We start from the raw sequence: 57671 nt of genomic DNA, 5'->3' as shown, positions 1-57671 counted from the left end.
AGAAGATGAAATGCTCAGAGATGGCAAATTGATGATCGGCGATATCGTCTAATTCTTCTGCGTTTGGCCTTGGAACCAGAGTGTTGCTCACCTGATAGCTGGCAAAAAGCTGTTCGTTGATGTCATAGAGCTTCACTCTAACAATATCTTTATCTGCGATGAAAGCTGACAATATTTCCTGAGCCGATGACTTGTCTTCAAATAAAATCGCGGCTTGCAAGTTATAAGCAACACCTTGTGCTAGCACTTTAACACGCTGAATAAGACTCTCTTTCTCTCTCTCAAACGTGACAGTGTAATTTACCGATTGGATCGTGACAAAAGTGACTGCGATGAAGATGATAATGGGTAATATCAGCTTGTTTTTAATCGATATGTTATTAATGAAAGACAACATTATTGGCCCTCCACTATAGCGATTCGTAACAGGTTCGAGCCAATGACGTAGTCACCGCGCCTTGCGTTCTCTAGATTGATCTTAGGTTTGAGCTTATTATCGATGTGCGTGAGTTCAATGATTCCACCTAAGTCCGTAAAGTTAGGGATATCACTGATTGTCACAGTATGTGGCGAGTGCTCTTGACTAAGAAATTGGTCATTTTTACGGTCAGACAAATACGTAATATCACACTTAGAAGTAATCGACTGTTGAACTCGGATAGCGAGCGAACGAATAGATTTCCCCTCGGTAATTGACGTTAGCACTTGGCTTACCTTTTCATCGCCAATCACACAAAAGTTCACAGCGTTCATTGAGCTTTCATCATTCCAACGTATAAAATTCGCAATTCTAAAAAGGTACACCGCTTTCACTTCATAAGGTTTGAAGCTAGCAGCTGAGGTGTTCAACGGCACAATAAGCATCGTTAAAGCCGCTAAGCCTAGTTTAGATAAGCCGAGCTTAATGCGGTGCTTAAGCCATTTAGAATTCATGAGAGATCCTCACATACACCGATTCTTGATTGACGCTTTTCTGAGATGTGAATTCAGCTTGATAGCCGTCACTCTTACCTATATTTTCAACAACCACTTCAATTAAAGGTGCTGCGGACGATTTTTTCCATGCGAGACGCGCATCAAAGGTTATTTCATGTGGGTAAGACTGCCATTTATATTGAGTGCCATCGCCTGCTACCCAATAGTCTGGGTAATTCACATTAATGTACTGGCCTATCACATCGAATTGCCAACTTTCGGTGATATTCCACATCAACTGTGCCGTGGCTAAATGTTCATTATCAATATCGTAATAAACACTCGTTTGAGGACTAGATTTCAGGTCATCACCTTTATTCTCACCTTCCAATGTCATATAGGCGTAACTCAGGTAACTGGCTAAATCTGCGGTGAGTTGGTAACTCGCGCCTAACTCTAAGCCATAAGTTTTTGCTTTATAATCATCAGACAACGCACCGACATAGACATGATTCGCAGGGATATCATTCGGGTCATAGCTGTGAAAGCGAAGGTTGTCATGTTCACTCAGATAAATCGTTGCATCGAGTTCGAAATTTGAATTGTTTGAGTAGCGATAACCCATTTCCGCCGTTACGACACTCTCTGTTTCAAGACTCGAGCTAGATTTATATACATCTAGGTAGCTGTTGTTTGAGTCAGCATTGTAACTATTGAAATAATAGGTGGAATTGGAATCCATATAAGATGGTGCAACGACCGCACGGCTAAGCCCCGCCCATACGGAGTGACGTTGGGTGAACTTATATAAACCACGCAATTGAGGTGAAAGCTCAGTTGATTCATTCTGTGTAAAGTGTTCAACCTTGGCACCAAGAGTAATAGACAGCGCTTCCGTCATTTGAATTTGAGACTGTATAAAAGCGTTCGCAATGTAATCGTTGGCAGATTGGATGTTGTAAGCTCGACCGTAGTAATCAGGGTTGTACCAATCCACGTCCGAAACTTGGCTTGAGGAGAAATCAAGATACATATATCGCAGGCCACCACCAAGTGTTAGCTGATGGCTTTCCGATAGTTGGTTGATATAAGTAGAGTCAAAATCAAGGGTCGAATAGCTTCCCGGAGCGTCTGGCGCATTATCCTCATTATATTCACCCCATAATGAATATGAGAGAGTCGAACTTTCATCAAAATAGCGAGAGTCGTTGAATTGGACATAAACAGATTGGCTCTTGTTATCGAAATCATTAGCTTGTGATCCGACAAACGAACCTGAGTTATCATATTGGAACGTATATAACTCCGACTCATAAAAGCTTTTCTCACCACCAATACGTAATGACCAATTTTCATCAGTATGACTTGGCTGAAACACCATCCCTGCCGTTTGTGCTTTCCATTTTTCAGATTCGTTTGTGCGATACGTGGGTTCTTCTCGGTACTTATAAAAGGCACGAGCATTCACACTGTCGTTGAGGCTTAATCCCTGACGAACACTAAATTCGTAGTTATCAGTATTAGACGCAACACCGGAGAGATAAGTCCCCTGCGTATCATTGGCAGACTTAGTAATGATATTGACAACACCATTAACCGCGTTACCTCCCCAAATTGTTCCGCCGGGGCCTTTTAGTACTTCGATGCGTTCTATGTCGGAAAGCACATAATCAACGTCGCTCCAATACGTACCGCCATAGACTGGGCTAAACAAGCTTCGTCCATCCATCATCACGAGCATCTTGTTATATAACCCATCATGAAAGCCGCGTGTTGAAACAAACCATGAGGTTTCGTTGAATTTGGTGACTTTGAGTCCGGGTACAAGCGTTAGGACTTCTGCAATGGTTTTCGCGCCACTGCGCTGAATTCGCTCATTAGAAAGTACGTACACCGACGAGGGAATGTCAGTGAGTTTTTGTGTCACTTTCGAAGCCGTTTCCATTTCAACATCTAACATAGACAACTCTTCAAGGCTCATCGACATGAGCTGGTCTAGAGAGTTTTCTTGAGCAGAGACAAAAACAGGTATCGTTAATGCTAGTCCTAAGCAAACCTGGCGGGATATCATGTGCTCACCTAATATACAGATAGATATTAATCCTTTAATCAATAGTTCAACTATATATGAAATGCCATACTGGTAAATCTACGGTGTCGAAAGTTTGAGTTAGGTCACTGTTTATTTATGGTATTTATAAGACCGTCATTACTTACCTCAACGTAAAGGATTAGCACCACGTGACAACGAAGATTTTGCTTAATTGCGACATGGGAGAAAGTTTCGGCAATTGGAAGATGGGCGATGACGAGTCGGTCATGGAATGGGTCGATATGGCAAACATCGCTTGTGGCTTCCACGCGTCTGATCCGCACGTTATGTCCAAGACGATAAAACTGGCGCAGCACTATCACACCCAAATTGGTGCTCATCCCGGTTATCAAGATCTCGTTGGTTTTGGTCGCCGTTCTATTCCACACACCATGGACGAAATCAGTGAGCTGGTTTGTTATCAAGTCGGTGCATTACAAGCCCTTTGCCGCTATCACCATACCACTGTTGGCTATGTGAAACCTCATGGCGCTCTTTATAACGATATGATGGCAAACATTGATGTGTTCAATGCGGTAGCCCAAGCCGTCGCTGAGTTTAACATCCCGTTGATGATTCTCTCTTCATCAGACAATCAACAGTATTTGGATATTGCTGACGACCATGACTTGCCTCTCTTGTTTGAAGCGTTTGCCGACCGTGCTTATTTAAATAACGGACAATTAGCGCCACGTACTCAAAAAGGCTCGGTTTACGTCAATCAAGACGATATCTATAACCAAGTTATGCAAATCATTAACTATGGCTCGGTTACGACTTTAGAGGGCGAAAGACTGCCTATTGAAGCTGATACTATCTGTGTTCATGGTGATAACCCTCAATCCATCGCATTAATTAGAAAAATCAGACAAGACCTCAACGCTTTTAATTAGTATGAAGCGTGTGATTGGTATGACGCATGGTCTAATCGCTCGTGAGATCTAATTTATTTGTATTGGCTTGGACACGGAAGTGAGACACGCCAAGTAAGCTAGAAAAGGCAAGATAACAAACGTATGGAAACGAAATGACGACGAATCAGATTGAATTCAATATAGCGCCAGTCGCGGAATGCAGCGTTTTGGTGACCTTGACGCTATCGCCTTCAAATAATCAATCTAGCGCCGAATATGCGCAATACATAGCTCACTTTTCCGATGCCATTCGCCAAAACTTAGCATCGGTGTTGATGAATGTGACACCGGCTTACCAAACAATATTGGTCGATTACCTCCCTTATCGAATATCAGAACAGCAGCTCATTGAACAGCTCAATAATTTGTTGAGTCATGCTCTGTCGTCCTTTTCTAGTGTTAGTAAAACTCGCGATACGATTGAGCTTCCTGCCTATTACTCACCAGAAACGGCGCTCGATTTAGACCGATATCAAAACAAAGGCCTGTCGCTCGACCAGATAATTCAACATCACACCTCACAGACATACAGCGTCAGTGCGATTGGGTTCACGCCTGGCTTTGCCTTTATGTCGGATGTGGTTAATGAGCTTGCCTTGCCCCGTCACTCCACACCCCGCTTAATTGTGCCCAAAGGCAGTATCGCCATCGCGGATACGAAAACAGCTGTGTACCCTTCGGATTCACCGGGCGGTTGGAATATTATTGGCAATTGCCCACTTCCGTTGTTCGATCATAGCCAGTTGAAGAACGCCGATATCACGCAAAGACCACTGTCTCTGCTTAATGTTGGTGATACCGTCCGTTTCATAGCGATTTCAAAAAAAGAATTTGTAGAGTTGGGTGGAGGCATCGTAAATGGCTAAGACAAAAACTAAACCAACACTGACAGTGATTAAGCCCGGCCCGTTGAGTTTGATTCAAGACTTTGGGCGATTTGGTGTTGCTCATCTTGGATTAACGCAAGGTGGACCGGTTGATGACTACTCTTATAGCTGGGCTAACCATCTATTGGGCAACCCAGTCAACCAAGCGGCGTTGGAAATCACGCTTGGGCAATGTGCGTTGAGAATCGATTTTGATTGCGAGATGGCACTATGCGGGGGTGATTTACAAGCGAAACTCGATGGTAAACCACAGGCTAACTGGAGCACTTTTCAAGCTTTTAAGGGGCAAGTTCTCTCATTTGGTTTGCCTAAAAATGGTCTAAGGGCGTATTTAGCCATTAAGGGCGGTTTCGATGTTCCATCAACTCTTGATAGCTGCTCTACAGTCACTCGTGAAAAGATTGGTGGATTAACGCAAGATGGCGAGCCATGCCAGCAAGGGCAACAAATCGCTTTTACCCAACACCAACTCTCTCATCCATTTAAAGCGTTGAGTGTTACCTTCCGATACACGCCTGATTACAATCTACCCGTGAACCTACGAGTGATTGAAGGCTATCAAAGCGAGCTATTCTCCGAGTCAGCAAGAGAGATTTTGTATAACGCGCAGTATCACGTTGACCAAAACTCTAATCGGATGGGTTATCGACTCAGTGGCGAGCCCGTAGACTCGCCTGACATTTCGCTATTGTCAGAAGGCATTGCCCTAGGTGCGATTCAAATTCCACAAGATGGACAGCCTATCGTGCTGCTTAATGATAGACAGACCATAGGTGGTTATCCGAAGATAGGATGTGTCGCCAGAATCGATTTACCACGCTTGGCGCAAGCAAAACCTGGACATGCGATATCGTTCAGCAAGGGCGATCGCTTGGGCTTACAAGATGTTTGGTGCCAATGGGCTCAGTTTTTCGGCTATTAGTTTTTGCGATGTGTTATGTGCTAAATGCTATGTAGCTGAGAATAATCAACTAGGAAGATGTCATTTAGATGAGGTTCGGTATCTAAGCAGATGTTGAAATGAAGATTCGGCTTACCTATTACAGTAAGCCGAATTGAAGAAATTAAACGCAGTCGATGATGATAGACTAATTATAGGCTATTAAGCGTGATCTTGACCTGACACCTTGGCAAGCGCTTCTGGGTATCCACGTTCTTGTGTCAAATCTATCGCTCTGTTTTCAATATCATTTAGATTAAGTGACATTGTCACTGAGTGTGTGTCTTCAATAGATGCCGCCTCTGATACATCAAACCATTGCTCAGCGACCTTTTGTGCCGCTTCTAATGTTGAAGAAGCTTTTACTACTTCAAGTCGAGCATAGCGATCCCCACAGAATGAAACGTCTGAAGCTCTTAAGCTTGGATCGGTTCCCGGAATCTGTTGTGCACCAAACAAAGGTTTACCACCGACCAATGCAGAACTGAAACTTGGGATGAACTGAGACATATGCGTTATTGCCGCGCGAGTTCTTAATTCAAGCTGCTCTTCACTCCAACCTGATACGATTTTCTTAAGAAGCTTAGAAGGCAGCTGAGGCTGTGATGAATCGGTTGACGATGAAACAAGCCCACCCTCAAACAGAGTAATCCCTTCTGTCATACCGTGAAGTTGGAACACACCATCAGCGTAGGGCGTTAATTGCGCCATGCCTTGCGGTGTGCCTCTCGGGCCATGGAAGATAACCTCTGGCCACTCTTCCTTACATTTTTGCGAATACGGCCACTCTGTAACGTATGCAGCTTTAAACTCAACAAGTCTTTGCTGCTTAGAGCCAACAAAGTCATCTACGATACCCGTTTCAAACCCACTCGCATTAATCAAGTAATCGGTCGTTAGTTGGCAGCTTTGGTTTTCGGCATCGGTATAAGTCAAAGACCAACCTTGACCTGTCGACTCAACAGATTGTAATCGGCTGTTGGTTAACACAGTACAGTTAGCTTGTTGCCCCAAAGAGAGTTGAGCGGTCGCAGAAAGTCGGAATACGCTCCAGCCATACTCTTGGACCATCGCAACAGGATACTTTAGGGTCTCTAAATCCGTATGCTTGGCGAAAGGAATACACCAATCATCAAGCGATGTTGGTTTCAGAGGCTGTGTTTTCGCAGAAAGTGCTAATAAATCTTCTTTGCTGTACAGCTTATAATACTCTTCCGGATCACCGAGCACTTGGTTGCTTTTATCTTGTTTAACAAGATCGGCATAAGCGCTTTTGATTATCTTGAGACGAGGAAGCAGATCCAACGGCTCTCCACCATCACTGTGCGGAACGGCGATGATTGTCGGACGAATATTGATCGTATGAGGGAATAAGCGGACGGTATCAATTGACTGTGTGAGCAATTGAAGACACTGCTCTACAGAAATATCTCGATACAAATTGCCGCCAGCGTGCAGGTGGCAAATTGGTGGACCATTAACCAAACTCGGCCCTTTTTCTAAGATAGTGACCTTAAAACCCAACTCACTAAAGTGAATCGCGCTCGTTGTTCCGGCAATACCACCACCAACAATGGCAATAGAAGGTTGATTTGTATCCGTTTTGTTGTGGTTCATCGTGTTCTGTAGAATAAGATTAACTGCCTCTATTCTACTTTTGTTCTGCAATGAATTAAAACACATTTTTATCAAGGTCTTAGATAGGCGGGATTTAATATCTATGTAAAAAACATAAATAATCTCTTGACTCAATAACTCCAGATAGGGTTTTAAAGGTTATTCTAACAGTCAAATTTGTCCTAAGTGACGCCACATAAAGGCTGCCTCAGTACTCTTAAAACATAGCGGTTAACTTATCCCTAAAGTTATCCACCGTTTTTGTGGATAACTGTTGATAACGTTCTTGCTAAGTTGCGCAAACCCTTTGTTTACAGTGACTAACCGCTGTTCATTAAATCGGCATTATTGGGTAATTAGTTTTAAAAAATGCTAAAAACAGTGGAATCTAAGGTTCGATATTTTTTACTTATGCTACCGGTTGGTTAAATAAAAAACGGTCTAAAGCGACGTATTATAAATAGTGCATGACTAAGTATAAATAATCTCACTTTTAGACCGTTTTAAGCGCTTGGCTAGATCTCGCTAACGACTAGCCAAAATCCTTGTTTACTGGTGCCAACAAACGTTTGATTAAGCTATTCACTACCGCGGCTAATGTGATGAACGTTAGCACCGGTAGCGCTATCCACAACATCGGGTGAAGTGAAGGTTGTAACTCAAAACCAAAGTTCATCACTCCTGCCACGCTGAGCTCAGAACCAAGGGCTGCAATTGAGCCTGCGACTAAAGCCATTAAACCGTACTCACACCAAATAGTATTGAGAATTCGCTTCTTACTCGCGCCTAATGTTCGATACAAGCGTATCTCTTGTTGTCTTTGAGATAAGCTCAATCGCAATAGAGTGAAGATAAGCAACAGCCCCGCCACCACACCTAACGCCGCAAGTACGGTAATCGACCAAACAATCTGCTTAAGCAACTCTTGGATCTTGCTACCCATCTTACGAATATCCATCAAACTCACGGTTGGATGATTTCGAGAGAGTTCGTTGAGCATCTGATTGTGTTGTTCTTCTAATCTGAAGCTCACTAGCCAAGTAGAAGGGATTGAACTCAAGACATCTGGAGTAAAAATGAAGTAGAAGTTCGGCTTCATTTCTCGCCACTCGACTTTGCGGATGCTATTCACCTTGGCAGAAACATTCTGGCTGTTGATTGTGAATGACAGCTCATCGCCAATCTTTAGATCCAGTTGCTCCGCGACATCCGATTCCACAGATACGCCATGCTCTTGCGTCCAGTTACCTTCTAACACTTCATTGTACTCGGGTAAGCTATCTCCCCAAGTGAAGTTGATCTCTCGACTTAGTGCGTCTGTTTCGCCTGAGGTATCGCTGTATTCCGATGCTTCGACACCGTTTATCGTCGTCAGTCGTCCTCGGATAATTGGAAACGCTTGAGTACGCTCTACTTCGTTTGCATCAATCGTCTCGAGATAACTGTCTTTCTCATAGCTTGCAATGTTAAGTGCAAACGCATTCGGTGCGTTCTCGGGTAAGGTTTGTTGCCAATCTGACAGTAAATCACTTCTTACCAACCAGATGATAGACAGCAACATCAGTGAAAGCGCTAAAGAGCCAAATTGAATCCCAGTTGCTAAAGGTGTGCGATTAATTCGACTCAATGCCAAACGCATCGATGTCGATGTCGGCAACTTACTAACTAAACGCAGAACAAGCGAACTGACGACCGCAAGCACTAAGAACAGGCAAGCGATACCCGCTAAAACTATCCATACCAATAGATTGTCGCCATACATCAGCATCATTGGAATAATCGGTACCAGTAACAACAAATATTTCTTGTAGCTTTCATTGGACTGGTGACTTGATTGAATCACGCTGATTGCCGAGGTGTTGACCAAGCCAATTAACGGGATACCAAGAGCAGGAACACCAATTAGGATGCTTGATAAAATCGCCAAGATTGCAGGTTCAATACCATAGCTAGGAAGTGGCGTTGGTAATAAGTCGCCCAGAGGTATACGAAGCAAAAACTCCAAGCCGATACCGATGGTTATTCCCAGTACTGCACCGATAACCACTAACAAAGATACCTGTACAGACAACCATTTAACGATCCACTGCTTGCTTGCACCTAAACTCTTAAGCATCGCGATGGTTTTACGACGACTCGCAACATAATGTTGGCAAGTGAGTACCAAAGTGGTCGCAGCCATGATCACTACGATAGCTACCGTTAGTGATAAGTATTGAGTGGTGCTTTCGAACATGTCGTTGGTACGACTGGCTGAGTCTTGTGTACGCCAGCGATCGCTTGGTGTTAATTCTACGCTGTCTTGCGCGGCTTGCAGTTTTGTATCATCACCGTTTAGAAACAGCCTAAAACTAACACGACTGCCCGGTTGAATCGCTCCCGTGGCATCGATATCATTTGTATGAATCAGCACGGCTGGCATTTGTTGGAATGGGTTAAAGCTCAAACCTGGCTCTTGGGTGATGCGCCCTGTTATCCTTAAATCGGCATCGCCAATAGTGACATTGTCACCAATTTCAACCTCTAGCTGCGCAAATATACGCTCGTCTAACCAAAGCTCACCTGGCTCAACATGGTTACTTGATGCTTTATCAGCACCCTCTAAAATCATTTCACCGCGTAATGGATAATTACTTTCAACCGCTTTCACCGTCACTAGCTGCATCGAGTTATCACTGAATGCCATCGTTGAAAAACGGGTCAACTGAGAGCTTTCTAACTGTTCAACCTGAGTGAGGTCTAATAAGGATTGTGGAACTGGGTTTGCTGAGATAAACACGATATCGGCAGTAAGCGCATCTTTGCCCTGCTTAACAATTACCTGCTCCATACGTTCGGCCAACGCCGACAATGCAAATACACAAGCAATAATAAGCGTTAAAGCGATTGAAACTGGCCAAAGCTGACCGTGTCGAATCTCTTCGATACTCCATGAAAACAGGCGTTTATTCAGTCCGTTTGATGAATTCAATTTAGACTTCCTCTATCTGACCGACATGCATCTTGAGTGTTCTTTGGCAACGTTGTGCAAGCTTAGGATCGTGTGTCACCAACACTAACGTTGTGCCGTGGGATGAGTTCAATTCAAACAACAACTCGACAATTTTGGCAGCAGTTTGTTGGTCTAGGTTGCCTGTGGGTTCATCGGCAAAAAGAATTTTTGGCTTAATCATAAATGCGCGCGCCAACGCGACCCTTTGTTGTTCACCACCCGATAGCTGCGACGGCAAATGATCAAGCCTGTCTTTCAAGCCTACTGATTCAAGCAGAGCAGTCGCGCGTTCGATGTCTTCGTCTGCTCCCTTCAACAAACAAGGTAACGTGACATTTTGCAGCGCAGAAAGGCTTGGAATTAATAAGAAGCTTTGAAATACAAACCCAACCGATTCACTGCGAATCTTAGCCCTTGCCTCATCATCAAGCTGTGAAAGTGGCTGTCCTAATAAACTGATTTCGCCTTTCGTTGGTACATCAAGACCAGCTAACAGCGTCATTAGGGTCGATTTACCCGCACCAGACGTGCCGACAATCGCGACAGTTTCGCCTTCACGAATATCGATATCAACGTGCTCTAGGATTGTTAAATGTTCTTGATTAGTAGACACTGTCTTGGAAACAGCTTCTGCTTTAATGATGGATGTATGCATGACTCGACTAATTTCCTTTTTATTTTTTATTTTATTTTCAACCGCTTCTTTAGCTCAAGGCTCTGCGTCAGCTCAAGATTCAAAGTTATTGGTACTTGGCGATAGTTTGAGTGCTGGTTACAACATGGATATCAAACAGAGTTGGCCAAGTTTGTTGCCAGACGCGCTAGCAAAACATGATAAAGCGGTTACCGTGGTTAACGGGAGTATTTCTGGTGATACAACGGGCAATGGTTTAGCCCGCCTACCACAATTGCTTGAAGAACATGCTCCAGACACCGTTCTTATCGAACTTGGTGCGAATGATGGACTTCGTGGTTTCCCACCTAAGCTGATGTCTGCAAATCTTGAGCAGATCATTGAGCAGATAAAAGCTGCGGGCGCCAAACCTATAATGATGCAGATTAAAATCCCACCAAATTACGGAAAGCGTTACAACCAGCAGTTTGAATACGTTTTTGCAGCGCTTGCTGATCAACAAAACGTGCCACTTTTGCCGTTTTTCCTAGAGCATATCATCCTCAAACCTGAGTGGATGATGAACGATGGACTGCATCCAAAACCAGAAGCTCAACCTTGGATTGCTGAATTCGTCGCCGAAGAATTATATCAGTATCTTTAAGTTTTAATGGTCTAGCTCAATAAATTTTACACAGCTTTACGTTAGCCTGAGTGCATATCACCGTTAACTGTAAGGTTATTTATGCTGATCGAACCTGTTATCAAGGGTGTGGTAGCCAAAAGCGCTCACCCTCTTGGCTGTCAAGAAGCCGTAAAGCAACAAATCAAGTTTGTTAAGAGTGCGCCGCAAATCAAAGATGGCCCTAAACGAGTACTGATTATCGGCGCTTCCTCAGGCTTTGGCCTTGCCGCTCGTATTGCCCTTACCTTTGGCGGCGCAAAAGCTGACACTATCGGCGTCTCATTCGAGCGCGGTCCAAACGAAAAATCCCTAGGTAGTGCTGGTTGGTACAACAACATCTACTTCAAAAAAGAAGCCGAACGAGAGCAACGCACTGCTATCAACATCGTTGGCGACGCATTTTCGCAAGAAACACGCTCACAAGTTGTCGAAGCCATTGAAACCTACTTCGAAGGTGAAGTGGATCTGATTATCTATAGCTTAGCTGCAGGCGTTCGTCCTAAACCAGATTCCGATGAGTTTTGGCGCTCTGCCATCAAACCTATTGGTGAAAGCGTAACTGGCGCAACCATTTCTCTGGAACACGACAACTGGGTCACCAACACGCTTGAAGCCGCGACGGAAGAAGAAGCCGAAAGCACACTCAAAGTGATGGGAGGCGAAGATTGGGAACAATGGATAGATGAGCTCATCAACGCAGAATCTATTGCTCCGGGTTGTAAGACAATCGCGTTTTCTTATGTGGGTCCAGAAGTCACACATCCTATCTATTTAGACGGTACATTGGGACGCGCTAAGATCGACCTTCACCAAACCAGCCACGCTCTTAATCTAGAGTTAGCTAACTTTGATGGCAACGCTTACGCGGCGGTATGTAAAGCCCTAGTCACTAAAGCGAGCGTTTTCATCCCTGGATTAAGCCCTTACTTACTTGCTTTGTATAAGGTGATGAAAGAGAAAGAGACCCACGAAGGTTGTATCCAACAAATGCAGCGTCTGTTTGGCAGTAAACTTTATGGTCAATCCAAAGTACCACTTGATGGTGAGCGATTGATCCGTATGGATGATTGGGAATTAGACCCAGAAACCCAAGCGCACGTAACTGAACTGCTAGAAAAGATGGACGAAAATAACTTCCAAACCTTAGGGGATTACCAAGGGTTTAAAGAAGAATTTCTACAATTAAATGGGTTTGCTCAACCATCGGTAGATTATAGCCAGAAACTTAATACAGAAGATTTTATAAAGTTAAAGCCTTAATCTAAAATTATCTCATTACTGAGACCCGGATTCACATTTGAAAACCTCTGCATAATTGCGGAGGTTTTTTCGTGCAACATTTCTTATACTTAGTTAACGTAAGATTCACAGTTTTCTTTGGTTCATCATAATTAACACAGGATGTGTTGATGCATTTAGCATAATTGACTCGGAGTCATATGAAGAAAATAAAAACTCTCGATTTAGATATCCCAGACGATATGGAGCACGGTTGGCAGAATATTGTCGACCTCTTAGCTCAAATTACTCAAGTGCCCGCAGCACTAATCATGCGTGTTCACGCCAATTACATTGAAGTTTTTTCAACCAGTCGTAGCGAGAACAACCCATACAACAAAGGTGATTCTGAAACGCTGGGGAATGGGCTGTACTGCGAAACAGTGATGGAAACTCAACGACAGCTTCTTGTGCCTAACGCGCTTGCCGATCCTAAGTGGGACAACAACCCAGACATCAAACTCGGCTTAGTCTCCTATTGTGGTATTCCATTACTTTGGCCTAACGGTGAACTGTTTGGCACCATTTGTATCTTGGACTCGAAAGAGAATCACTACACCCCTACTTATATCAAACTGTTAGAGAGCTTTCGGACTTCGATTGAATCTCAGCTTAAAACCCTATTCCAACACGCCAAGCTTACCCAAATGAATCACGACCTAAAAAACCGCGTTTACAATCGCACTAAAGATCTCGCGAGCCTTAATTACTCGTTGAATCAAGAAATTGATAAACGAAAAGCGGCTGAACAGAAGATTAACTTCCAAAAGAATCACGACCTCGGCACCGGCTTTTTAAACCGAAACGCATTTGAATCTCGCTTAAACCACAAGCTACTGTCACAGAGAAGGCTGACAGACAGCTCATTTGCAGTCGTTCATATTGGTTTTACCAACGGTAGACGCATACAAGCACGCTACGGCTATAACGCGTTAGACCAAGTGCTTGTTGAATACCGAAAACGCATCGACTGTATTTCTGATATCGATGTATTAACTGCACGCCCTACTTCGGTTGACCTCGTATTGGCGTTTAGCGTTAAAGATTTACACCATCGCCTTGAAGAACTTTGCCAGACGCTCGTTAAAGTTGGTCATTCAGAATTCGACATCGAAAGTGACAAAGTGCATTTGCACGCGTTTATTGGGATTGCAATTACGAACGACGAAGATGACGCGGAAAGCATTCTGCAGAAATCTTCTGAAGCGATGTTAGCCTGCAAAGATTCAGGACAAAAGTTCGCTTACTACTCTCAATCCCATACCGAAGAACAAACTCACATTAATAAGATCGAAGGCTATTTGCTTCAAGCCGTTCGTAATGATGACCTTATGCTCTACTTTCAACCCAAAGTTAGCCCGTTGACTCATCGCTGGGTCGGTGCTGAAGCTTTGCTTCGTTGGCGACATCCTGTTTTGGGTGATATCTCTAACGAAACCCTGATCCACATGGCTGAACAAAACGGTTTGATTTTCGAAGTGGGCAGCTTTGTTTTACGCAATGCGATTGAAAAGGCCAAAGAGTGGTCCGAATACGTTGAAGATTTCAAGATGGCTGTGAATGTGTCTGCAATTCAACTCAAGAACGTACACTTTGCGGAACAAGTGGTTCACCTACTCGAAACCTATCATTTAGAGCCTCGTTTCTTAGAACTTGAAGTTACGGAGAGTGGACTGATAGCAGATGAAGTGGTTGCCAAGAATACCTTGGGATCTTTGCACGATATTGGCGTTACATTGTCACTAGATGACTTCGGTACGGGCTACGCCTCCTTCAGTTATCTGAAGAAGTTCCCATTCGACACCATTAAGATTGATAAGAGCTTTATCGACCAAATGCTCAACTCACACGAAGACTCGGAAATTGTTCGTTCTATTGTCCAAATTGCCAAAAAGCTCGACTTAAAAGTGACGATTGAAGGCATAGAAACGGAGGTTCAGGAGCAATTTATTATTAACGAAGGCTGCGATGTGGGCCAAGGTTACCTTTACGGAAGACCAATGCCGAGCCAAGAATTCGAACACAGCTTAATCAATCAAAACTATTTGGGGACAACTCGTTACGCTTAAAGCGAAAAAGAGCAGTTAGTTTTGGATTTAGGCCTACTTTCTCTTTACTCTAAAGGTGGTGATTTTTATAATCGCCGCCTTTCTGTTTTATCTTTCCCCTTATATAGGCATTCCTCGTTATGGATCAGTTGACTGCAAAGCTTAAAAAGCTCGAAAAACAAAACTACCGTGCATATCAACAAATTAAAGGTCAATACGACTTTGCTGATTTTGAATTACACATCGACCACATCCAAGGTGACCCATACGCGTCAGCTTCTCGTTTTCGTGCAACGCGCGCGTGGTCTTTGACCGGGTTAGATTGGCTGAAAGAAAAATCTTACGAATACCAAGTAGCCGCTCGTGACTTTATCGCACGTAGCTTCTCTGAGTTCGCGAAACAAGAGTCGACCGTTTCTATCGCGCTGACGGGTCAAACCGTATTAGACAACACAGCTGTTGTATTCACAGACCACGGCATCGAAATTCGTTTCCGTATTAATTTACCAGCTGATGGTCGTAGCATTCTTGCTAAGAAAGCGAACAACATCATCACTTTCTACTTACCGAAGTTTATTCGTCGCGCGACGCTTGAGCGTGAGTTAAACATCGATGCAATGATCAAACATTGTGAAACGATTGAAGACCAAGAAGCGCTGCGTGCTCAATTGGATGAAAACAACCTAGCCGCTTTCGTTGCAAACGGCAGTGTGTTACCTCGTATCGCGGGTAACTGCGACCTTCCAATGAAAGACGCGGTACCTTTCGCGGCTCCAGAATCATTGAGTGTTACGTTAAATACTCCAAACCAAGGTGACGTGACCGGCCTAGGCATTCCAAAAGGCATTACGCTGATCGTTGGTGGTGGTTTCCATGGTAAATCGACACTGTTGAACGCCGTTGAACGTTCTATCTACAACCATATTCCTGGTGACGGTCGCGAAGGCATTGTAACTGCGATTGATACGATGAAGATCCGCGCTGAAGATGGTCGATGTGTGCACAGCTTGAACCTGTCAAACTACATCAACCATTTACCAATGCAGAAAGACACATCTGACTTCAGCACACAAGATGCGTCAGGTTCTACGTCTCAAGCGGCTTGGTTACAAGAATCGATTGAAGCCGGCGTTCAAACTCTACTTATCGATGAAGATACGTCAGCGACTAACTTCATGATTCGTGACGAGCGTATGCAAGCGCTAGTGTCAAAAGGCGATGAGCCAATCACACCACTTGTCGACCGCATTGGTCAGCTTCGTGAAGAGATGGATATCTCTACCATTGTTGTAATGGGTGGCTCTGGTGATTACCTAGATGTCGCGAACACTGTGATTCAAATGCACGACTACCAAGCGGTAGATGTGACTGAAAAAGCAAAAGACGTGATTGCTCAGCACCCTACTCAGCGTACTAACGAATGTGAAACTGCTTTAGAAACGTTTGTACCGCGTTCATTGAACCGTGCTTCACTGATGAACATTCTGACTGACGGTAAATTCCGTGTTAATGCTAAAGGCAAAGAGTCACTGCGTTTTGGTAAAGAGTTTGCAGACCTTTCTGCGCTTGAGCAATTAGAATCACCGTCTGAAGTGAATGCGATCGGTTGGGCTTGGTTCCAATTCGCACAAACTCCAGGTTGGTCAAACAACCCTGCTAAAGAGTTTAACGCTATTTTAGAAAACGAATGGCACGCTAACATGCCTAACTACGGTGACCTAGCGAAACCAAGAACGTTAGATGTGATGGCTGCTCTGAACCGTATGCGTAAATCTCAGTTCAAGCCTTCGAACTGATTTCGTTAAATATCGGATTTATTGTGCTTCTAGGTTTTTGAAGTTTTAATCTTCTAATTTACTAAAGCTTCTAAGCCACTAAATAAGCAAATTAACCTTTTACGGCTCTCATTCTGAGGGCCGTAAATTTATCTAACCTCTTTTGACCTAACCTCTAGTGTCGTCAAAACTCTTGAACTTTATAAATTCATAAAACCAATCTTTACATCAATTACTTATCATCTTTTGTAATGAGAAAATTAAAGGCACTGTTTACCGCCATCTAATGCTGTCGATCCCTCAAAACATGACACAGCTTTTACAAAACCCTAGTGATATTCAGATAAAGTCCCGATTCGACAAGTGTAACCAAATGTAACAGACCCTTGAGGCTTCAATGAATCATAAACGCGTTAAGATGCGTGACCATAAAATCGAAGTGAACCTATTCAAAAACCGCGTAATCGTCGCGTTTTGTGGGATCTTGATGTTCACTCTTGTCTTAGTCGGCAATCTATACCGACTTCAAGTTGAAAACTTTAAAAGCTATCAAACTCGTGCCGATGGCAACAGAATCAAAGTATTACCTATCGCCCCTACTCGTGGACTTATTTACGACCGTAACGGCGTGTTGCTTGCAGAGAACAAGCTTGTCTTTGATCTAACCATGATTCCTGAGCAAACCGATGATGTCGATGCAATGCTCACCAAGCTAGACAAATATGTCCCCCGTGATGCAGAGCAGATCGCTCGTTTCAAAAAACGCTATCACAACACCCGCCGTTTTAAATCTGTGACTATTCTAGAGAACTTAACGGAGGAAGAGATCGCCAAGTTCTCCGTGCACCAGTACCAGTTCCCCGGCTTATCTATCGATACCAGCTTAAAGCGTTTTTACCCGAATGGTGAGGTGCTTACCCATGTTCTTGGTTACGTGGCGCACATCAATGATAGCGATCTCAGAAAGCTTGAAGAACAAGGGATAGAAGCGAATTATCAAGCTACAACAATCATAGGAAAACTGGGTGTTGAACGTTATTACGAAGATATTCTGCACGGCACCAAAGGTTATCAAGAAGTCGAAGTAAACAGCCGTGGGCGAATAGTCCGAACCATTGAGTACGTGCCGCCAGTAGCTGGTAAAGATATCGTGTTAAATATTGACCTTGAGCTGCAAAAATACGTCTTTGAGCAACTTGATCACCGAACTGGAAGCGCGGTTATTCTCGATCCGAAAGACAACAGCGTGTTGGCGATGGCATCAAGCCCGAGTTACGACCCTAACCTATTTGTCGACGGCATTTCGAGTAAGAACTACCAACGTTTATTGAATGATCCGGCTCACCCGTTGGTTAACCGCACCACTCTAGGCGTTTATCCTCCTGCCTCAACCGTTAAACCATTTATGGCTGTGGCAGGACTGCAAGAACATGTCATCTCTGAAGATACCATCCGTAACGACCATGGCGTTTGGAGAATTCCTGGCTCTAAACGAAACTCTAAATCGTGGCGTGACTGGAAACGTTGGGGTCACGGACCTGTCGATGTCACTCAAGCCATTGAAGAGTCGGTAGATTCATTCTTCTATCAAACCGCTTTCGATTTGGGTATTGACCGAATTTCAAGTTGGATGAACCGATTTGGATTTGGTGAACCGACAGGCATTGATATCTATGAAGAAAGTACCGCCAACATGCCGACTCGAGAATGGAAGATGATGCGTTATCGCACCCCTTGGTATCAGGGTGACACAGTTCCGATTGGTATTGGCCAAGGTTATTGGACATCGACACCTATGCAACTTGCTAAAGCAACGTCAGTATTAGTTAATCATGGTAAGGTGATGCCCCCTCATATCTTAAGAGCCACCTTAGATCATGGTGAAGATTTCAGTACACAACAACTTGTCGAACCGGAGCCAATGCCCTCAATCACCGAAGTACCGGATAGAATTTGGGATGTGCCAATCAATGCGATGCGACTCGTAAACCACGGTAATCGAGGCAGCGGCAGACGTGCATTTAAGGGAACTGAATACACGAGCGGCGGTAAATCAGGAACTGCACAAGTCTTTGATCTTGCGAAAGACCAGGTCTACAACTCGAAGAAACTCGCTAGACACTTGCTTGACCATGCGCTTTACACGGCTTTCGCACCGTATGAACACCCTGAATATGTCGCAACTGTGGTTATTGAACACGGTAACGGTGGCTCAAAAGTTGGTGCGCCTTATATCCGTAAAGTACTCGACTATGCCTTTGAACATAAAAGTGGTGAGAGCAAAGATCACTCCTAACACCAATAACTTAAGTCGCTACAGCACATAACGTAGTTACCCAAAACATAGCGTAATAACGACAAAGCCCCACTTGTGTCACTCACAATGTGGGGCTTTCTGTTTTAGGGTTCTAAGCAATTAGACAGCTAAAAATGCCTGTCGATTATGAGCTTCTTAATACATGCCATGCTTCACAGAGCGTCTGAAATTTTGCGGTGTTGCCTTCGTCTCTGTCCGGATGCCATCTCAATGCCAGTTGTCGCCAACGTTTTCTAATTTCATGGTGTGTCGCGTCTAAAGGTAACTCAAACAGGTTCAATGCTCGACTTCGATCCATATCGAGTTCATCACCACCCACATACTTTCTATACCGAGTCCAAAATTCGTTCAACAGCCTTTTGACTTCACCTTCATCCGCTTCATAGTTAACCCAATTAATGTAGTATTCTCGAAGTGGGTCTTGATGATCGATGCTGTGACTGCTTCCGTGATAACGACCATTCATCAATTCGATGTCCATCGCTTGGACTTGGAGCCAACCATCTGGGTGTAAGGTTTCTTGAAGCTGATAAAGCGCATTCATGATAAGGAAGTTCTTTTTAAACAACTCTTTCTCAGGCACAGCATCCAACACTGGCACAAACCCAAGATCGTTCAGATGAGCTGCCAATGTGTGTACTTTCCATCCGCTTGGCTTTTGCTTAAGCACTTCCATTATCGGCCAAAGCAATGGGTTTTCCATATGGCAATGAAAGTTTGCTCTCACATCTTGATAATTCGACATAGTTGACTCAGTTAGCTTCTCTGAATTAATGGATTTCTAGAACTGTGGATACTATAAGTAACCTGTTTCGCATCCGTTGCGTATCTTCTTTAATTGAAAGCGATTTTCTAAGATTTGTCGAGCTTAAGGACAAACAACTTTCTAACGTTTGGCTTAAAGGCACCTTTTATCGTCAAAACTGAGTACCATTTCGTTGAATACAACCATTAGGGCGTGTTGACCTTTCGCGGTTAAATTTTGTTCGAGATAAAAGCGTTTTAATCGCGGCGAGGGAGAAGTAGCCTAGTCATTCTAAGCAAATCTCCCTCAACAAAGAGTAAAACGCTTTTAGCCGAACCCTTCGGGCAGCGTTTGCTGGTCATTTCTACTACGTTATCGGCTTCTCATGTAGGCTAACTACACATCGATGCCTCTGCCTTGTATAAATACCCAGCAACTCGCTGCAAAAATCAGCTCGAAAGATCAACACGCCCTAGTAATAAAGCCGCAATTCTTTGGTACGGATACAAAAAAGGTCAGCGACTTAGCTGACCTTTCACATCTATCCCAATTTTAGGGACGAAGCATTGAACTGACTAGATAACGCCAAGCTCTCTTAGACGTTCCATTAGGTATTCGTTTGCTGTGTACTTTTCAGATAGCACTACTTCTGGTTTCGGGTGAAGGAATAGAGGCAAAGAGATACGAGACTTCTCTTGGCGTTCACCTGATGGGTTGATTACACGGTGAGTTGTCGATGGGAAGTAACCACCAGATGCTTCTTGAAGCATGTCACCGATGTTGATGATCATGTTACCGAAGTCACATGGAACATCTAGCCACTCGTCATTTTGAGCTTTAACTTGAAGGCCCGGCTCGCTTGCAGCAGGAAGAACCGTCAGTAAGTTGATGTCTTCGTGTGCCGCAGCGCGGATTGCACCTGGCTCTTCATCACCTTGCATTGGTGGGTAGTGAAGAACACGAAGCAGAGTCTGTTCACTGCCGTTGATCATTTCTGATAACGCAATAGAGAATTTCTCTTGTACTTCTTTAGGAGCATGAGCTTCAACCCAACCTAGCAGCTCTTGAGCAAAAGCATTCGCACGTTGGTAGTAATCTAGAATCTGTTCTTTCAGCTGTTCAGGGATTTGGCCCCAAGGGTATACGTGAAAGTACTCTTTGATGTCTTTTACAGTGTGGCCTTTAGCAACTTCAGACACTGAAGGTGGAAAATATCCATCTTGTGTTTCAACATTAAAGTGGAAGTTCTCTTTCTCTTCAGAGATGAAGAATTGGTACCAGTTTTCGTAAATTGACTCAACAAGCTCTTTCGGGATTGGGTGGTTCTTAAGAACACCAAAACCAGTTTCACGTAGAGAGCGAACAAATTGTTCTGCTGCGTCGTCAGCAAGGTAATCGACAGTTTCCAGTTTCATGACTTTCTTTCTTGTTATGTAGTAATAGAGCGATTTTAAGGATCGCTTTGTTGTAAATCAAACTTTTGTGAAACTCTCGCAACCGTTTGTCTAGATACTGGGCGATAACGCCGGTTTTCAACAAATATGGTGATTAGAGCACAATTGAACACCGTTCATTATTGTGTAACTATACATGAAACTAATACAGGATCTGATGATGACAATTACGCCACTTGCTCAAAATAGACCATTACTGTCATTGACGACGCTGTATCTGATTGTGTTTCTATTTTCAGCGTTTGCTCCCTCTTCAAGAGCGGTATGGATTGCCGAAATTGTCCCAGCGCTTGCGATATTGGTGGGAATCTGGTGGTTATCAACAAAGCTCACCTTCACTAAGACAGCTTACGTTTTGATGTTTATCTGGCTGATTTTGCATACGATAGGCGCAAAATATACCTTCGCGGAAGTGCCATTTGATTGGTTCAATAACATGATAGGTTCAGAACGGAATAACTTTGACCGTGTCGCGCATTTCTCTATTGGCCTTTATGCTTACCCACTCGCTGAGTACTTGATTCGTAAAAAACTGGCTCAACCGGTGCTGGCATGTTTCTTTGCGCTATTTGCGATTATGAGTGTTGCTGCAGGTTATGAAATTATCGAGTGGTGGTACGCGGAGATCGCAGGTGGTGATGAAGGTATCGCATTCCTTGGTTCACAAGGCGATATTTGGGATGCACAGAAAGATATGCTGTGTGATACGACGGGCGCAATTGTTTCGCTATTACTTCTTAAGCTTCAAGGGCGTGTCAGAGCTTACTGAGCTCAATTCTTTACTCTGAGTATCAAAAGCAACGTTGAAATGCCACACACAAACTGTGCTGTGGCATTTTTAGTTTCAACATTATTTTCTCGTTTATAATGATTGGTCGTTTCATCGTGACGGGTTATTTCATCGTTACCTTGCCACCAACAAACTTGTAGGCTGGCGTACCTCGAACCAAAGTGTCTCGCGCAAATTCAATCCCGCATTCAGGGCACACACATGGTTTTGTCGTGAAATCTTCAACGATACGCTCCTTAAAACATTTCACGAGTGCACCTTTGCCACCTTTCCGATACTTAAAAAGCTGCGTTTTGCATTTGGCACAGAAAATCTGAACCGTCTTGGTCGGTTGTTTCTTGTTTGGTTTAGCCATAGAAGTTAATGATTGAACTCTTTATTTCTTAAGTTTAGGTGCGACAAGAACCAAGCTTATCCCAAGAAGTATAACGGTTGATGAGACTATAAATTGCATAGTGACAGGTTCAGATAACAGTAATACGCCACCAAGTGTCGCGATAACTGGAACAGAAAGCTGTGCAATAGACGCAACCACGGTATTCAGTTTTTTCACTACGTAATACCACAAACTATAACCGATACCAGAAGCCACAGAGCCCGATATAACCGCGTAAATCAAACCTTGCTCAGTGATAGACACTTGCGTTAATGCATTAGGTATTAAAACTAATAAGCTCAATGCCACAAGGATAACTAGCGAGCTGAATCCAAAGTTAGCGGTGGTCGATTGCAGTGCGTTTGACGATGTCTTTCCTGCCAATGTGTAAATGCCCCACCCAATTCCGGCCAGAGACATCAAGATAATAGAAACTAAGTCGGGTGCTTGAGTCGATTCCGTTGGCATTAACAAATAAACAAGCCCTGCCACAGATAACAAACACCCGCCCCACTCAATGAGCGACATTCTGTTTCCAGAAAACAGGTGCGCGGCAATCATCGTAAATTGCACTGCGACAAACAACACCAGAGCACCAAGACCTGCGCCGAGCTCTAAGTAAGCAAACGAGAAACCAAACATATACACGAGCAGTGACAGTATTGACGTGAATTGAAACTGTGATTTTAGCCTTGTGTATAGCGATGTGTTGTTTGTTAACACACGTCTAGCTTTAGATTGGGAAGACAAAGTTAATAAAATCAGAAGCGTAAGCGCACCAAATAAGATGCGAACGATCGAAAAGCTCAAAGGATCGATCGTTTGATCCATTAAGGCCCAGCGACACAAAACTGAATTCGCAGCAAATGCCACCAGCGTAATAAATGTAACCATCAGAGTTTGCATCGTTTTTCCTAAATGAGTTATTTGGTCCTAATTGAGTTTTCTTAGATTTCAATCAACGTCAGGCTTCACCCAAACTTGGCTAAAGTCGAACCAACCTAATGCATTACATTTCGCGTTTTGCAACGTACCACATTGATCTTTATTGACGCCTAACCAGCAATGGAACATCGGGATCAATTGATTGCTTTGGACTAGTTGTTTACCTAACTGTCGTGCTGGGAATTGCTCGAATTCACCAGAACGCCAACGGTCAATCATGTGACACCATTGGTCGAAGTCCTCTGCCGGGCTAGATTCATCAAGAAAACTGTAGTCCATTAACCAACCAGCCAAGGCGTCGTCTCTGTTATTGGCGATGCCCATAGGGTTAATCCAAACATCAACATCATCGGCGTGCGGAGGATCTGTTTCGTAACCGTAAAGATCAACATCGACGTTGTATTGCTTCAGCACCGTGACAATCGCCTTTGCAAGCGTTGGGAACATTGGGTGTTGGCATTGATACGCTAATCTTATGGTAGGCTTCGAATCTGCTGGTGGACAAACGGGCACTTTTAACTTTATGTCATACCAACCGGGTTTTATCCCATAAGCGTGTAACACGCCCAAATCGATAACAGTCTCTTTTGGAATATGAACAAACAGATCCGCCGCATTCAACGCGTTAGATAAAAACTGTGCCCATGCAGGATCTTGTGCAATACCTTTCTTTCTATTGAGCAGTAAATACGTGCAGCCAGGATCGAGTTCTACTTCATCGCTATCGCCACGGTCGGCCATAACAGGCTTAGATAGGCTTGGGTAAACCATTGAAGAATAAGCCTCATCCACCACCCAAACTTCAACGCGATCAATTAACGGTCTAAAACCAAAATACCCATTAAAAGCGGTTAACACGAGTTGTTTCTCGTCGTTCTTTTCAATGCGATAAGGTCCCGTTCCAATCGGTCGAATATCGTAGTCTTCACCACGTAAAGTGATCGGTAATGTGACTTTAGCGACCGATTCCGTTAGTGCGAGCGGAAAATACTTGTCTGGACGTGTGAGAAAAACATCTACTACACAATTTGCAGGTGAAGAGACATCTTTGATATGCGAAAACATGTTGAGAGGTTCGAGTGCAAGCAGTGTATCCACAACATGATTGGTTAACAGAGGTTCCCCGTTATGGAAACGAACACCGGGTCTCAAGAAGAATCGCCATTGGTAATCGCTGATTTTTTGCCATGAATGAGCAAGATCGGGTTGAAGTTGGTCATTTTCATCTAGACGAGTCAACCCACTGAATACCTGACAAGCGATATGTTGCTCTGAACGACGCATCGATTTGGTTGGGTTAAGCATTGAAAGCGGCCGGTAATAAGGCAAACGAATAACTTGTTCGCCTTCTTGATACTGTACGCCCAAGTAGTTTTGAATAACTTGCGTGAGTTTGGCAGCATTGTGATCAAGCACTGACAGCGCCTGTCCAATTTTTCCTTCCTGCAAGTAGCGTCTTGCTAAGTTCTCGCTGACATCACAACGATTCTGTTTAAAGATAAGTTGAGATAACTTTCCTCGACCTGCTGCAGGTAACCATTCTACCCACCCTTCTTCTTCAAGCTTGTTGAGTACCATTCGGGCATTACGACGGGTACAACAAAGCACATCCGTGATGTCGTCGAGTTGAACATCAGAATCTTTACCATCGAAGTATTCAAACAGGGTTTCAAATTGAACGCGAAGTCTTGGGCTGCTCATAAAGAGGAAAACTTATTCAAAGGACATTGAATTCAGTTTCCCTATTTTATGGCATAAAATCAATATTACTGACACAATTTTATTGTGAATTATGAGTACGACATCCTAAGATGTTATTCAATCTTAAGGGTTAAGTGCCTTTACCGTAAAGGATTACATTACATCGCAGCCAATTTCATTAGCGATTTCACGGAGCTGCTGTTCATCGTCTAATTTTATCGACCATTTACACTCAGAACCGTTAGCTGAAATAACATTTGCCCCTTTTCCGATCAATTGAATTGCATCAACTTGGGCTTGCAGCGTGACTCTATGCTCCCCATCTAAACGAACAACCAATTCATGTGCGGTTGCGATGACTTTTCCACTTTTAAACGTTATGACCATGGGCTTCTCGGGTTACTTCTTTAAATACTGATTGCTTGTTCTAAGTACTGATTACTTCTTCTAAAGACAAAACCAGCGTACGACTGCCTAGTCTGTTATCGCTTATGTTTCTTAACGGCAATGGTTAAACGGCTGGTACAAACTAAGCGTTGACGATCATCAGTGATATTGATCTGCCATACTTGAGTAGAGACGCCCAAGTGAATAGGCTCAGCAGTACCAATGACATGCCCTTCACGCATTGACCTTACGTGGTTCGCATTGATATCGAGCCCAACGCAATAATAGCCTTCTGGTACGCAGAAGTTTGCAGCCAATGAGCCAAGCGTTTCTGCTAGCACAACCGATGCGCCGCCATGAAGCATGCCTAGTGGTTGGTGCGTAAAATGACAAACCGGCATGGTTGCCACTAAGGAATTGTCGTTTACTTCTGTGTAAACAATGTTGAGGTGCTCAATTAAGGTGTTTTTTGAGGTCGCGTTGAAGGTATCTAGGTCAACGGGCTTTTTCCAAATACTCATATGGGTTCCTTAATTATTGACTTTATTAGTGCGTGAATCGCTTTATTAGTAAGTGAATAGCTTCATTATCGTTAATAGTGATTTTAACGATAACCATGTTTTTAAATACAATACTTATCTTACAGCTCTTAGTTATTACGCAAGTTGATGTTAACATGCATAAAAACCGAATACACAGAGGATATTGTATGACGTCATGGATGAAGTTTGCCTCGCTTCTCACACTTGCAGGCCTAACCGCATGTAGCGCTTCCCCGACAGGAAGAAACCAATTACTGCTTTTTTCTGATCAAGACATGTCTCAACTTGGGGCACAATCTTTTGAACAAATGAAGAAAGAGCAGCCAATAAGTAAAGACGCGAAAACAAACGCTTATGTACAGTGCGTTGCAAATAGCATTACTCAACATATTCCAAAACAAGGCTTTAGTGAATGGGAAGTTGTTGTTTTTGATAGCGACCAAGTGAATGCATTCGCCCTACCTGGCGGGAAAATCGGTGTATACACAGGCTTACTCAAGGTTGCAGTCAATCAAGACCAGCTCGCAACGGTTATCGGACACGAAGTGGCTCACGTACTCGCTGACCACAGTAATGAGCGTCTATCTCAGTCTCAAATCGCTAATACTGGCTTATCTATTACTAGCGTCGCGTTAGGCGCATCAGAATACAAACAGTACCAAGGAATGACAATGGCTGCCTTAGGTTTAGGTGTTCAATACGGGGTTATTCTACCGTATGGCCGAACTCAGGAATCAGAAGCCGATGTTGTTGGTTTAGAATATATGGCTCAGGCAGGGTTCGATCCTAAACAGAGCGTCGACTTGTGGCAAAACATGGCGAAAGCATCAGGTGGTAGCCAACCGCCAGAATTGCTGTCTACGCACCCTTCCCACAGTACGCGTATCAAAGATCTACAAGCGACGATAAAAACGTTACCTCAATCGGGTTCACCAAGACCAAATTGCAAAGCGTAATTTTACATTTGTTTAGACGCTAAACTTCGAATACAAAAATGCCCTATCCATATTGGTTAGGGCATTTTTTTGTTTTTGATTCTTGTTAAGTACCAAGAATTTGCAATGGTAGGCTTAATAGCTGATCACCTGTAGATGCAAAATACCAGATAACACCGATCAAACTGCTCACTAAACCCACATACCAAACAAACGACACGACTTGACCGTATTTGTCTAATGGCAGCAAGTGACTGTGGTGACGCCCTTTCCATTCGAATAGTATTTCCACACTGCCCATGATCAATAAGAAACCAAACAAGGTTAAGTTCAACTGGTAACTCAATACAACGCCAGCAACGGCTGCTGCAACACAAAGCACAATGCCAAGCACACTGTTCATCGAAAAACTGATACTTTTCAGTACATGTCCGCCATCGAGAGGCAAAATCGGTAATAGATTAAACAGGTTTAATAACGCGTTAAATACCGCAAGCCCCGCGAAGAACATTTCGCCAGTCGCCCAGTACAACACCATAAATATCAACGACAATATCAAGCCAAACAATGGTCCCATGATCGAGATAACCACATCTTGCCAGCGCGTATTGATCTTTTCGTCGGATAACGCCAAGCCACCAAGGAACGGTATTAAATAGATGCCTTTGGTCTTCATGCCAAAGTATTTCATTGCTCTGATGTGGCCATATTCATGGAACATTAAACAAGCGATCAAGGCTAAAGCGAACTGAATTGAAAACAACCATGAATAGGCCGCTAAACTCGCAGAAGCAAGTACCACCTTGATTAGCTTGGCGCTTTTTAGCGCTTTCATACCAAGCGACACCAACCCAATTAGGCTAAAACGCTTCTCTGGTTTAGGAGCGAAAACAGGGGTTTGTTGCTCGATATCTTTGGTGTTTCGATTGCCTTCGGTAACGGTTTGGCCATTCACTGTCGCTTTATAGGTCATCTCAAACGGTTGCCACTGAACGGTCGCCTCAACGTTACACTGCAACGTTTCTTCACCTGCGCGCAGAGTAAATGCATGAGTTCGAGCATCATCTTGATCTGTGGTTGCGTCTAATTGGGACACCAAAGTATTGTCCCAATACAACTGTTGCCACCCTGCCATTGACCCCTCTAAACGAAGTGGTTTTCCAAGAAACTCTATCGCGAGTAATTCCAAACTTTAATTCCAATTTAATGACTATCAATATGAATCGATATTATGCCGATTTAGCGATTAACGGTAAACATAAACAAAGTTGTTACATATTGAGCAGTTGAACACTATTTATACCACCACCTAACATAAACATTCTGGTCACACCTCCAACCACCCATAAATCATTGATTGCAGTTATATTATTAGTGTTAGAGTGCTGCCCCTTAAAAATATTACTTCACAAAATGACAACTCATTCTTTGACTTTACATTAAACATAAATTTAACATGCCGTTTACATTAGAGCTTAAGCACCAACACAGCTCAGTGTGTTTTCAACAATAAGAATGAGATTTGATGCCCTAGGAGGGTCAAGGATGAAAACAATACAACGCTCTCTCGTTTCACTTTCTGTGCTATTTGCATGTAATTCACTTGCGGCTGGTTTCCAAGTTGCTGAGCACTCTGCCTCAGGTCTTGGTCGCGCATTTTCAGGTGAAGGTGCCGTAGCTGATAACGCGAGTGTACTAGCGAGAAACCCCGCCGCAATGACCCTATTTGACACAGCCCAATTTTCAGGCGCGGTTTCTATCGTTGATCCAGAGGTTAATGTGTATGACGTGGATAATAACGAACACTCAAAAGATGTAGCACCACTACAAGTCGTTCCAGCCGCGTATTACATCAGCCCGATCAACGATAAGTGGGCTTGGGGTATTGGTATGTTCACTAACTATGGTGTTGCTACTGATTACCCTGATGACATCTCGGCTGGTGATATGGCTGGTGATACGTCCCTGTTATCTGTCAATCTAAATCCAAATATTGCATATCGCGTTAATGAATCATTTAGCGTCGGTGCAGGTTTAAATCTTGTGTATGCGGAAGCTGAACTTACTCGCCACAAAGGTGAGCTAGCAGATTGGGTTGGTGGAAATCAATCTGACAAACTTATTGGCATGACTGGTGAAACTTTTGCCTACGGTTGGAACGTTGGTGCGATGTATGAGCTGAACGAAAACAATCGCTTTAGTATCGCTTACCGCTCTTCTGTTGATCTTGATTTCGATGACGGTGAATTCACCAGTTACGACTCAGGTAGGGCAACATCTCCCAAGGTTGATGGTCGCTTACAAATAGAGCTACCTGCAATCTTAGAGCTTTCTGCATTTCACCAACTTAACGAACAATGGGCAATTCATTACGGTTGGCAACAAACTGATTGGAGTACTTTCAAAGAGCTAAAAGCAACGAGTCCAGATTGTACCGATAACGGTGTGGCTGGCCAGTGCTTCTATAAACCAGAAAAATATGAAGACAACAATCGATATTCATTAGGTGCGACCTATAAACTAAACAGCAAGTGGACATTAAGAGCTGGTTACGCTTATGACGAACAAGCTGGTGAAGCAACGCTCAGTATCCCGGATAGTGACCGTATGTGGTACAGCGCTGGTTTCACTTATGCGTGGAGCGAAAACATGACTGTCGATGCCGGATTTGCGCTTGTAGTAAGTGATGAAGGTGAGTTCACAGAGACAAATGGTGCTCAGCAAGAAAGAACGTTCGAAGCCGAAGGTACCGCTTATCTTTCGTCAGTTCAGCTTAATTACACATTTAACTAAATCAGGGTCGCATCATGAAACGTAACTTTAAGATATCTCTATTATGTTCCGCGATTCTGCTAGCAGGTTGTGGTGACAATACTGAAAGCTCGGGGACAAGCAACCAACAACTCGAAGCTTATTTAGAAACTTCTTTAGCAAGAGCTACAACGCAAAAAATGCTCTTGCAAGGCAGTAACGCATCTGTTCCTTTAAGTAATAACCTATTATTCGACTCTACAGATGGAACGTTAGCGATCCCTACTGGTGGAGACGAGAGCATTTCAAACCCAAAAGCAGCACTGAACTATGCCGATGGTTTTTCGACAAGCATGCCAATTTACATCGAGTTTGAAGGTGATGGTTTTGGTGATACCCCTGGAGTTGTTACTTCTGGAGTTACATTGTTGAAGCTTTCAAAAAAGCTAACAGACACATCCACAGCGGCTCAAGTACCAACACCTGTTGCTAGCTCTGAATACACAGTTTACAAAGTAGGCTCAAATCTAGCAATTACACCGAATACTCCTTTTGATGAGAAGTCTGAATATTTGCTTGTTATTACTGATGACGTTACAGATGTAAATGGTAACCCAGTAGGTACATCGCAAAGCTATGCGGCTCTCAAAACAGCAACGAAAACATACACCACCGGAGATCTAGCGAGTGCGCAAACTTTAATTAAAGGCCAAGAAGCAATAGCAGCTGCTGTCGGTGTTGACGCCAATAAAATTGTCTATTCAGCTTGGTTCACTACAACTTCCGTTGGCGATGTACTTGCCTCTACAGCATCGTTGATTGGTGGAATGATTGATGCTGGAGCCCCACTTTCGACTTATTGGAATGGCAGCGCAAACCCAAATAGTGTCGATCTGTCAAACGCTTATAATCTTAGCCTAGATTCTTCATCAACAGTTCCGTTTGCCACAGCAATCGCTGCCGATGCAAACTTCAAGAAATATCTCGGAGATGATGACGCTACAGAAACTGCGACCTTAATTGGCGGAATAAACCTCCTCTACTCTAATGGTGGTATCAGTACTACAACTGTAAATGTGACTAAAGGTACCATTCAGCTTCCTTATTTCTTGGAAACAGATCCAAGTAAGTTTTCTGTTACACCATTTGCCTCAGCGTTGGACAGTTTAGCTGTTATCAAAAGCGCACTAACGGATAGCTCTACAAGTTCTTTCGTTGGTGGAGAGTTGGTTAAATTGGGATTAGACCCAACAAACCTTAGCGCAGCTGATGTCACGACTTTAATGGGAAAAACACTCACAAAGGACGCAAGTGGAACAGCTCTAGATAGTGATCGCATTGTCACTCAGTATTCACCAATACCACAAATTAAATCACTTGAAGCTGTTGATGTGCTTTTGTTTACACCCACAACTGGCACGCCTTCAGGTGTAGTCATTTATCAGCACGGTATTACCTCTGTAAAAGAAAACGCGTATGCATTCGCTGCTAATTTAACGGCCGAGGGTCTTGCAGTGATAGCGATTGATCACCCTATTCATGGCTCGCGTTCGCTTGCTGGCGGTGCTATATCAACTAACGATAATGCACTGTACTACTTGAATCTAAGTGCTTTGCCTGTTGCCCGTGACAATATTCGTCAAAGTGCGCTTGATGTAATAGGTCTTCGTATGGCACTTGAAAAAGTGGGTAATGATTTTACTGGTACACCATTAGCCGGAGTTGATGTAAAAGACACAACCGTTAAGTTTATGGGTCACTCATTGGGCGGCATTACCGGATTTACTTCTGTTGCTACATCAGAAATTGCTGGCACACATAAATTTAGCTCGGCGGTATATGCTAATTCAGGTGGACACATTGCTGAATTGTTGTTCGCATCGGAAACCTTTGGCCCTGAAATTAAACATAATTTGGCTAAACAGCTGAATACGGCTTACAAGGATTCAGTCGCGACAGCTTGTGCAACCAACAACATTAAAGATGGTGATTGTTACACCGCTTTTGCTAAGGAAAATCCAACTAGCGCCGCAGCAATTGAAACTGAATTAGTTGCATTTAAAGTCGCCGCTCAAACCCTTATTGACACGGTCGATCCACATTCACTAGCAAACACTGAGGACCTGTCATCATTTAGCTCTAGCTATCCAACGTTGTTGATACAGTCGCAAAATGATGAAACGGTACCAAACAATGGCAATGATGATAATGGTGCACCGTTATCATATACAGCTTCATTTGTTGGCTCTGAAGGGTTAGATTCGACGTTAGGATTGACTGACTCAACAAAAGCTAGCCCTTCAACTGGGAATCGTGTGTTTGTTCAATATAACGAAATAGCAAAGCACTCCACGATCATCGGACCGCAAGCAGACCTTTCTGATGCCACTCATACCCTATCAATGAGAGCTCAAGTAGCTGATTTCTTAGAATCGGATAGCCTTGATGCAGCAGCACCGGATGTTTTATTGGAATAACTAAGACTTAAGCTTTTTAACTAAACCAAATGCCAGCCTAACCGCTGGCATTTTTGTCTCTGTCGTTCGAACAAGTCCCCTAGTTGACCGTTTGCATAAAACTTTAAAACACAAATGGTTGATCTCAGCTAAAATTAATCAAGACAGAATACCGTACGACCTCTTTCTTTATTGTAAATAAAGTGGATAATAGCCCCGTAATTTAATACCTAATAAATGTGAGTCCATTATGTCTTCTGAAGCTACTATGCTAGAACGCTGCCAATCTAAATGTGAACTATGTGGTTCTGATTCTTCTCTTACTGCATACGCAGTGCCGCCACACAGCCACGTAACAGTGGATCACGGCATCATGGTATGTGACAAATGTCTTGGTGAGATTGACGATCCTAAAGATATCAACCACTGGCGTTGTCTGACTGACAGCATGTGGAGCCAGGAAGCGCCAGTTCAAGTAACGGCATGGCGTCAACTTACTCGTCTGAACACAGAAAGCTGGGCTCAGGACGCGCTAGACATGATGTACCTTGAAGAAGAAACATCAGTTTGGGCACAAATCGGCATGTCTGCTGATGACAAGCCTCTTGATGTGAATGGCGTTGAACTTAAGAAAGGTGACGACGTAACAGTAATCAAAGACCTGCCAATCAAAGGTACTAACCAAGTGATTAAGCAAGGTACTGTTATTCGTGGTATCAGCGTTGGTGACGATCCTAAGCTTGTTTCTGGTAAAACAAACGGCGGTCAATCAATGTACGTAATCGCTGAGTTCTGCCGTAAGAAGTAATCTTACTGTAAGAAAGTGATAGAAAACGAAAAGGCGCTAATTAGCGCCTTTTTTCTTGGAAAAATTCAACCTATTCCGTTGTTCTAGAAACCACTGCCTACGTTAAAGTAGATAGCGCGTTCTTCATGGCTTTGCGCATAATCCATCCCAAGGTGCAAACCGTAACGTCTCGCGATTTGGTATCGGAAGCCGACACCTCCGGCATTGACGGTACTGTCGTGGCTTATGCCGTTATCTTGCTTTGCAACCCCTGAACCGTAAAACCCAGACACCTTCCAACGATGAGTGATGCTATACGTCAATTGGCCTTGGATTGTTTCAATCTCATCTCCTTGGTACCGATAAGATGACACCCCGCGTAACGACACGTACGGTTTCGCTGTGGGTGATACAAACAGGTCTTGCTGTTCGAAGCTTTGATAATTTGCAGCCAAGCCTAACGTCCATTTATTGGTAATTGGGATATAGGCTTCGCCATCTATGTTCAAATTTCGGTAATTGTAATCACTGCCAATCGCATCGTCGTACACCATGTAATCTGCAGACAATTTGTAACCTTTGGTTGGATAAAATAAATTATCTCTTGTGTCATATTCAGCCTCCAACCCTAAGCCAGAAGTAACCGATTCGTTACCCAAAATTCGGTCTAAAACCATGTTATCAAATTCAATCTCAGACTTAGCTAATAACTGCTTTATTCCCAACATCCAAGGCGTATGCCCAATCCGGAACTGCACCTTTTGTGAAAGTACGGCTACCGAAGTTGACGTGCCTATTCTAAGGTCATGATCTATGGGGCCCCAGTTGATTGATGTGTACAAATCCAAATTCGCAACACCAAAGCCGCCGCCTCCTGTGTAACGAATGGAATCATTCATCCAAGATCGTCTATGGCCACCAAATACAAACCAAGTTTCGTTCTCTGTCCCTACTGCGCCCACTACTGACATTGCTGAGGGTACTAACTGCGCACCACCATCTATGGCAGAAAGAGCAGCTTGCTTTCTTTGTCGCTTTTCCTCATCCGTCTCATGTAAAAACAAACCAGCCACACCGCCGCCGTACCCCACCGCAGGCTCGGTAATCAAAATTGGGATAGGCAAAAAGCCATGTGCGTTTTCCGCAAGGTGATGCCCCATATCAAATTGACCATCAACAGGATCATAAAACGATGCGAAAGAAGATGTTGTAAATAAAAAGCAGGAAAGAATAATAATGCCGCCGCAGCGAGTCATAAAATTGGCCTCATAAAAAAGGCCGGGTAACGAAACCCGGTCGAAAGTTTGCTTCCTTGCAATAAACATAGAAATAAAACACTTATTGCCAATAAAGGGGGTCCTTAATCGACGGGCATAGAATAGGCCAAATAGTGGTGTTACCCTACTCTCATATAGAGGGTCAAACCCATCAAACATATCGTTTCTCTAACGAGGTAAGGCTCAGAAAGCAGGTACAAAAAAAGGCTCTCAGTGAGCCTTCATTTCATAGTAATTGTATGGGGGACATCTAAGAAACCACTGCATAAAACCAAAAGCTACGCTCGATAGTTGCTGATTAAACGCTCTCGATACTCAGCAATCACCGAAGTCACTGAGCGTTTGATATCACTGACCTGTTTAGAGTGCGGGCACCATAATGCAAAACCAAACTTGAAGCCTTCAACCATTTCTAACGCTTGAATTGGTTCAATGTCATGTTTAGAAGACTCTGGGTCAAAGAGAAATGATTTAGGTAGAAATGCCCAACCCAAGCCGTTTTCAACCATTTTGATCATCAAGGCAAGTTGGTCAATCTCTTCGTGGTCTGAGCTTACGACTATTTTTTCCGACATTCCTTCTTCTATTAGGGATTTCAACACAAATTGTTTAGAGTTTCTCAAAGCTACCAGCACATCCCCTTTGTCTAGATTGCTAAATTCACCACCTTTTTGTACGAACGGATAGAACTCAATATGGCCTAAAAGAGTTGCGTCTAAACTGTGCATCGCGCTGCTATCATGAATATTCACCAAACCAAAGTGATACTCACCATCCTGTATCCCTTGCTTGATCGCTTTCTTGTTACGAACCAGAAAGTTGACTCGCATCATTGGGAAGTCACGTTTGAGTTGCTTTCGAATATCGACAAGGACACGCTGAGAAATCACGCTCGAATACGCGATTGTGATGCTTTCTAATCCACCATAAGAGAGGCTCAATGCTACCTTATCGAAGGTACGAGCTTGTTCAATGGTTTGCTTGGCATAATGGTAAAGAAGATGCCCGTCTTCTGTCGGCTTTACAGAGCGCCCAACCCTTTCAAATAGGCTTACCGCGAGTTGGTCTTCAAGGTTAGTAATAACCTGCCCGATTGTCGTTCTGTGTTTATTGAGTTTAACGGCGGCTTTGCTGAAAGAGAGTTGGTCATAAACGGTAACGAACGCGAGAAGTTGTTCAATGCTGAAATTCATGTTGTTGTGCTTACTTTTAATCGTTATGTATTTAAATTATCACAGGTTGGCGAAATATCTACTTTGTCAGAATAATATTAGTGAAAATAATTCGTCAATTTGAAACAAAAAAAACCTACTTAAGACAGTAGGTTTTATCGTTGATGTCAAACGAATAACTTAAATGTATTCGATAACTCGAGCTAGATAGTTAAAGTCCCCAGAATCACCGTGGTAATTACGGTAAACATCGACACTGAAATATCTAGGTTGGTCCACTTGAATATGCTCAGCAATTCGCTGCTCGATGGATTCTAGTGTTTCACCTGTTTGCGAGTAAATGTATTTCTTGGTGGTCTTTTGAAGCTGGCGTTCTTTGGCTTCTTTGTGTGTGACGTAATTGTTCACGTCAACCCACTGACCAATGTAGTCAATCTCCACGTAGTCTGAATTTTCTTCAACCATGAACAACGCCGCTTCTTGTTGAACGTCGGCCAGTTGTAGCATGTCGTTATCGACTTTTTGCTGTTCCATTGAGGTCACATTTTGTGCCATGGCAGCGCTAGACGTTGCCATGATAAGTAGCGCTAAAGCTGTTTTATTCATTTTACGATATCCCTAAATTAAGGTAATTCTGTTACCCAAGGTTTGCCCTGAGTTGCTTTGTGATAACCATATTCGTATATGGTTAATAAATAGTGTTCATCAAACATATCTTGGGTTCGTTTGGCGTAACCAAAGTCGTGCTCGATGTAAGTAAATTGCATATCAATGTTGTTGATTTCACAGATGTATTTCATTCGATATAAATCACCACGTGTTTGAGCAAGAGTCAGGCTTGATACGCTCTTTGCTACTAAATCTAGACCCTTATCTCTCAGCGAGTGGTACGGCGCTTTCAGTGCTCCATTTCGAATAACATCGAGCTGTGGTGGCTTTTCTAACCCAAGAGCATCTGAGATCTGCTGATAGTCAAAGTTAGATGGATTGAAAAATACTTGAGCGGCTAAACCACCATCGACGTGAAGTTCTTCATAACTTTTACCTTCATATTTCACATCGATAAACTGCGGTGGGAAGACTCCAGGAATGGAAGCACTTGCTGCTAAAACCTTATATATAAGTTCAGATTTCTCAGGCATGTCACTATTTGCAATTGCGCCTACATTCCAAATGACAAGCTCTCCAGAATCAAAGTGTGTGCTACCAATAAACAAACGCTTACCGCTGCGGTGTCGCGCAGCAATTTGCTCGATCATCGGTTCAGGGAACGCCTGAGCGATAAATTGATTCAAGTTTTTACCGTCAGTAAAAGCATCTTTAAACACGGTGTTTAAAAAATTCTTTTTGCCGAGCACTGATTTGTCATTGATGTTTAACATCACCTCCTTCATCTTCGGAAATGCATCTCCGCCGATGAATACAAATGGTGCCATTAGTGCTCCTGCACTGATGCCAGTCACTATTGAGTAGTCTTTCAATTGGCCAGATTCTTCCAGCCCTATCAAGATACCGGCTCCAAAGGCTCCGTTCGCGCCGCCTCCTGACAAAGCTAAGATATTTAGTTGCTCACCTGACACGGTAATCGGCGTCGTTTGATCGACTGGAGAGTATAAGAAGTCTGGGTTTTCACTCGCCCACATACGCAATGGCTCTTTTACTGATATCGCATCTTCTAAAACCACTTCTTTGTAATTGTCTTTGTCTACGCGTACATCCAACGTGTGGGGTGAGCTACATGCCACTACAAGTAATGACAAAGCAACGGTAAAACCCGAGGAAATTAGACGGTTCATAATTAGGCTCATTTAATGTTCTCTAAAATGATTCAGAAACTCTGTTTAATCAAAAGAACAGCTATAAACAGAGAAGTTAATAAATAGGGATAAAGTGAAGTCCGTCTCTTTCTGGGAGTAATATAGCTAGGTTTAGTCTTAGCTCGTAATCTCGTTTGTAGGATGCGACCCATCGAATAGGTACACCCTCCACCACTATCGGAGTTAAACGCTCTACCCGATTTTGACCACGTTGAAATCGTGGGTAGGCTCTACAAATTCATATTGTGCATTGATTGTTTGTAGCTCCCAAGTGCCATAGCTTTTAGTTAGCTCCAACACACCATAGACCGCGTTATTTGCATGTCGGAATGCAGCTACGGGAGACATTCTCTTTATTAACCCTGCGGTAAACAGGCCAGAGATAAGGTCACCGACACCAACCGGTTGTTGAGCAAATTCAATGTTCGGTCGTTGGGCTAAATAACATGCCTTTTTCGTTGCTAAAATCATACTGAACGCGTCATCGGGTAATGAGTGAAGATGCTTCACGAGCACCATCTTTGGACCAAGCTCCAATGCTTTCTTACATGCAGTAATCGCGTCATAAAGGGAGAGGATTTTAATGCCGGTCAATTCACTTAGTTCAAATTGGTTTGGCACTATAACATCGGCAATAGGAAGCAAGTGTTTAGTAATGGCGGTTCTAACGCCATCCTCAACGATACAACCTTTATCTGGGTCACCCATTACAGGGTCACAAATATAGAGTGCACTGTGGTTCTTTTCTTTAACTAAATTAACCGACTCGGCAACCGCTTTACATTGGTCTGCGCTTCCCTGATAACCCGATAGGATCGCACCACAGTCTTTCAGTACGTTAATGTTGTCTAAGCCTCGAATCAAGTTTCGAATATCATCTGAGCCGAATGTTTGCCCGGTCCAACCTTGTTGATATTGAGTGTGATTAGAGAACTGAACAGTGTGGATTGGCCACACATCGAGTCCCATTCTTTGGATTGGAAAAACCGCAGAACTGTTTCCTGCATGCCCGTAAACCACGTGAGATTGAATAGAAATAATGCTTTTCATGCGTCGCTCTTTCAGTTTGAAATGGATTTGAATACTTGGATAAGACGACTAAATAAACACAACGGAACATCAAGATAGGAAGTTTTATCGATCTAACCACTGTGCTTATTTGGTCGGAATAGCCTCGACATCGCCGAGGCTTATTCTTAATGAGTTGGACGTCATCGGCTTTAAATCATGTATTTGATTCTAAGCCAGACTTGAACTTATGCGTCTTGAAACTCAGCGAAGTACTCATCCAATACAGTGCGTGTTTCACGGCCGATTAGCTCGTACTCGTGGTGAGTAAGGTTCGCTAGTGATACACGTACTGATGCGTGTACTGTGTCGAAACCTTTACCAGGTAGTAAGATTACGCCGGTTTCGTGAGCAAGACGGAATAGGAAGTCTTTACCTTTCTCGTTAGCTTTGAACCAGTCGACAAACTCTTGACCGTAAAGTTTGCCACCTAGCGTGTCTAGCTCTAGTAGTGTGTAGTAATCCACACGGTCTTTGTTCTCTTCGATTGCTACACCCATGTTTTTGTAAAGCGTTGTGTAGCGCTCACGGATGATGCGTTTACAAGCGGCTTTGTAGCGACCTTCTGAGTCCATTAGACAAGTTAATGCAAACATCGCCATTTGTACTTGTTGTGGTAGAGACAGACCTGCAGTATGGTTCAATGCTACGCTGCGGCTATCAGCAACGATACGGTCGATGAATTTGATGTCACGTGGCTCTGGAGTTAGCGTTTTGTAACGGTCGTCCAATTGGCACTGTGTCGCTTCACTGAATGAGCGAAGTGTATCGTCGAACACGTTCTCATCGTGAATACCGATAGTGCCTAGACGCCAGCCTGTTGCACCGAAGTATTTAGAGAATGAGTAAACACATAGTGTGTTATACGGTAGTTTTGCGAACAGAGAAACGAACTCATCTGCGAATGTGCCGTACACGTCATCTGTGATGATGAATAGGTCTTTACGCTGCTCGTTGACGAAGTTTGCTAGGTTATCCAGTGTTTCATCAGAGAATTTAACTGATGCTGGGTTTGCTGGGTTAACAACACAAAGCAGTTTGATGTCTGTATCTGCCAGTTTTTCGATTTCAGACATTGGTAGCTGCCAAGTCGTCTCATCAAGGCGTAGCTCAACGATTTCCAGCTCATACTCTGCTAGCTCTGGGATTTCTAGGTAAGGTGTAAAGATTGGCGTGATTAGCGCAACTTTGTCACCTTTTTTCAATAGACCATTGTTGAACATGGTTGCGAACGTGTACGTCATTGACGCTGTGCCGCCTTCTGTTGCGAACAAGTCAAAGTTAGTCGTCATTGGCATTGGGCCGTACATCTCTTCTGCGATGTATTGTTTAACCACTTTCTCGATGTTCACTAGCATACGTGGTGGTACTGGGTAGTTACACGCAAGGTAAGCCAGTACTAGCTCGTTTAGGAACGCTTGTTTTTCGATACCTAGACGGTCTTTTGCGTAGCTTAGTGCACGACGTAGGAAGTCAACGCCTTTGTCTGCTGCATATTGGCTTGCGAACGTGTCGAAACGCTCAACGATGCCAACACCATCAGGGATACCACCGAAATCACCACCTAGGTAAGCGTAGTTACGCTCTGCTTCTGCTACCGCAAACTCACCAAGACGGATGAAGGCTTTACGAGGTAGCGTTGCTAGGAAGTTAGGGTTACCACGACCTGCATCAAGAAGTGCACGATCTGGCACAGCTTGCGCCACTTCAATCAGTTTGTCTTTTAGCTCGAATGGGCTTAGGTCAGCGAATTTTGAAAAATCGATAGTTGGAGTTTGAGTAGTCATAATATTTACCTAATAATTTAATATTAAACACTTGTAATTAAATAAAGTGTTTTACTTAAGCGTGATTATTCAGGCCTACCCTATTTTTGATTGGGTAGGTCTGTTAATAAGTTGATGATTTTTTAAATCTATAATGAGTTGTAGGTTTTAATTACATACCCGCATTAACGGTAATAATGCCGACGATAATTGGGCCCCATAGAGTCAGTAACACGTTGGCTACGGCGTAAGTCACAGTGAAAGAGAATACTGGCGTTGCGTTGCCTGTTTTTTCCATCAATGCAGCGAACGCTGGGTTTGCACTTCGACCACCGGTTACACAACCTAAAGCTTCTACCGGATTCTTTATCTTCAATACAAAGTACGAGAAGAAGAATGAAATAATCTGTGGAATGATGGTTACCGCAACACCCAAGAATAGTAGGCTCATACCGTGTTCTTTGATGGTGTCTACCGCTTGAGGGCCAGCCTCAAGACCAACGATACCCACGAATGCTGCTAGACCGAAGTCGCGAATAAAGCTTGCTGCTGATTGTGGGAATTGCGCCACATGTGGGTTACGGCTGCGTAACCAACCAACAATCAGACCTGACACTAGACAGCCTGCACCAGAGCCGATAGTGACCGGAATACCTGCAATTTTGAAGTTGATTAGGCCAATCAAAAGACCCAATACCATACCCATGCCTAGTACAATGAAGTCAGTCATTGTTGCTGAGTTCATTGGCTTACCGATTGTACCTTGAACACGATTAATATCGCTTGGTGAGCCAGTTAATTGAATAACATCATTTTTCTTAACAACAAGGTCAGCGTGAACTGGGATTGATACACCTTCGCGAAGGTAGTCAGTCACATAAACACCACGGTAAGTGCCTTTGTTCGCTTCTGATTTGATTTGACCTAGTGTACGGCCAATCAGTTGTTTGTTGTCTGCGATAAGCTGACGGTTCTCTTCAATGACTTCGTACTCTTCTGGAAGCACAACTTCAGAGCCAACAGAGTCACCTTTCAACTGACTAATGGCTTTACGAGTACCTGTGATAACCAGAACATCGCCTTGTTGAAGCTTAGTAAATTTGTCTGCTTCAATCGCTTTGCCATCACGCTCGATAACTTCGATGCATGCGTCTATTGAATCTTGATTGATTTGGGCTAGTGTCAAACCATTCACTTTGCTCTCTGCTTTGATTTCAAAAGCGCGAGTCTCAAGTTTTGTCATCGCATTGAATTCACCAGCACCAAGCTCTGCATTACCATCTGAGTTCGCTTCTGCCATTTTGATTGCTTCAGCGCGGATATCCCATTTCATTAGTGTTGGGAATACCCATGTCACCATTAGGATTGGACCTAGAGAACCGAAGATGTAAGTTACAGCGTAACCAACAGCAACGTTAGTTTGCATCAGATGTTTGGCTTCTTCAGACACACCACCCAAACGGGCGATCGCATCGCCTGCAGTACCAATGATCGCAGACTGAGTTAAACCACCGGCAGCTAGGCCCGCAGCAGTACCTCTATCTAAGTCAAACAACCACGCAGCGGCAAGTACACACAATAAGCCTGAAACCGTCATAACAACCGCAGACAACAGAATGTTGATGGTTCTAAAGTTAAGCGCTTTAAAGAATTGTGCGCCGCCTTGATAACCCACAGCATAAATAAAGAGCGCAAAGAAAATACTTTTTACGCCGGGATCAATCTGAACACCAAATTGCCCAATAATTACGCCCATTAATAATGTTCCGGCCACACCGCCTAAAACAAATCGGCCGATAGTAATTTTACCAACCATATAACCCAATGAGAGTGTAATAAATAATGCGACAAATGGTGCCATGTCAAACAGATTAGAAATAATGTCCATGACAAATTTACTCTTGTTACTAAATATAAGGAGTAAATAATCTAACTAATAACTTAATAATGATATTTGTTGGATTATTCAAAATAAATAAAGCATCTCGTTGCTTCGAACCGAATATTAAGAACAAAAGGTTTTATTATGTAATCCCATTTGATGGATCAAATCATCACTTTAACTGTTCGCATAGTTTTTGAAGTGCAATTTACACCTTAAGTGATTGGTTTAAATAGATTTATCTTAAACCGGCAAAAGTAGATGATTTTCGAAATTAATTTCAATTAAGTGTTTCCACTTCAAGAACGACAACCTACCTACGGCGTTGTTGCCTAAATTAGTTGAGCCTTTTCCAAGTCCTGTGATCTGATCATTTGAAACGATTGGAATGGTGGTGATATGGGTAAAGCAAACAAGAAGATAACTAACTGGACGGAGTACAATAAGGCTCTTTGTAAACGTGGTTCGGTTACATTCTGGATAGATGATTCAGCCGTAGATGCATGGCGATGCAAAACTCATCATGGTAAGCGTGGGAGAGGCTTTCAGTACTCTGATACAGCGATTGAAACCGCCTTGATGATTAAGGGCATCTTCTCTCTTCCTTTACGTGCTCTTCAAGGCTTTATCGACTCTATCTTTGAGCTATTAGATGTTCCACTAACGTCCCCTGACTACACCTGTATCAGTAAACGCTCGAAGACAGTTCAGGTCAAATATCGCAATAAATCGAGAGGGGCTATTCGCCATATAGCCATTGATTCTACTGGCCTCAAAGTCTTTGGTGAGGGGGAGTGGAAAGTGAAAAAGCATGGTACAGAAAAACGTAGGACATGGCGCAAACTGCACTTAGCTGTGGATGTGGATACTCACGAAGCGATTAGTGCGGAAGTCAGTCTTGTAAATGTAGGCGATAGTGAAGTGTTACCGACGTTACTCAACCCACTACGTAGAAAGGTCGCTGCCGTATCCGCCGATGGAGCATATGACACAAAAAATTGCCACGAGACTCTGAAAAAATAAAGGCTGTACTCCGTTAATACCGCCTCGAAAGAATGCAGCTCTTTGGGAAGACGGTCATCCCAGAAACAAAGCGGTAATGGCTCTGAGAGATGGAACAATATCGGAATGGAAAACAGAGTCTGGTTATCACTATCGTTCAATATCTGAGACTGCTATGTCCCGATATAAAGGACTAACAAGCGATAAATTGAGCTTGAGATGTTACAACGCTCAAGTGGGCGAAATCATGGCGAATGTCAAAGCGATTAACAAAGTCATAGGACTAGGTATGCCCGTTAGAAGCTAACGGCTAGCTACATATGGTGTCGTTGATCTTCAAGCTGATTTGATCAACAACGCCGCTTACGGCTCTCAACAAAGAGGCAGTTGGCATAATCACCGAATAAAGTTGGATTTTGATGGGTACGATCCTCTATAAACGATTATCACAATACATCGAACTCCGTTATCGTTGCATTCATCAAACAAATAGAGAACAGAACCATGAATACCATGCCGCATGAGCTTGTGTGGGATGAAGTCTACTTCCCACCGCTGTTATTGGTTATCGCACTGGCTTACATACTGACAATGCTAACAGGGTCAATCGCGACACGGTTTAGCCTTCATAAGTACGTCGCCTTTCCTGCAATAGCAGAACTGAGCTTGATCGTGATTTTTACTGGCGCTATCGGCCATTTTATTACCATTTTTTGAGGCACTTACTGTGATCAAACGTTATCTCATCACACTTTTATTATTGGCTGCTGCGGGAACTGTGGTTTATAGCTATTACCAGTCGTACTCAAGTAACCCATGGACCAGAGACGGACAAGTCAGCGCTTATATCGTCTCGATTACACCTCGAGTCACGGGTCAAGTCATTGAAGTGCATGTCGAAGACAACTCGAAGGTAAAAAAAGGCGATCTTCTTTTTGAGATCGATCCGAGTATTTACAAGGCGACCTACAGAAAAGCACTTGCGACTCAAAAACAAGCATTTGCCCTACTCGCCAAAGCCAAAAACGAAGAGCAACGCGCGTTGAATTTAGAGAAAAGAACGCCCGGTGCCGTGCCCGTGCTGACACTAAACAACTTGAACAACGCGGTAGAAACCAGCGCCGCAAATGTCGAACTGGCAAAAGCGAACGTAGAAGAAGCATATCTCAACCTTGAGTACACCAAGGTATATGCGCCTACTAACGGCTATATCACCAATCTGAACCTACGTGTTGGCTCTCAAGTTGTCGCGAATTCACCTGTGGTTGCGCTAATTGATGAAGATAGCTTCTGGATTGAAGGTTATTTCAAAGAGACTGATTTAGTCGGTGTCGATGCTCAGGACACTGCTTATGTGACCTTAATGATGCACAACAATGTTCAGCTAGAAGGACATATCAAAAGTATTGGTTTTGGTATCGCGAAGCAAGACGGCAGCACAGGTAATGATTTATTGCCAAACGTGAATCCAAACTTCCAATGGATACGCCTAGCTCAACGCATCCCTATCAAAGTGAAGTTAGACAAAATACCAGAAGACGTACAACTGCGTGTTGGTATGACTGCCTCGATCAAAATAATCAAAAATAGCTAGGTGATTCTTATGTTCACTGCATCGACTAAAGACGCGATTAAAGTCGCACTCTCTATCGTTATCGCAATCTGCCTAGCGTTGTGGTTTGGTTTGGAAAAACCGTATTGGGCTGCGATAGCCGTCGCAGTGATGGCATTGAACGAGAGCTTCGCCCATTCAATAAACAAAGGCCATAACCGGTTAATGGGAACCTTGTTAGGGACCGGTTATGCCTTTTTCCTCATTGCGATGTTTTCACAAGATCGATTTTTGTTTCTAACATTTCTTACCGTGTTCTTAGGCACTTGTATTTTCATGTCTAGTGACGAGAAATACGGCTACATCTTTTCAATAGGATTTACCGTGTGTTCGATTGTTGCTTGTCTGGGCGGGTTTGATAACCAAACCACCTTCCACTTTGCTGTACTTAGACTTCAAGAAACACTATTAGGTGTTGTTGTGTTCTCTATTGTGTATCGCATCGTGTGGCCTGTGAATACTGAACTCAACTTTGTACAACGTTTCGAAACCAGTAAACAAGCGTTGTTAGATGCGATGGAAAAAACAGACAACATCGACATTGCCGCACTTGAAAGCAACACCGCGAATATTGATAAGCTGTATCAACTTTTAGATCTGCCACTGACCGGAAGCTACCACCTTAAAGAGAACATCCAAACATGGCGCTTGCGTATCGATGAAATGGCACATATCCAAGATACATTACTCAAACAAAGTAACAGCGAATCAGACTTAGATATCCAATGGGCAGTTCTTACTCACAACTTGAAGACGTTCGATGTATTAACACCAGAACAATCTCTTGTTGAGGGTGAACTCAATGTCATAGGTGATCATAAAGACGTGTCTTGGCATCATGCACATCGCACGTTTGTTGAACATTTGAATGAAGATGGGCGCAAAGTGCTGCAAGGCGTGTCGATGTTTATCACATCGCTGTTGGTTTGGATTTATCTTCCAGTTCCAGGTGGTTTCATATTTCCTATGTTAGCCGGTGTATTCTCTTCTATGGTGCCGACCATGCCACCAAGCGTTATTAAGGACGCTTTTTATGGTGTGTTGGGTACAGGGTCGGTGGTTCTGTTGCAATACATCTTTGTGATGCCATTAATGACAGAACTATGGGAGCTGGGACTATTCTACTTCCTTAACATTATGGTGATATGGAAAGTGTTCGCGACACCTAAGCTCATGGTACACCGAATATTGGGTATTAACTTATTAGTTGTTCTCACATCTGGTGCGCTCAACCTCACACCTGTTTATGGAATTGAAACGCCACTTTTGATGCTCGTAAACATTTTGATTATTCTGATGATAGCGAAGTTGTTTACTGATCTATTTAGAGTGAGGGTAACTGCTTAGAACTAAATGCGCTTAACAACTCACAACAAAACGGTCTGCCAAGTATTTTTACTTCACAGGCCGTTTTTTTATCTATTGAAAATCATTATAAATCAATTGATTAACGCTAATTATTACTAAGTGAGGATAGCGTCCATCAAACGCGATTAACGCGATCTGCCACCTCCTCTTAAAATCCTCTCATTGATTGACGCAATGCATTTTTAGTTGCGACATTCACACTAGCAATCCTAACGGATAAATACATAACAACTGAACACGACGTTCAGTATTACATCGACTGTTTGAGTCTCGAAGGTTTGAGGCCACTCAGCGTGGAAACCGTCATGAGTTTTTTTGAAATACGCACCAGCGCCTGTAAGACCCATACTCTTTCTGTGTTAGCGAGCGCCCTATTACTTACCACCCCCAATTTTGCGTCTGCGGCAGAAACCAAGACTTACAGCGAAGTTATGGAAAAAGGTCGAGCACTATTTGACAAATATGGCATCAGTCATGATTTACCAAAGCTAGCAATCAGTTCGCTCGTACAGGGCGAACACCTAGTTGAACACGCACATCGAACCATACAAATTGGCGATGAGGTTCGTGACTCAAGCGTCTATCTGATAAAAAACACAGACAGCAAAGGCAACATCGACCTGCGCATCAAATACAACCCGCAAGAGCTGGATGAAAACGAAAAACTGCTCGATGAAATTGAAGAGTTTACGCGCACTGAGTATCGACTAAGAAATTATGCAGAAAGCTTCGATCCATCGTCAGTGAAAGTCAATGAAAAAGACAACGGCGACGTGACCATTAGCTTCAACTATTCGAGATACGGCTTACCACAAGACATCGCCTATTTCCGTTTCTTGAATGTTGATATTGAACTTGTAGGCGGCACACCAAAACGCATGGTAATCACCAACGACAAGCCATTTAATCTTGGTAAGTCAAAAGTCGATACCTATTACCAAGTGATTGATTTCCAAACGTTAGACTCTGGTCAAGTCGTTATTGAACGTAAGACAATTAACATCGAGGGTACGTCTAAAACGAAACCGATGACCATGAGCGCTGTAACTGAACCCGTCGCAATTTATGAAGACGACAACGGCGTTAATGTCCTGCATGAAGGGCGTCTAAAAGAAGTTTCAGATCCTCGTATGCAAGAAGCGAGTGTTAAGTTAGATCGAGTATTCCCTTTAATGGGTGACATGGTGCGTCGTCAAGGTATCGATTTACCCCTTCCATTCGGCGTATCACTGGCTTATCGCAATCAAGATATGGATATACCCATGACAGATTACGTGATTGGTGGAGTGCGCTTGAATGATTTATTTGACCCGGAAGACAGTGTTGCGACGGTCAAAGCGGAAAGTGTTTCGATACGCGGCGACGTAAATATCTTGCCATTCTGGAATGTATTCGGGTACGTAGGAAAGGTAAACGTTGATGCGAATGTTGACGCCTCTTATACCGGCGCCGCAGGTGAATACTTAAAAGACAAGCTCAATAACAAATTGCCAGGGCTAGGTAACGCACTTTGCGAAGGTGTCTCTGCCTTATGTAACAGTGGTCGTTTGAATGTACCACTTCATCTTGAATATGACTTACGCGGCGCGGGCACCACATTATCTGTTGGTTACAAAGAGTTCTTTGCCTCAGTCACAGGTACCTATTCACAAACACGCCTAAAAGGAGTGGACGATTGGGGAGATGGCATTGTCACGGTTCAACCCATGCTGGGTTACCAATTAGTTGATTATCGAGCTCAGTTTTTCGTGGGTGCTGAATACCAAGGTTTAAATTCACGTATGCAAGGCACCGTAAAAACCGGAGACATCGAATTTGATTATGACGTTGGCGTCGATATCGACCAGTGGGCATTCCTAACAGGTGTTAACAAGCAGATCGGCAAAAACTACAACATGACCATGTTGTACAACAAAGGCGAAACTCGTTCGGCTGTAACGCTGAATCTTGGCTACCGATTCTAGTCACCGAACTTTGATTACCAGCCTAGCCCTTAAACCAGGTTGTTCTTAATAAGAAATTTTGTAGTTCTGTTATCTACGCAGATAGCGATGAAACAGACTACGCCGAATACTATTGTGGAAACTCATTTTATGACTATTGCATACCGTTCAATGATCGCTCTTACTATTACTACTGCCTTAGCAGGTTGCGATACTGATAGTGCCCCTACTGTTCCATTCCCAGACAAGCCCGAACCGTTAGTTCCGGCACCGGCTAAACCGTTTGATGCTCAAATCGGTAACGTAACGATTAAAGCGACGATAGAAGAACTGGTTATAACTTCGAATACCGAAGACGACAAACTGGCTTCCGTTGAATCTTTCAAAGGGATTCAATATGCAGAGGCTCAGCGCTTTGAACACAGTGAAGTTGTAAACCTTGTTGAAGGTACTTTGGATGCGACTCAGTTCGGTTATGCTTGTCCTCAACTAAAAACGACAACACAAACACAAGATGAGAACTGCCTTAACCTCAATATCTGGCGCCCAGCAGGCGTAGATGCTGATGCAGATCTACCGGTTTATGTATTCATCCACGGTGGTGATTTCGAATACGGTTCTGGTGCAGAGCCGCTCATCCAAGGTGATACCGTGGTTGCTCAAGGAAGCGACGATGGTAAGCCTTTCATCTATGTAAGCTTTAACTACCGTCTTGGTCAGTTAGGTACTCAATGGGTTAAAGGCGCTTACAAAGATGGCAACTATGGCCTAGGTGACCAGAAGCGTGCCTTGGAGTGGGTACACAATAATATTACCGACTTCGGTGGTAACGCTCAAAACGTAACCGTTATGGGTCAAGGCTCAGGTGCTATGTCTATCGGTTTCTTGCAGCAAGATGACAATATCGCAGGTCAATATTTCCAACGTGCAATCATGCAAAGCAACCCTTATGGGTTTGAGTATCCAAGCTATGAAGTTGCAAAAGATCGCAGTAAGGGTTTTACAGCAGACACTTCGCTTGACAAGATCATGGCGTCGCAAGAAACAGCTTTAAATGGATTAGAACAGCTGAAAAACTGGTTACTTAGTTCTCTGTCACTCTCACTGAATTACAAACTCAAGTTTGATGATATAGACGAACAAGGAAATATAAAAGTGGGTCCCAACTCTGATAAGACACCAATGTCTACCCTTATGCCATTTGCTCCCTATATCCTTTGTAAAGAGCTAGAGACAGACTCAGACGCTGATGAAATTTGCGTAAGTTCTATTGAAGCACCTATAAAAACAGATTTCGCCGTATCTACAGTACTTGGAAATAACGCTAGTGAATCTAACAGCTTCGGCATGTTATTCAATGTGACTTTTTTAGTTCCTACCATAATTGAGTATATAAAGCCCGAGCTCAACGAAGGTACAAACTCAGAAGAACTTGCATTAAGTATATTGGATTGGTTAAGTGATGAAGATAACGTAGCCATGCTTGAAACTAAAATTGGGGGGATGAGTACTGAAGAGTTAACCCAAAACATGACGCTTTCCCTTACGGCATACAAGTCTGTAACAGAGCTATTTTTTGGTTTAGATACAGACATCAACATTGACGTAAATTTGTTTAATTCGATTGCATTTGGTGTGTGCCTAGCAAATGCAGCTAATGGTGAGGATAGTTACTTAAGTTGCTTATCAATTATTGGAGACATAGAACTTGCTAGTCATGATGAAGTAAAAGCTGCTCTAGATCTAACAGACTTCTACCCTAACTCAGAAGCTGACATAGGTGGTGCTCTTGACAACATGACGCAATTTAAAACCTTGCTAAATGACACCTTGTTCAATGGTCCAGCTCGTCACATGGCAGCAAACAGCGGAGTAGAAGCAACGCTATACCACTTTGAGCACAAACCAAGCTTTAACATGTGGAACTATAAAACAGGTCTAAATGAAGAAACGGGCGAATACGACCAACTGTCAATCATTGATCTATTCAAAACGATTGGTTGCATCAGCGGTGCATGTAACGGTTCAGAACTGCCATTTATGTTCAACAAAGCTGTACGTTTTGATGGAAGCGAAGTAAATCCATCAAGCAAAGATAAAGCCCTTATGAACGAAATGTCGCGTCTTTGGTTTAGCGATGAATTGTTCCAGAGCTACCAGTACAGCGATGCTACCGACAATGTGCTTGTCATTGATGGTGCAGGATTCAGCGACAACAGCACTACCTTCGACTGGGACTATGTCACAAACCCAGGTGTTGATCCTAAGCTTCGTGAAGGTCGCTTAACGGGTCTAGCAGAGCAAGGTCTTATGCCTTGGGACTGGTACCTAAACTAAACATACTCAACACCTCTCCTATTTTAACGGCCAGTTCGCTGGCCGTTTTTATATCTAAATTTTATTTAAACGCAGGTTAGTTATGACACTTAGCAAACTAAAAACAGCATGCACAATAATGTTGATTGCTTTGGTCACAGGATGTGCCCAACCTTACCCCGATGTTGAACCTGACTTCGAAGCTAACTGGCAAAGCACAGAACATCAAGCCGAAGTCTATTTGATCCCGAGTGCGCCTGAAGCCTTTGCGCGCCGCATTGATCTGGTTCGCCAAGCAAAACACTCGATTGATATGACTTACTTCTCTTGGGAAAACGACACTCTGGGTCTGATGCTGTTAAACGAGCTGAAACACGCCGCTGACCGCGATGTGGCCGTGCGCCTGACACTGGATGACCTACTCGTTTTTAATGACAAATGGTTAGCAGAATTAGACTCACATCCCAATATTGAGATTCGACTGTTCAACCCTTTTGAGTCACGCAAAGCTGGCTGGATTGGTCGTGCGTTTAACTTCTCTACTAATCAAAAACAGTTAGATAATCGACTGCATGAGAAATACTTTAACGTTGATCACCATTCGATGATCCTCGGTGGGCGCAACATCGGTGATGACTACTTTGGCTACAGCGAAAGTGCCAACTTCTTTGATATGGATGTGCTGTTTAAAGGCGACGTGATTGCTGCTTTCGACCGAAACTACCAAGCGTTGTGGAACAGTGAGCATGTAGTGCCAATTCAAGAACGCATTAAAATCAAAGAGAAAGAGCAATACCAAGCGTTCACCAAAGCGTTGAACAAAGGTGAAAAGAATCAAGCATTGATCACGTCTGAAGTCGAAAGGCAGATAAAGAGCTTAAACCAACCGAAGTTCATTTCAGCCTCTGTCACGCCGGTATTTGACTCACTGGAGAAACTCAATGACAACAAGCCCTACTTTCGCCAACGTATTGAACACTTGATGAAGCAAAAAGTACCGACACCATCTAAGGTTATTATTTCTACGCCTTATATGGTGCCAAGCGATAACAAGTTTGTATTCGTCGACGCACTTAGAGAGAGCGAAGCCGAAGTCACCTTACTGACGAATTCATCGGCTTCTAATGATTCGGGCTTTGTGCCTGCGTATTACGAAAAACACCGTGAGACTCTACTCGACAAGGGCGTAAGTATCTATGAGTACAAAAGCCAAGCGATCAATGATGATCACTACTTTCATGTTGATACCTACTACCACAACAAGACAGTAATTTTAGATGAGCGTGTCACCTATATTGGCTCTTCTAACTTCGATCCAAGATCAGACTTTCTCAACGTTGAGTTTGGGGTGTTGGTTGACAGTGAAGAGTTTGCGAAGCAAGTGACACACTACTTAACACGTCAGAAAGAGGAGTTGTTCTGGGCTGTGTCGCGAGAACAATCAGGTGACACCATCTGGGCTTCAGAGGAACAAATCCATACTAAGAACCCGAACTACAGTTCATGGAACAAGGTACCTGATTGGTTATTTCGAAAAATGAATGGCGAGTTCGAGCTTTAAGTGTTCAGCTTCGAATCTTAATTTTTAATTTTCTCCAGTCCAAATGTAAAAAAGCCGCGTAATTCGCGGCTTTCTCATGTTTCAAATACACGTATCTGAGCTTATAGACGGTAGGTCATCGCTCTTTGGGCTACGTAGTTCACCATATCAAGCGTTGTGAAGATCGAATTAACATCATTAATGTTGTAATCCACATGTCCACGCTCCACATATTGCTCAGCGAGACGGTAAATATCAACGACACGCTCAGCTACCGCTTCCATAGGATCAATAAAAGTGACTGTTGGAAATGCCGTTTCAAGTTGCTTTCTAACCAAAGGAAGTTCCGTGCATCCCCAAATAACCGTATCAACGCCCTTCTCTACGATGGATTGAATCGCTACAGCAAGCAGTGCGGCATTACGCTCAAACTCGCCCGCTTTGATCCCGTTGGTTTCTCGGATTGCTTGTCCACACTCTGTCATCTCACCGGTTACTTCACCATAGATAGCACTATGCACGTTATGCTCTTGCTCAAAGGAATCTGGCTTAACGAACACCAGATTCGCGTCCGTTAGGTAACGATCATAGATTCCCGAATTGTATGTGCCGTTGGTACATAAAATACCAACAACAGATTCAGAGTTCTGCTCTTTGATTTGATCAACGGTGGTTTGAAGCATGTCGACGATATAAACGTTGGTGTGCTTTTGAACCTCAGGTCTAAAGTAATGAGCGGTGTTACAGGTCATTACGCCAAACTGAACATTGGCATGTTCTAAAATGCACGCTGACTCAATCAGTTCAGGCACAGGCTCGGTACCGCCTTCGTTAATCACTTCAGATCGAGCGGGGATATCTGAGTTTTTCACCACTATCATGGCCATGTGGTCTTAGTCTTTAAGTGCGCCGTGTTCAATTTCTTTCTTGGCGACGATATCTTGGAACAGAGCATCTGCTTCAGGGCCCATATTACCAAATACACCGAATCGTAGCTTTTTCATTGTTTTTACCTTTGTGTTTGCTAAAGCACAAAGGTTATTACGCTCTTTCGATTTACTTGAATCCTATTAGATGGTTCGCATCCTCGCGAGTGCATAAACAGCGTACAAAAATCAGAATTGAGTACCCAAGGAAAAATGAATACGAAATTCGTCGCCTTCAGGCGCATCTAAGCCGTAAGCAAAATCGAGCTTAACTGGCATTAACTGTGAGTTCCAAATCAAACTCACGCCCGTCCCACGCTTCCAATCCGCTTGTTGATCAAATGCATCACCCACATCAAGAAATGCGCCCAACCAAATTGAACGATAGACTTGATGCTGATATTCGAGTCCAGCAGTTAACATATAACGTGCCCCCGTTAGTTCACCATTCTCGTCTCTAGGGGAGATAGATTCGTAACCATAACCTCGCAGGTTTCCATCGCCACCAGCAAAATACCGCAGTGACGACGGCACATCAGATAATGATTTGGCAATGTTGATGCCTACGTTGGAGCGGAAATGGAGCTTCTGCCTGTCACTAATATCCCATGAAAGGACACTGTTTCCTTCCAACCGCAACAGCCTTGAGTCAGAGAACAGACTAGGGTCAGAATACTCGACAGAATAGATGTGTCGATGATTGAGCTCCAACTGATCATTTTTACGATCAACCTGAGAAAAACTGATGCCAGGTAACAGCAATTGCGATTGCTCTTCCTCAGACGCCTGACGGTACTGTTCGTGCAAGTATCTGACATAAATGGTGCTTTGCCAATCACTGTCTAATTGCCAGTAACGTTCGAACTTAAGATCGTTTGTAAAGCTATTGGTGTCTCGATGATCAATTCGTTTCGATTCAAACTGAATACCAAAGTAATCCGTTGTGACTTTCTCTGTGGGGATTTTGTACCCCAACTGAAGTGATTGCTCCTGTTCAGACAAATATGTCTGTGTTTCAAAGCTGTGGCCTCTCCGGTTATACCAAGGCTTTGACCAACTGAGAGAGGCGCGTAAACCGAGATCAGTAGAATAGCCGCCACCGACCTGCACGATATTTCGAGAACTTGGCTCGGCAATGATTTCAATTGGAACTTCTAGGTTGTCATCAAGTTTGTCAAAGTCACCATGTACGATGACACTTCGAAACCATTGAGTGTCTGACAAATCAGATTGCAGTTCACCTAACTTGATGGTGTCAAAGTCATCACCTTTTTTAAAGGTGGGTATTTTCTCGATACGAGTAGGGTCAACCCCATCATCAGGAATACTTATAGAACCGAACTTGTAGCGTGGACCACTTGCAAAATACAAGTGTATATTCGCGATGTTCTCGCTAGGAATAACTTCAATCTTTGACTCGATAAACCTGCCGTCAAAATAACCTTTCCGCTTTGCTAAAGAGAAAATCGCACGCTTAGTTTGGTCGTATTCTTGGTGAGACAAAGTTAAACCTGAGCCTAACTTGCTTTGATTGAGTATATTGATGAACTCCGCATCTAGGCTAGCTTCACCTGTTATTTTTACTATCGATTCTGCGATGCGCATGACAGGACCAGAATCGATGTTAATGATCACGTTATCAGAATCATTGAGGTCGATATCGAGCTGTGGGTGATAATAACCATAAGGGTTGAGTGCATCTTGAATACGTTTAGATAGCTTCGTTTTCGATAGCTGTGATGCAGGAACATCGGCTAAAGGTTCTAAATATAATTCTACATTTTCGGTGAGAGTTTTATTAACCCCTTTAACCTCAAATTCAGCAGCACTAGAAGAGTGTTGGGTAAACAGGAAAAATGAAGTGGCCAGCACTAATTGTTTAATCGAGGTCTTCACGCGGTTACCCAATTGCTCAAAACCCGAACAGGTTATGAGCAAAGCGTTAAATCGCTGAATCTCTTATGGAGGACGCTATCCTTCGAACGGATTATCGGGTTGTTTAACACCGCAACAGTCGTTTATTAACGACTCAAATCCCAGCCCTACAGACACAAAAAAGGCGCAATTAAGCACCTTTTGAATGTCTATTACTTATTGATTTATATGGCTTGCTGATTTATATGGCTTGCTGACTCAAGATCAGTTGTTGTTCAGCCACACATCTTGGTTTTTTGGAGCTTTCTTCTTCTTTTTCTTCTTGCCAGTACCGGCCGGTGGCGCAACAGGTTTTAGTGCTGCGATCAGTTCAGCTGTCGCTTCTTCATCCACTTCAAAGCCTTCAATTTGCTCACGCTCAAGACGAATCTTGTTCTTCTTCTCGATGATTTTGAAGTGGTGGTAATCTTCGTGATCGATCAGAGATAACGCAAGACCAACTTCACCTGCACGACCACTTCGGCCGATACGGTGCATGTAGTCTGACGGGCTACGCGGTAAGTCAAAGTTGATTACCACTGGAAGCTTCTCAATATCCAGACCACGTGCCGCGATGTCTGTCGCGATCAGAACGTCAATCTCGCCAGATTTGAAATCTTCTAGGATACGAGTACGTGAACCTTGCCCTTTATCGCCGTGGAATACTTCTGCGATGATACCGCGCTTGTAAAGCTTGTCTGCTAGGTGCTCACAGCTGTTCTTCGCATTAACGAAGATCAGAGCTTGGCGCCATTCATGTTGTTGAATTAGGTGTGCGAGTAACGCTGTCTTGCGACCTTTTTCTACTTCGAATACACGTTGAACCAGTGTGCTCGCATTGGCACTTTGAAGTTGAACTTCAATTGGATCGCTTAGAAGTTCGTGAGTCAGCGTTTTAACTTGCTCTGGGAAAGTTGCAGAGAACAACAAGGTTTGTTTTTTGCTCGGCAAGAGCTTCAAGATTGCATCAAGTTCTTCGGTAAAACCTAGGCTTAGCATTCGGTCAGCTTCATCAAGCACTAACGTTTTCACTTTGTCTAGCTTGATAGCGTTGCTTGAAATAAGGTCAAGCAGACGACCCGGTGTTGCCACCAAGATATCAGTGCCGCCACGTAGCGCCTGCATTTGAGTGTTTACCGATACACCACCAAACACACAAACCGTTTTAATCGCGCCATTGAAATGCACAGCGTAAGATTTAACGCTGTCAGCCACTTGCTTAGCAAGTTCACGAGTAGGAACCAAGATAAGGCCAGAAACAAAGTTACCTTTGCCTGAACGACGGTCCAGAGGGGCATCTTCATGAATCTTTTGTAACAGTGGAAGTGCAAATGCTGCGGTTTTACCTGAACCGGTATTTGCGCCTGCAATTAAATCGCGTCCTGCTAACACACTTGGAATAACTTGCGCTTGGATAGGCGTTGGCTGTTGGTATTCAAGCTCAGATAAACGAGCCATCAAAGGAGAGATTAAGCCAAGATCAGAGAAGTTGGTTGGTGTAGTGGTGTTAGTCATTAATTGCAGGAACTCAAAGCTAAAATAATAGCGCACTATATTAACGTATTTCAGCAGTATTACGTAACTAAATCGCCCTTTCGCTTCTATTTCACTGATTAATATCCGTCAGAAGCGAAGTTTTCGATGTGAGAACCTCGATACTCGCCGTACCAACTTCGTCTAAGAGTATTCCAGCTACACAATTGTCATGGGTTGCAGTTAGTTCAGCCAACCTGCTACCGTTTGTTCCGGTGCATACGAATTCGGCTCGGTTAACCAAACAGCGACTGCGTCTGGTGTAGCGACAAGTGGCTCAAAATTGATATTAAATTGCCATTCAGACTCACCACGCTGATAACCATCGTAAACCACAACAAAATCATGTTCGAGTTTCTTACCCCTGTTCTCGCCCGCCTTAACGCTGGTGACTTCGTTCATCGCCAGCAAAGCTATATGAGCAACATAATCCCCTTTGCCTTCGTAACTTACGCTGAACGTATCGCCTTTATAGTTGACCGTTAGCTTGGGGTTATTTTGTTGTTTGAGCGAAGGCAACGCTCTGTCTAACCAGTTAAAGTAACCGCGCCACTCTTTTCCATCGACAACAAAGCCGGGTGTGTAAACCCCACTTGTTACTCCATAAGCTTTGTACAAGCGTTGCTTCTGACTAAACGCCTTACTCGCGAACTTGTCGCCCCAACCTAAGTAATCCCAATAATCGACGTGATAGGCAAGCGGAATAACTTGTGTCCAAAGTTTTGGATGGTCTTCAAAAGTACTGAGGTACTGATCAGCAGGTGGACAACTTGAACAACCTTCAGAGGTGAAGAGCTCGATAACCTGTGCGGGCTGGCCTTCATTACTCCAGGTTTGTGCAAGCGACACTGAGGAATAGAAGCCGATCGGTAAGGCAAATAAACAAAGTTTAATCAATGATGAATTGCGTTTGGCGTGTGACATACCGAGATCCTTGTACAAAGCGAATTGAATGGCGCTCAAATACAGACCGTTATGCCTAGGTTTTTCTTTCAGGTGCTTAGTTTACGAAGAGATTGAGTTTATTTCAGATACAAAAACGCCAGCTTTAGAAGCTGGCGTTTTCTTAAAATTCTATATTTACATGTTAACGCTGAGATTAACGGTTAATACCGATATCGCGTTGCATGTGACCAGATAGGTCGCTTGCGTAGTAACTACGTGGAGAGTTGTCTACGAAAAGAATATCGAAAATGTGTGCAATCAATCCTTTGAAGTTAACCGAGTAGGTTTTCTTATCCATAGAGTTAGGAACAGCGATAGTATTCATTTGTACTGCTTGAGCCATGATTGCCTCTCTATAAATTTATTAATGTGTTTCGTTCTGATGACAAGAATAATAGGTGATCTTTTGCAGGTTAAAAAATGACTAAAATTAGATTTTGGGATTAGTTTTTCTAATAACACAAACCATTAACAATGCCACAAAATAGATATGCAGATTATGTGAGTACAAATTCAATATAGTGTTTAAATCATGCATTTAGTACAAATACCCCGCAAACAACAGTGGCCAATGTCACAGAAATTTTACATAAATAAATTTTCCACTTCATCAGCCACGTGTTCATTATCGACTTTTCGATAAGTTAT

At 43.3% G+C, this 57671-nt stretch carries 45 protein-coding genes and 1 pseudogene (1 of these 46 cut by a window edge); 20 read left to right on the top strand and 26 right to left on the bottom strand.

The window, feature by feature from the left end; translation table 11 throughout:
* The 3 genes in view from F0229_RS08420 to F0229_RS08410 are tightly spaced (each overlapping or abutting the next) and all read right to left on the bottom strand, a layout consistent with a single transcriptional unit that may run on beyond the window.
* On the bottom strand, window positions 1-397 hold the 5' end (the start) of the coding sequence (locus tag F0229_RS08420) for a diguanylate cyclase (protein ID WP_171732628.1). The gene continues 1580 nt to the left of window position 1, outside the view; 397 of the gene's 1977 nt are visible here — the first part of the coding sequence; the start codon lies at window positions 395-397; the stop codon falls past the left edge of the window.
* The gene (locus F0229_RS08415) at window positions 397-933 is read right to left on the bottom strand and encodes a YfiR family protein (protein WP_017060086.1); all 537 of its coding nucleotides are present in this window, start codon (window positions 931-933) and stop codon (window positions 397-399) included. Before F0229_RS08415 ends, F0229_RS08420 begins: the two co-directional genes overlap by 1 nt.
* Complete coding sequence (locus F0229_RS08410) at window positions 923-2986, bottom strand: TonB-dependent siderophore receptor (protein WP_171732627.1); 2064 nt, start codon at window positions 2984-2986, stop codon at window positions 923-925. The genes F0229_RS08415 and F0229_RS08410 overlap by 11 nt, the downstream gene beginning before the upstream one ends.
* Window positions 2987-3156: 170 nt before the next feature.
* Between F0229_RS08410 and F0229_RS08405 the strand changes: the two genes are divergently transcribed.
* The 3 genes from F0229_RS08405 to F0229_RS08395 all read left to right on the top strand — a co-directional run bounded on the left by F0229_RS08405 (window position 3157) and on the right by F0229_RS08395 (window position 5730).
* Window positions 3157-3900, top strand: coding sequence for a 5-oxoprolinase subunit PxpA (locus tag F0229_RS08405; protein WP_017060084.1), 744 nt, complete (start codon window positions 3157-3159; stop codon window positions 3898-3900).
* Between the two features lie 134 nt (window positions 3901-4034).
* A complete protein-coding gene (locus tag F0229_RS08400; protein ID WP_017060083.1) occupies window positions 4035-4787 on the top strand; it encodes an allophanate hydrolase subunit 1 in 753 nt (250 codons plus the stop codon).
* Window positions 4780-5730 carry a biotin-dependent carboxyltransferase family protein gene (locus F0229_RS08395; RefSeq protein ID WP_171732626.1) on the top strand — a complete coding sequence of 317 codons (951 nt, stop codon included), beginning with the start codon at window positions 4780-4782 and terminating at the stop codon, window positions 5728-5730. The genes F0229_RS08400 and F0229_RS08395 overlap by 8 nt, the downstream gene beginning before the upstream one ends.
* Before the next feature lie 180 nt (window positions 5731-5910).
* Here the strand turns inward: F0229_RS08395 and F0229_RS08390 are convergent, their stop codons facing one another.
* From F0229_RS08390 to F0229_RS08380, 3 genes are all read right to left on the bottom strand, one after another.
* Window positions 5911-7365: an FAD-dependent oxidoreductase gene (locus tag F0229_RS08390; protein ID WP_171732625.1), complete on the bottom strand. Its 1455-nt coding sequence runs from the start codon at window positions 7363-7365 to the stop codon at window positions 5911-5913.
* 532 nt (window positions 7366-7897) lie between these two features.
* Window positions 7898-10336 carry an ABC transporter permease gene (locus F0229_RS08385; protein WP_171732624.1) on the bottom strand — a complete coding sequence of 813 codons (2439 nt, stop codon included), beginning with the start codon at window positions 10334-10336 and terminating at the stop codon, window positions 7898-7900.
* 1 nt (window position 10337) lies between these two features.
* Window positions 10338-11012 carry an ABC transporter ATP-binding protein gene (locus F0229_RS08380; RefSeq protein WP_017067780.1) on the bottom strand — a complete coding sequence of 225 codons (675 nt, stop codon included), beginning with the start codon at window positions 11010-11012 and terminating at the stop codon, window positions 10338-10340.
* On the opposite strand from F0229_RS08380, the gene F0229_RS08375 reads away from it, so the two are divergent.
* From F0229_RS08375 to mrdA, 5 genes are all read left to right on the top strand, one after another.
* Complete coding sequence (locus tag F0229_RS08375; protein WP_017069908.1) at window positions 11011-11634, top strand: arylesterase; 624 nt, start codon at window positions 11011-11013, stop codon at window positions 11632-11634. The two genes, F0229_RS08380 and F0229_RS08375, sit on opposite strands and share 2 nt — an antisense overlap.
* A gap of 81 nt (window positions 11635-11715) precedes the next feature.
* Entirely contained in the window at window positions 11716-12915 is a 1200-nt protein-coding gene (gene fabV, locus F0229_RS08370; protein ID WP_017067782.1) for an enoyl-ACP reductase FabV, read from the top strand.
* 179 nt (window positions 12916-13094) lie between these two features.
* Window positions 13095-15002, top strand: a complete 1908-nt coding sequence (locus tag F0229_RS08365; RefSeq protein ID WP_171732623.1) for a GGDEF and EAL domain-containing protein — start codon at window positions 13095-13097, stop codon at window positions 15000-15002.
* A 119-nt stretch (window positions 15003-15121) separates the two neighbouring features.
* Window positions 15122-16777 (top strand): ABC-ATPase domain-containing protein, encoded by a 1656-nt coding sequence (locus tag F0229_RS08360; protein WP_017060076.1) that lies wholly within the window; start codon window positions 15122-15124, stop codon window positions 16775-16777.
* Window positions 16778-17153: 376 nt separating this feature from the next.
* A complete protein-coding gene (mrdA, locus tag F0229_RS08355; RefSeq protein ID WP_017060075.1) occupies window positions 17154-19052 on the top strand; it encodes a penicillin-binding protein 2 in 1899 nt (632 codons plus the stop codon).
* 145 nt (window positions 19053-19197) lie between these two features.
* Here the strand turns inward: mrdA and F0229_RS08350 are convergent, their stop codons facing one another.
* Window positions 19198-19818, bottom strand: coding sequence for a DNA-J related domain-containing protein (locus tag F0229_RS08350; protein WP_029235437.1), 621 nt, complete (start codon window positions 19816-19818; stop codon window positions 19198-19200).
* 575 nt (window positions 19819-20393) lie between these two features.
* Window positions 20394-21233 carry an isopenicillin N synthase family oxygenase gene (locus F0229_RS08345; protein ID WP_017060073.1) on the bottom strand — a complete coding sequence of 280 codons (840 nt, stop codon included), beginning with the start codon at window positions 21231-21233 and terminating at the stop codon, window positions 20394-20396.
* 199 nt (window positions 21234-21432) lie between these two features.
* Here F0229_RS08345 and F0229_RS08340 point away from each other — a divergent pair, with 199 nt between their 5' ends.
* Complete coding sequence (locus tag F0229_RS08340) at window positions 21433-22041, top strand: DUF2238 domain-containing protein (RefSeq protein WP_017069655.1); 609 nt, start codon at window positions 21433-21435, stop codon at window positions 22039-22041.
* Window positions 22042-22165: 124 nt separating this feature from the next.
* Here the strand turns inward: F0229_RS08340 and F0229_RS08335 are convergent, their stop codons facing one another.
* The 5 genes from F0229_RS08335 to F0229_RS08315 all read right to left on the bottom strand — a co-directional run bounded on the left by F0229_RS08335 (window position 22166) and on the right by F0229_RS08315 (window position 25992).
* Window positions 22166-22417 carry a hypothetical protein gene (locus F0229_RS08335; protein ID WP_017060071.1) on the bottom strand — a complete coding sequence of 84 codons (252 nt, stop codon included), beginning with the start codon at window positions 22415-22417 and terminating at the stop codon, window positions 22166-22168.
* Window positions 22418-22438: 21 nt separating this feature from the next.
* Window positions 22439-23344 carry a DMT family transporter gene (locus F0229_RS08330; protein ID WP_171732622.1) on the bottom strand — a complete coding sequence of 302 codons (906 nt, stop codon included), beginning with the start codon at window positions 23342-23344 and terminating at the stop codon, window positions 22439-22441.
* 48 nt (window positions 23345-23392) lie between these two features.
* Complete coding sequence (locus F0229_RS08325) at window positions 23393-25084, bottom strand: SgrR family transcriptional regulator (RefSeq protein WP_017069657.1); 1692 nt, start codon at window positions 25082-25084, stop codon at window positions 23393-23395.
* Between the two features lie 153 nt (window positions 25085-25237).
* Window positions 25238-25471, bottom strand: coding sequence for a DUF3389 domain-containing protein (locus tag F0229_RS08320; protein ID WP_017064605.1), 234 nt, complete (start codon window positions 25469-25471; stop codon window positions 25238-25240).
* 95 nt (window positions 25472-25566) lie between these two features.
* Complete coding sequence (locus tag F0229_RS08315; protein WP_017060067.1) at window positions 25567-25992, bottom strand: hotdog fold thioesterase; 426 nt, start codon at window positions 25990-25992, stop codon at window positions 25567-25569.
* A 188-nt stretch (window positions 25993-26180) separates the two neighbouring features.
* Here F0229_RS08315 and F0229_RS08310 point away from each other — a divergent pair, with 188 nt between their 5' ends.
* Window positions 26181-26969 (top strand): M48 family metallopeptidase, encoded by a 789-nt coding sequence (locus tag F0229_RS08310; RefSeq protein WP_004730934.1) that lies wholly within the window; start codon window positions 26181-26183, stop codon window positions 26967-26969.
* 85 nt (window positions 26970-27054) lie between these two features.
* On the opposite strand, the gene F0229_RS08305 is transcribed toward F0229_RS08310, so the two are convergent.
* Entirely contained in the window at window positions 27055-28137 is a 1083-nt protein-coding gene (locus F0229_RS08305; RefSeq protein WP_171732621.1) for a site-2 protease family protein, read from the bottom strand.
* Window positions 28138-28493: 356 nt separating this feature from the next.
* Between F0229_RS08305 and F0229_RS08300 the strand changes: the two genes are divergently transcribed.
* The 3 genes from F0229_RS08300 to F0229_RS08290 all read left to right on the top strand — a co-directional run bounded on the left by F0229_RS08300 (window position 28494) and on the right by F0229_RS08290 (window position 32963).
* Window positions 28494-29741, top strand: a complete 1248-nt coding sequence (locus F0229_RS08300) for a porin (RefSeq protein ID WP_102447387.1) — start codon at window positions 28494-28496, stop codon at window positions 29739-29741.
* Between the two features lie 14 nt (window positions 29742-29755).
* On the top strand, window positions 29756-32176 hold the full coding sequence (locus F0229_RS08295; protein WP_102578748.1) for a VolA/Pla-1 family phospholipase: 2421 nt from the start codon (window positions 29756-29758) through the stop codon (window positions 32174-32176).
* A gap of 229 nt (window positions 32177-32405) precedes the next feature.
* Window positions 32406-32963 (top strand): PhnA domain-containing protein, encoded by a 558-nt coding sequence (locus F0229_RS08290; RefSeq protein ID WP_017060062.1) that lies wholly within the window; start codon window positions 32406-32408, stop codon window positions 32961-32963.
* A gap of 83 nt (window positions 32964-33046) precedes the next feature.
* Here F0229_RS08290 and F0229_RS08285 read toward each other — a convergent pair whose 3' ends face one another.
* The 7 genes from F0229_RS08285 to aspT all read right to left on the bottom strand — a co-directional run bounded on the left by F0229_RS08285 (window position 33047) and on the right by aspT (window position 41930).
* Window positions 33047-34198: a BamA/TamA family outer membrane protein gene (locus F0229_RS08285; protein WP_171732620.1), complete on the bottom strand. Its 1152-nt coding sequence runs from the start codon at window positions 34196-34198 to the stop codon at window positions 33047-33049.
* A gap of 299 nt (window positions 34199-34497) precedes the next feature.
* Window positions 34498-35412, bottom strand: coding sequence for a LysR family transcriptional regulator (locus tag F0229_RS08280; RefSeq protein ID WP_171732619.1), 915 nt, complete (start codon window positions 35410-35412; stop codon window positions 34498-34500).
* A 159-nt stretch (window positions 35413-35571) separates the two neighbouring features.
* A complete protein-coding gene (locus F0229_RS08275; RefSeq protein ID WP_017060059.1) occupies window positions 35572-35997 on the bottom strand; it encodes a hypothetical protein in 426 nt (141 codons plus the stop codon).
* A 17-nt stretch (window positions 35998-36014) separates the two neighbouring features.
* Entirely contained in the window at window positions 36015-37187 is a 1173-nt protein-coding gene (locus tag F0229_RS08270) for a patatin-like phospholipase family protein (protein ID WP_171732618.1), read from the bottom strand.
* Window positions 37188-37400: 213 nt separating this feature from the next.
* A complete protein-coding gene (gene pdxY, locus F0229_RS08265) occupies window positions 37401-38258 on the bottom strand; it encodes a pyridoxal kinase PdxY (RefSeq protein ID WP_171732617.1) in 858 nt (285 codons plus the stop codon).
* A 206-nt stretch (window positions 38259-38464) separates the two neighbouring features.
* Window positions 38465-40063, bottom strand: a complete 1599-nt coding sequence (locus tag F0229_RS08260; protein ID WP_171732616.1) for a bifunctional aspartate transaminase/aspartate 4-decarboxylase — start codon at window positions 40061-40063, stop codon at window positions 38465-38467.
* A 151-nt stretch (window positions 40064-40214) separates the two neighbouring features.
* Complete coding sequence (gene aspT, locus F0229_RS08255) at window positions 40215-41930, bottom strand: aspartate-alanine antiporter (RefSeq protein WP_171732615.1); 1716 nt, start codon at window positions 41928-41930, stop codon at window positions 40215-40217.
* A gap of 393 nt (window positions 41931-42323) precedes the next feature.
* Between aspT and F0229_RS08250 the strand changes: the two are divergent.
* The 7 genes and pseudogenes from F0229_RS08250 to F0229_RS08220 all read left to right on the top strand — a co-directional run bounded on the left by F0229_RS08250 (window position 42324) and on the right by F0229_RS08220 (window position 51726).
* Window positions 42324-43233 (top strand): annotated as a pseudogene (locus F0229_RS08250) (IS5 family transposase).
* 197 nt (window positions 43234-43430) lie between these two features.
* Complete coding sequence (locus F0229_RS08245; RefSeq protein WP_171732614.1) at window positions 43431-43643, top strand: DUF1656 domain-containing protein; 213 nt, start codon at window positions 43431-43433, stop codon at window positions 43641-43643.
* A 10-nt stretch (window positions 43644-43653) separates the two neighbouring features.
* On the top strand, window positions 43654-44520 hold the full coding sequence (locus tag F0229_RS08240) for an efflux RND transporter periplasmic adaptor subunit (RefSeq protein WP_171732613.1): 867 nt from the start codon (window positions 43654-43656) through the stop codon (window positions 44518-44520).
* A gap of 9 nt (window positions 44521-44529) precedes the next feature.
* The gene (locus F0229_RS08235; RefSeq protein WP_171732612.1) at window positions 44530-45885 is read left to right on the top strand and encodes an FUSC family protein; all 1356 of its coding nucleotides are present in this window, start codon (window positions 44530-44532) and stop codon (window positions 45883-45885) included.
* A 326-nt stretch (window positions 45886-46211) separates the two neighbouring features.
* On the top strand, window positions 46212-47870 hold the full coding sequence (locus tag F0229_RS08230) for a hypothetical protein (protein WP_171732611.1): 1659 nt from the start codon (window positions 46212-46214) through the stop codon (window positions 47868-47870).
* 129 nt (window positions 47871-47999) lie between these two features.
* Complete coding sequence (locus F0229_RS08225; protein ID WP_171732610.1) at window positions 48000-50186, top strand: carboxylesterase family protein; 2187 nt, start codon at window positions 48000-48002, stop codon at window positions 50184-50186.
* 82 nt (window positions 50187-50268) lie between these two features.
* Window positions 50269-51726, top strand: a complete 1458-nt coding sequence (locus tag F0229_RS08220) for a phospholipase D family protein (RefSeq protein ID WP_171732609.1) — start codon at window positions 50269-50271, stop codon at window positions 51724-51726.
* A 101-nt stretch (window positions 51727-51827) separates the two neighbouring features.
* Here the strand turns inward: F0229_RS08220 and F0229_RS08215 are convergent, their stop codons facing one another.
* The 5 genes from F0229_RS08215 to F0229_RS08195 all read right to left on the bottom strand — a co-directional run bounded on the left by F0229_RS08215 (window position 51828) and on the right by F0229_RS08195 (window position 57366).
* On the bottom strand, window positions 51828-52592 hold the full coding sequence (locus F0229_RS08215; RefSeq protein WP_102333456.1) for an aspartate/glutamate racemase family protein: 765 nt from the start codon (window positions 52590-52592) through the stop codon (window positions 51828-51830).
* A gap of 228 nt (window positions 52593-52820) precedes the next feature.
* Window positions 52821-54539, bottom strand: coding sequence for an autotransporter assembly complex family protein (locus tag F0229_RS08210; protein WP_029235664.1), 1719 nt, complete (start codon window positions 54537-54539; stop codon window positions 52821-52823).
* A gap of 231 nt (window positions 54540-54770) precedes the next feature.
* Window positions 54771-56060 (bottom strand): DEAD/DEAH box helicase, encoded by a 1290-nt coding sequence (locus tag F0229_RS08205; RefSeq protein ID WP_017059810.1) that lies wholly within the window; start codon window positions 56058-56060, stop codon window positions 54771-54773.
* A gap of 201 nt (window positions 56061-56261) precedes the next feature.
* The gene (locus tag F0229_RS08200) at window positions 56262-57002 is read right to left on the bottom strand and encodes a DUF1223 domain-containing protein (RefSeq protein WP_171732608.1); all 741 of its coding nucleotides are present in this window, start codon (window positions 57000-57002) and stop codon (window positions 56262-56264) included.
* A 175-nt stretch (window positions 57003-57177) separates the two neighbouring features.
* The gene (locus tag F0229_RS08195) at window positions 57178-57366 is read right to left on the bottom strand and encodes a hypothetical protein (protein ID WP_017059812.1); all 189 of its coding nucleotides are present in this window, start codon (window positions 57364-57366) and stop codon (window positions 57178-57180) included.
* Window positions 57367-57671: the final 305 nt, after the last annotated feature.

Source organism: Vibrio sp. AIC-3, from assembly GCF_013114515.1.
In the GTDB taxonomy this organism is placed as follows: domain Bacteria; phylum Pseudomonadota; class Gammaproteobacteria; order Enterobacterales; family Vibrionaceae; genus Vibrio; species Vibrio crassostreae_C.
The sequence above is the reverse complement of the archived record's forward strand: the minus strand, read 5'-3'. Positions and strand labels throughout refer to the sequence as shown.

What these genes read in the sequence shown, in the direction of transcription:
- F0229_RS08415 (WP_017060086.1), bottom strand. Translation starts at nt 933, where the DNA reads ATGAATTCTAAATGGCTTAAGCACCGCATTAAGCTCGGCTTATCTAAA.
- F0229_RS08410 (WP_171732627.1), bottom strand. Translation starts at nt 2,986, where the DNA reads ATGATATCCCGCCAGGTTTGCTTAGGACTAGCATTAACGATACCTGTT.
- F0229_RS08400 (WP_017060083.1), top strand. Translation starts at nt 4,035, where the DNA reads ATGACGACGAATCAGATTGAATTCAATATAGCGCCAGTCGCGGAATGC.
- F0229_RS08395 (WP_171732626.1), top strand. Translation starts at nt 4,780, where the DNA reads ATGGCTAAGACAAAAACTAAACCAACACTGACAGTGATTAAGCCCGGC.
- F0229_RS08390 (WP_171732625.1), bottom strand. Translation starts at nt 7,365, where the DNA reads ATGAACCACAACAAAACGGATACAAATCAACCTTCTATTGCCATTGTT.
- F0229_RS08375 (WP_017069908.1), top strand. Translation starts at nt 11,011, where the DNA reads ATGACTCGACTAATTTCCTTTTTATTTTTTATTTTATTTTCAACCGCT.
- F0229_RS08380 (WP_017067780.1), bottom strand. Translation starts at nt 11,012, where the DNA reads ATGCATACATCCATCATTAAAGCAGAAGCTGTTTCCAAGACAGTGTCT.
- fabV (WP_017067782.1), top strand. Translation starts at nt 11,716, where the DNA reads ATGCTGATCGAACCTGTTATCAAGGGTGTGGTAGCCAAAAGCGCTCAC.
- F0229_RS08365 (WP_171732623.1), top strand. Translation starts at nt 13,095, where the DNA reads ATGAAGAAAATAAAAACTCTCGATTTAGATATCCCAGACGATATGGAG.
- F0229_RS08360 (WP_017060076.1), top strand. Translation starts at nt 15,122, where the DNA reads ATGGATCAGTTGACTGCAAAGCTTAAAAAGCTCGAAAAACAAAACTAC.
- mrdA (WP_017060075.1), top strand. Translation starts at nt 17,154, where the DNA reads ATGAATCATAAACGCGTTAAGATGCGTGACCATAAAATCGAAGTGAAC.
- F0229_RS08350 (WP_029235437.1), bottom strand. Translation starts at nt 19,818, where the DNA reads ATGTCGAATTATCAAGATGTGAGAGCAAACTTTCATTGCCATATGGAA.
- F0229_RS08345 (WP_017060073.1), bottom strand. Translation starts at nt 21,233, where the DNA reads ATGAAACTGGAAACTGTCGATTACCTTGCTGACGACGCAGCAGAACAA.
- F0229_RS08340 (WP_017069655.1), top strand. Translation starts at nt 21,433, where the DNA reads ATGACAATTACGCCACTTGCTCAAAATAGACCATTACTGTCATTGACG.
- F0229_RS08335 (WP_017060071.1), bottom strand. Translation starts at nt 22,417, where the DNA reads ATGGCTAAACCAAACAAGAAACAACCGACCAAGACGGTTCAGATTTTC.
- F0229_RS08330 (WP_171732622.1), bottom strand. Translation starts at nt 23,344, where the DNA reads ATGCAAACTCTGATGGTTACATTTATTACGCTGGTGGCATTTGCTGCG.
- F0229_RS08325 (WP_017069657.1), bottom strand. Translation starts at nt 25,084, where the DNA reads ATGAGCAGCCCAAGACTTCGCGTTCAATTTGAAACCCTGTTTGAATAC.
- F0229_RS08320 (WP_017064605.1), bottom strand. Translation starts at nt 25,471, where the DNA reads ATGGTCATAACGTTTAAAAGTGGAAAAGTCATCGCAACCGCACATGAA.
- F0229_RS08315 (WP_017060067.1), bottom strand. Translation starts at nt 25,992, where the DNA reads ATGAGTATTTGGAAAAAGCCCGTTGACCTAGATACCTTCAACGCGACC.
- F0229_RS08310 (WP_004730934.1), top strand. Translation starts at nt 26,181, where the DNA reads ATGACGTCATGGATGAAGTTTGCCTCGCTTCTCACACTTGCAGGCCTA.
- F0229_RS08300 (WP_102447387.1), top strand. Translation starts at nt 28,494, where the DNA reads ATGAAAACAATACAACGCTCTCTCGTTTCACTTTCTGTGCTATTTGCA.
- F0229_RS08295 (WP_102578748.1), top strand. Translation starts at nt 29,756, where the DNA reads ATGAAACGTAACTTTAAGATATCTCTATTATGTTCCGCGATTCTGCTA.
- F0229_RS08290 (WP_017060062.1), top strand. Translation starts at nt 32,406, where the DNA reads ATGTCTTCTGAAGCTACTATGCTAGAACGCTGCCAATCTAAATGTGAA.
- F0229_RS08285 (WP_171732620.1), bottom strand. Translation starts at nt 34,198, where the DNA reads ATGACTCGCTGCGGCGGCATTATTATTCTTTCCTGCTTTTTATTTACA.
- F0229_RS08280 (WP_171732619.1), bottom strand. Translation starts at nt 35,412, where the DNA reads ATGAATTTCAGCATTGAACAACTTCTCGCGTTCGTTACCGTTTATGAC.
- F0229_RS08275 (WP_017060059.1), bottom strand. Translation starts at nt 35,997, where the DNA reads ATGAATAAAACAGCTTTAGCGCTACTTATCATGGCAACGTCTAGCGCT.
- F0229_RS08270 (WP_171732618.1), bottom strand. Translation starts at nt 37,187, where the DNA reads ATGAACCGTCTAATTTCCTCGGGTTTTACCGTTGCTTTGTCATTACTT.
- pdxY (WP_171732617.1), bottom strand. Translation starts at nt 38,258, where the DNA reads ATGAAAAGCATTATTTCTATTCAATCTCACGTGGTTTACGGGCATGCA.
- F0229_RS08260 (WP_171732616.1), bottom strand. Translation starts at nt 40,063, where the DNA reads ATGACTACTCAAACTCCAACTATCGATTTTTCAAAATTCGCTGACCTA.
- aspT (WP_171732615.1), bottom strand. Translation starts at nt 41,930, where the DNA reads ATGGACATTATTTCTAATCTGTTTGACATGGCACCATTTGTCGCATTA.
- F0229_RS08245 (WP_171732614.1), top strand. Translation starts at nt 43,431, where the DNA reads ATGAATACCATGCCGCATGAGCTTGTGTGGGATGAAGTCTACTTCCCA.
- F0229_RS08235 (WP_171732612.1), top strand. Translation starts at nt 44,530, where the DNA reads ATGTTCACTGCATCGACTAAAGACGCGATTAAAGTCGCACTCTCTATC.
- F0229_RS08230 (WP_171732611.1), top strand. Translation starts at nt 46,212, where the DNA reads ATGAGTTTTTTTGAAATACGCACCAGCGCCTGTAAGACCCATACTCTT.
- F0229_RS08225 (WP_171732610.1), top strand. Translation starts at nt 48,000, where the DNA reads ATGACTATTGCATACCGTTCAATGATCGCTCTTACTATTACTACTGCC.
- F0229_RS08220 (WP_171732609.1), top strand. Translation starts at nt 50,269, where the DNA reads ATGACACTTAGCAAACTAAAAACAGCATGCACAATAATGTTGATTGCT.
- F0229_RS08215 (WP_102333456.1), bottom strand. Translation starts at nt 52,592, where the DNA reads ATGGCCATGATAGTGGTGAAAAACTCAGATATCCCCGCTCGATCTGAA.
- F0229_RS08205 (WP_017059810.1), bottom strand. Translation starts at nt 56,060, where the DNA reads ATGACTAACACCACTACACCAACCAACTTCTCTGATCTTGGCTTAATC.
- F0229_RS08200 (WP_171732608.1), bottom strand. Translation starts at nt 57,002, where the DNA reads ATGTCACACGCCAAACGCAATTCATCATTGATTAAACTTTGTTTATTT.
- F0229_RS08195 (WP_017059812.1), bottom strand. Translation starts at nt 57,366, where the DNA reads ATGGCTCAAGCAGTACAAATGAATACTATCGCTGTTCCTAACTCTATG.